The sequence below is a fragment of the Leucobacter sp. USCH14 genome (assembly GCF_037619215.1).
Taxonomy (GTDB): Bacteria; Actinomycetota; Actinomycetes; order Actinomycetales; family Microbacteriaceae; genus Leucobacter.
This window is the reverse complement of the sequence record NZ_JAQPZP010000010.1, coordinates 54,346-110,299: the sequence shown is the minus strand read 5'-3', so window position 1 is coordinate 110,299 and position 55,954 is coordinate 54,346. Positions and strand designations below refer to the sequence as shown.

The window sequence follows — 55,954 nt, the reverse complement described above, 5'->3', positions numbered from 1 at the left end:
GCTTCACACAGGTGCTCCTGGAGCGCGGCGCGCGCACGGTGCTCGCCATCGATGTCGGCCACGATCAGCTCGCGCCGCAGCTGCGCGATGACTCGCGCGTCAAGCTCGTCGAGGGGCGCAACGCGCGCGAGCTCACGCCGAGCAACCTCGCCGCCGACACAGGGATCTCCGAGGCTCCCACCCTTGTCGTCGCCGACCTGTCGTTCATCTCGCTCCGCCTGGTGCTCCCAGCGATCTCGGCGTGCGCCGCCCCGGATGCCGAGCTGGTGCTGCTCGTCAAGCCGCAGTTCGAAGTCGGCCGCGTGAAGGACGGCGTCGTCACGTCGCCGGGGCAGTGGCGCGATGCGGTGCTCGGGGTGATGCACGCCGCGGAGGAGCACGGGTTCACGCCGGGCGGTCTGGCGGTGTCGCCGGTGACCGGCGCGCGGGGCAACCGCGAGTTCCTGGCGCACTTCGTGCGCGGCGGCGAGACCGGTGCGACAGAATGGGAGGCGCGCGTCGCCGAGCTCACCGGGGCTCACGGTGCGCGTTCGAACAGCGACCATGCACGAGCGGACGAAGGGCGATGAGCATGCAGCTCGACGAACCACGGCGGATCCTGATCGTCTCGCACACGCACCGCGACGAAGCGGTCGCAGCAACGGTCGAGGCGGTGACCGCGCTGCTCGCGGCGGACGTCGTCCCGGTGTTCGATGCGCAGGATCGCGTCGATTTCTCGCCGCACCTCGAAGTGGAACGGACCGCCCTGCTCGGTGCAGAGGTTGCAGTGACCGAGCTCGAAGCCGCCATCGTGCTCGGCGGTGACGGCACGATCCTCCGCGCCGCCGAGCTGCTGCGAGGATCGGAATGCCCGATCGTCGGAGTGAACCTCGGCCACGTGGGCTTTCTCGCGGAGATGGAGAGCTTCGATCTGACGACCACCATCGACCGGGTGCTGCGTCGCGACTACACGGTCGAAGAACGGCTCACCGTCGACGTCAGGGCGACGTTCGACGGTCGGACGATCGCTGACACCTGGGCGCTCAACGAGGCGAGCGTCGAGAAGCAGCGCCGCATGCTCGAGGTGGAGATCGGTGTCGACAGCCGCCCAATCTCGACGTTCGCCTGCGACGGAGTCGTGCTCGCGACCCCGACCGGTTCGACGGCGTACGCGTTCTCGGCCGGCGGCCCGATTGTCTGGCCGACGGTGCAGGCCATGCTCATCGTGCCGATCGCGGCGCACGCGCTGTTCGACCGGCCCCTGGTCACCGGAACCAACTCCGAGTTGCGCGTCCGCATCCTGCCCGAGAACATCGGGCCCGGAGTGCTGTGGTGCGACGGGCGGCGTCGCACCGAGCTGCCCGCTGGGTCGGTGGTGACGGTCAGCCGATCCGCCGAATCGGTGAAGCTCGCGCGCCTGAACGCCGGCGTCTTCTCCGATCGGCTCGTTCGCAAGTTCCACCTGCCGACGTCGGGATGGCGCGGCAGCCGACGCGGTGGGGAGGTCGCATGATCGAAGAACTCAGGATCAGGGATCTGGGCGTCATCGTCGATTCGACGGTTCCGCTCGGCCCGGGGTTCACCGCGATCACGGGGGAGACCGGCGCCGGCAAGACCATGGTCGTGAGCGCGCTCGGCCTCCTGATGGGGGAGCGCAGCGACGCCGGAGCGGTGCGCTCGGGTGCGAGCCAGGCGCGCGTGCACGGGATCGTCCGCACTATGGACGAGACCGTCGCCGACATCGTCGATGAGCTGGGCGGTGAGATCGAGGACGGCGAGCTCGTGCTCAGCCGGATCGTGAGCGCTGAGGGGCGCAGCCGTGCGGGCATCGGCGGGGCGAGCGCCCCGGCCGGGAGCCTCGGGCGTCTGGCCGATCGCCTCTTCGCCGTGCACGGCCAGTCGGAGCAGCTGCGTCTCAAGTCGACCGCAGCGCAGCGCGACACGCTGGATCGCTTCGGAGGCGAGGCGATCGCGAGCACCCTTGCGGAGTACCGCGACAGCCACCGGGAGCGTCAGCGCCTCAGCGAGCGCGTTCGGGAGCTGACCGAGTCGCGCGACGAGCGCGCTGCGGAGGCCGCGCGACTGCGGGCGGAGCTCGAGGAGATCGCCGCCGTCGATCCGCAGGCCGGCGAGGAGACCGAGCTCGCCGGGCGAATCGAGCTGCTGAGCAACGTCGAGGCGCTGCGGTCGGCCACGTCGACGGCTCACGAGGCGCTCGCGAGCGAATCCGACGAGCCCCTCGCACGCGACGCGGGAGGCCTCGTCGATGAGGCCGTACGCGAGCTCGAACGGGTCGCCGATTTCGATCCGCGGCTCGCGGCGGTGCTCGAGACGCTGCGCGGTGTGAGCTTCCAGGTCGCGGATGCCGCGAAGGAACTCGCGGCCTACGCGGGCGACCTCGACGAGGAGGGGCCGGGCGAACTCGCCCGCGCGAACGATCGTCTCGCCGCGTTGAACGGGCTGTTCCGGCTGTACGGCGCCGACAGCGCTGCCGTCATCGCCACCGCGGAGGCGGCTGCGCTGCGACTTGCGGAACTCGACGGCGACGGCGGGCTGGTCGATGAACTCTCGGAGCGGTTGGACGCGGAGACGGAGCGCGAGAGCGCACTCGCCGCTCGGCTGACCGAGCAGCGGACGGCCGCCGCCGCTCGACTGTCGGAGCTCGTGACGGCCGAGCTGCGGCAGCTCGCGTTGCCCGACGCCGAGTTCGTGGTCGACGTGTCGCCTGCGAGCGCACTCGGATCCTCGGGCGGAGACGACGTGCAGCTGCTGCTGAGTCCGCACCCCGGTGCCGCGCCGCGACCCGTTGCGAAGACCGCTTCCGGGGGCGAGCTCTCGCGCGTAATGCTGGCGCTGGAAGTCGTGGTCGCCGCCGTGGACCCGGTGCCGACCTTCGTGTTCGACGAGGTCGACGCCGGCGTCGGCGGGGCCGCGGCGATCGAGATCGGCCGCCGCCTGGCGCGCCTGTCGCGAACCTCGCAGGTCATTGTGGTCACCCACCTCGCCCAGGTCGCGGCGTTCGCCTCGAACCACCTGCAGGTGGTGAAGGACTCGGCGGGAGGCTTCACGGAGAGCAGCTGCCGGCGGCTCGACGGCGACGCACGTCTGGCCGAGATGGCGCGTCTGCTCTCGGGGCTCAGCGATTCCGAGAGCGCGCTCGAGCACGCAGCCGAACTGCTGGCGCTGCGCGATTCCGTGTGAGCGTAGCAGTGTCCCCGGACACTGCTACGCTCCACACATGGTGAAGTGGTTCGGCCGGTTGAGCGCTCGGGTTCCGAGGAAGCCGGATATCAACGACGATGCGGCCGCGAAGGCGGAGTATCTCGACACGCACCCGGACGTGAAGCACGCCGATCTCGAGCAGATGGACTCCGAGACGCGGGAGATGTACCGCGACGCACGCGAAGCGGCGGTCGACGCCCGCGAGGAGCGGGCGAGGGCCCGTACGCGCGAGTTCGTGATCCGCGGGCCGTTCCAGCTCGGCTTCACCATCACGCTCGGCGTGCTGGTCGCGCTGCTCTTCGGCGGGATGATCCAGCAGCTCACCACGATCATCATGTACGTGGCGTCGGCGCTGTTCATCGCGCTCAGCCTCGACCCGGTCGTGCGCGCACTGCAGCGGCGCGGGCTGAACCGCCCGCTCGGCATCGCCGTCGTGTTCAGCGGCTTCGTGCTCATCATCGCCGGGTTGCTCGCGATCATCATCCCGATGATCGCGAACCAGATCACGCTGCTCGTGCGCAGCGCGCCCTGGCTGGTGCGGGACATCATGCGACAGCCGTGGTTCGTGGATCTCGATCAGCGCTTCGGCAAGTTCATCGACTTCGACCAGCTGCTCGAGATCGGCCAGGACTTCGTCAGCAAGCCCGAGAACTGGGCGCAGGTCGCGGGCGGGGTATGGGAGGCGGGCATCGGCATCGCCAACGGCCTGACGGCCGGGCTCATCGTGCTGATCCTGACCCTCTACTTTCTCGCCTCGCTGCGTGCGATGAAGCGGGCCTTCTACTCGCTCGTGCCGCGGTCGGGCCGGGCGAAGGTGATGGACATCACGGAGCAGGTCACGAAGTCCGTCGGCGGGTACGTCAACGGCATGGTCATCCTCGCCTTCATCAACGCGGTGCTCGGGTTCGTGATGATGACCATCGTGGATGTTCCGTTCGCGGGCCTGGTCGCGGTGGGCGTCTTCTTCCTGGCGCTGATTCCGCTGATCGGATCGGTGGTCGCGACGGTGCTCGTCACCGTCGTCGCACTGTTCGACGAGCCGACCACCGCGATCATCGCCGCCGTCTACTACCTCATCTACATGCAGATCGAGTCGTACCTGCTGACGCCGCGCGTGATGAACCGGGTCGTATCCGTGCCCGGCGCACTCGTCGTCATCGGCGCGCTCGCAGGCGGCACCCTGCTCGGATTGCTCGGGGCGCTCGTGGCGATCCCGGTCACCGCGGCGGTGCTCATGATCATCAAGCAGGTGTGGGTGCCGCGTCAGGAGATGCGCTGACGCAGCGCCCACACGACCGAGTGGAACTGATAGGATTGAAGCCCGTGGGAACAGAGCAGAGCGCGGACCAGACCGGAATCACCAAACACATCTTCGTGACCGGAGGTGTCGTTTCTTCGCTGGGCAAGGGCCTCACCGCCGCCAGTCTCGGAAACCTGCTGACGGCGCGCGGTCTGCACGTCGTCATGCAGAAGCTCGATCCTTATCTCAATGTGGATCCGGGCACGATGAACCCCTTCCAGCACGGCGAGGTCTTCGTGACCGACGACGGCGCGGAGACGGACCTCGACATCGGGCACTACGAGCGATTCCTGGGAATCGATCTCTCGCAGGCGGCGAACGTCACGACGGGGCAGATCTACTCGACCGTCATCGCCAAGGAGCGACGCGGCGAGTACCTGGGCGACACCGTGCAGGTGATCCCGCACATCACCAATGAGATCAAGCGCCGCATGCGGCTGCAGGCCTCTGAGACGCCCCGCCCCGATGTCATCATCACCGAGGTCGGCGGCACGGTCGGCGACATCGAATCGCAGCCGTTCCTCGAATCGGCGCGCCAGGTGCGTCATGAGCTCGGCCGGGGGAACGTCTTCTTCGTGCACGTCTCACTCGTGCCCTTCATGGGTGCCTCGGGTGAGCAGAAGACCAAGCCCACCCAGCACTCCGTCGCCGCGCTGCGCTCGATCGGCATCCAGCCGGACGCGCTGGTGCTCCGCAGCGACCGGCCGGTCACCGACGACAACCTCCGCAAGATCGCGCTGATGTGCGACGTCGACGAAGAGGCCGTCGTGAACGCCATCGACGTGCCGAGCATCTACGACCTGCCGCAGCTGCTCCACGATCAGAGCCTCGACAGCATCATCGTAGAGAATCTCGGCCTCGCCGACCGCGCGAACGACGTGGACTGGGCGGGCTGGCAGCCCGTGCTCGACGCTGTGCACCACCCGAAGGGGGAGGTGACGCTCGCGCTCGTCGGCAAGTACATCGACCTGCCCGATGCGTACCTCTCCGTCACCGAGGCGCTGCGCGCAGGCGGATTCGCGCACTCCACGAAGGTCAACATCCGGTGGGTGCCCTCCGACAGCTGCCAGACGCCCGAGGGCGCACTCGAGGCGCTCGGAGACGTCGACGGCATCTGCGTGCCCGGCGGCTTCGGCATTCGCGGCATCGAGGGCAAGCTCGGAGCCCTGCGCTTCGCGCGCGAGAACCACATTCCGACCCTCGGCCTGTGCCTCGGCCTGCAGTGCATGGTGATCGAGTACGCGCGCAACGTGACGGGACTCGAGGGCGCGTCGTCCACGGAGTTCGACCCGGAGACCCCGGTTCCGGTGATCGCCACAATGGCCGAGCAGGTCGACATCATCGACGGCGGAGACCTCGGCGGAACGATGCGACTCGGCCTGTACGAGGCCGCTCTCACCGAGGGATCGCTCGCAGCGTCGCTCTACGGTGCGCCGACCGCGACCGAACGCCATCGTCACCGCTACGAGGTCAGCAATCGCTACCGCGACGAGATCGGAGCCTCGGGGCTCTCGTTCTCGGGCACCAGCCCCGACGGGGCGCTCGTCGAGTACGTCGAGCTGCCGACCGACGTGCACCCGTTCTACATCGCCACCCAGGCGCACCCCGAGCTCCGCTCGCGGCCCGGAACGCCGCACCCGCTCTTCGCGGGGCTCGTCGAGGCCTCGATTCATCGTCGCGACGCCGCTCAGCTGTTCGAGGTCGAGAACGGTGAGTGACGTCGTCGGCGCGCCGGAGAGCGGTGTGGGTGAGGCGGTGCGCGACTCGTCCGCCGACGAGCGCGCCGACGCGGTCGCCTCACTGGCCGACGAGCGCGCCGACGACGTGCGCGTCGAGGAGAGCACGGTGCTCGCGCACGGCGCGGTCTGGGACATGCGCCGCGACCGGTTCGCGTTCGCGGGCACCGACTTGGAACGCGAATACCTCGATCACACGGGCGCCGTCTCAGTGCTCGCGCTCGACGACGCGGATCGGGTGCTCCTCATCAAGCAGTACCGGCACTCCACCGGTCACCGGCTCTGGGAGATTCCGGCGGGCCTGATGGACGTGCCCGGGGAATCCGGGCTCGTCGGCGCGCGGCGCGAACTCGCGGAGGAAGTCGACCTGCAGGCCGAGCGGTGGCACCTGCTGCTCGACCTGTTCCTGGCACCCGGCAGCTCGACGGAGTCCATGCGCATCTTCCTCGCACGCGGGCTCTCGCCGGTCGAGCACGACTACGTGCGCTCGGACGAGGAAGCCGAACTCCACCCCGAGTGGGTGCCGCTCGATGACGTCGTGGACGCGGTGCTCGACGGTCGCGTGCAGAACACGGTCACGGCGAACGCCGTGCTCGCCGCCGCCGCCGCTCGCGCGCGCGGGTGGCGGACGCTGCGCGATCCCGACCTCCCCTGGAAGGGCCGCGACGCGGTGCGGGGAGAGAAATCGCACTGATGCCGCTCACCGTCGCCCAGGGAACCGAGCGGTACCTGCGACACGTGGCGCTCGAACTCGGTCTCTCGGCGAACAGCCAGGCCGCGTATCGACGGGATCTCGCGGCGTACGCCGCCTGGCTCGCCCGGCGAGGCACGACCGACCTCGGCAGCGTCACCCCGGACACCCTCTCGGAGTACGTCGCCGACCTGGCGAGCCCGCAGATCACGCCCGAGGGCGAGCCGAGACCGCCGCTCGCCGCCGCGTCGATCACCAGGCGCCTCTCGACGGTGCGCGGCATGCACCGGTTCCTGTTCGAGGAGGGGCTGCTCGAAGCGCACGCCGGGAGCGGGGTGCGCACCCCGAAGCGTGCGCAGCGGCTGCCGAAGGCGTTGCCGATCGAAGACGTCGAAGCGCTGCTGCGCGCCGCGGGCGGCGACGACCCGGTGGGCCTTCGCGACCGCGCCCTGCTCGAGCTGCTGTATGCGAGCGGCGCTCGCGTCAGCGAGATCACCGCCCTCGACGTCGACGACCTGCTGGCGGCTCCCGGCCATGAGGAAGCGGGCGGTGACCCCGAGTCGGCCCTGGGCGGGGGCGGCTTCGTGCAGGTGACGGGCAAGGGGGCGAAGCAGCGCATCGTGCCCTACGGCAGCTACGCCGGCAGAGCGCTCGCCGCCTATCTCGTGCGCGCGCGACCCGCGATGGCGGCGCGTGGTTCGGGCACTCCGGCGCTGTTCGTGGGTCCGCGGGGCGCGCGACTGTCGCGGCAGAGCGCCTGGCTCGTCATCAAGGCCGCTGCCGAGCGCGCGGAGCTCACGCAGGAGATCTCCCCGCACACGCTGCGCCACTCCTTCGCGACGCACCTCCTGGCCGGGGGCGCCGATGTGCGCACCGTGCAGGAGCTGCTCGGCCACGCCTCTGTGACGACCACGCAGATCTACACGCAGGTCACCGCCGACACCCTGCGCGAGCACTACCTGCTCGCCCACCCGCGGGCCACCTAGCCGCCCCTCGGTTGAACGGCAGGTTGCCGAACGGGAAAGGTTCGGTGCCGAGGGCCGAAATCTCGGCGATACGGTCACGCGTCGATCGTCTCAGGTGACATATTCGAAGCAGACCGCCCGCGCTGCCCGAATCCGGCACCCGCGGCACCATGCCGACAGCGAAGTAGATACCGTCCCGTGAATGCCACTCCGAGCGAGGATCCGCAGGTTCCGCAGGATCCGCAGGTTCCGCTGACCCGCGGCTCCCACGCCGCCCCCGAGCGCACGCTCATCGACATCCTGCGCGCGAGTGCCGAGTCGCACCCCGAGGCCTCCGCGATCGATGCGGGCGCGGGAGCGCTCAGTTACCGGGAGCTGCTCGTCGCCGTCGAGGTGCGCGCCGACGAGCTGCGCCGGGCGGGCGTGCAGCGGGGCGACCGTGTCGGAGTGCGCATCGACTCGGGATCGCAGGAGCTCTACATCGCGATTCTCGCCATCATGCTCGCGGGCGCCGCCTACGTGCCCGTCGACGCCGACGACACGGACGAGCGCGCCCGGCTGGTGTTCGGCGAGGCCGGAGTCGTGGGCATCGTGGGGAACGACGGGTTCGTGCTTCGGGAGCAGCGGAGCGCTGCCACCGCGGCACCCGGGTCGCCCGCGCCGCACGAGTCGCCGGACGGCGCCGGTGCGGATCCGACACCCGATGATGACGCCTGGATCATCTTCACCTCGGGCTCGACGGGGGTGCCGAAGGGCGTCGCCGTGACGCACCGCTCCGCCGCCGCGTTCGTGGATGCCGAGGCGCGCATGTTCCTGCAGCAGGATCCGCTCGGCCCGGGCGACCGCGTGCTCGCCGGCCTCTCCGTCGCGTTCGACGCGTCGTGCGAGGAGATGTGGCTCGCCTGGCGGCACGGCGCGTGCCTCGTCCCCGCGCCGCGAGCGATCGTGCGCGCGGGGGAGGACCTCGCGCAGTGGCTCGTGCGCCAGAGCATCAGCGTCATCTCGACGGTGCCGACGCTCGCGGCGATGTGGCCGCGCGAGGCGATCGAGCACGTGCGGCTGCTGATCTTCGGCGGTGAGGCGTGCCCGCCGGAGCTCGCGGCCCGGCTCTTGGAGCCCGGGCGCGAGGTGTGGAACACGTACGGCCCGACCGAGGCGACGGTCGTCGCATGCGGGTGCCCGCTCGACGGAGTATCGCCGATCAGCATCGGCCTGCCCCTCGACGGCTGGGACCTCGCGGTGGTCGACGCCTCCGGCCGACGTGTCGCGCCGGGGGAGTCGGGGGAGCTCATCATCGGGGGCGTCGGTCTCGCGCGCTATCTCGACCCCGCGAAGGATGCTGAGAAGTACGCGCCGATGCCCGAGCTCGGGTGGGAGCGCGCCTACCGCTCGGGCGACCTCGTGCGATACGAGCCGACCGGTCTCATGTTTCTCGGGCGGGCCGACGACCAGGTCAAGGTGGGCGGCCGCCGCATCGAGCTCGGCGAGGTCGAGAACGCGCTGCAGGAGCTGCCGGGCGTGACGGCCGCTGCGGCCGCGGTGCGCTCAAGCGAGTCGGGAGTGCCGGTGCTCGTCGGCTACCTCGTGGTCGAAGGGGAGGAGCCGCTTGATCGCGCGCTCGCGCGGGAGCACCTGTCGGAGCGCCTCGCTGCCGGAGTGATGCCGCTGCTCGCGGTGGTCGACTCGCTGCCGATGCGCACCTCGGGCAAGGTCGATCGCGCGGCGCTGCCCTGGCCGCTTCCGGGGGTCGACGCCCCGGCTGCCACGGGCCTCACGGAGAGCGAGCAGTGGGTGGCGGCTCAATGGCAGGCCGTGCTCGGCGTGCCCGTGCCGGGGCGCGACGCCGACTTCTTCGACCTCGGCGGCGGGTCGCTCGCGGCGGCGCAACTGGTCTCGCGGATCCGCACCCGCGTCGCCGAGTTCACCGTCGCCGACATCTACGACGTGCCGCGTCTCGGGGCGATGGCGAAGGCGATCTCGGCGGTCTCCGAGGCGAATGACGACGACGGCTTCCACCAGCCGGCTCCGACGCCGCGTCGCACCCAGTGGCTGCAGACGCTCGCCGGGGTGCCGCTGTTCATCGCGAGCGGTCTGCGCTGGCTGGTGTACCTGCTCACGGCCGGCACGATCCTGAACCTCACGACCGGATTCGATGCGCTGCCGAGCGCGCCGGTGCAGGTCGTGCTGCTGGCGATCCTCGTGCTCTCGACTCCGTTCGGCAAGATGGCGATCGCCGCGCTGGTCGCCCGAGTACTGCTCGCGGGCGTGCGGCCCGGCGACTACCCGCGCGGCGGTGCGGTGCACATGCGGCTCTGGCTGGCGGAGCAGTTCGCGCAGCAGGTCGACGCGGTCGGGCTCGCCGGGGCGCCGTGGATCACGGTGTACGCGCGCGCCCTCGGAGCGAAGATCGCGAAGGACGTGAGCCTGCACACGCTGCCGCCCATCACGGGAATGCTCTCGGTCGGGGCGCGTTCGGCGATCGAACCCGAGGTCGACCTGACCGGGTACTGGATCGACGGCGATCTGCTGCGCGTCGGAGCGGTGAGGATCGGCAGCGACGTGACCGTGGGGGCGCGCAGCACGCTCGCACCGGGTACGCGCATCGACGACGGGGCGGAGATCGCCCCCGGATCCGCCGTCTTCGGCCGCGTGAAGGCGCAGCAGACCTGGGCGGGATCGCCCGCCGTGCGCATCGGCGGCAATCGCGCGGAGGAGTGGCCCGAGAAGCGGCCGCCGCACCGGCCGGTCTGGCGTCTCGCTTACGCCCTCTCCTCGGTGGTGCTCGCGCTGCTGCCGTTCGTCGCATTCGCCGCGGGTGGCACGGTGGTCGCGATGGGCATGCAGGGCGCCGATACCCTGGGCGGCGCCCTGCTGGCCGCACTCGCCTGGCTCGTTCCCGCCGTGCTCGTCACGGGTGCGGTGTACGCGGGGGCGGTGGTCGTGCTCGTGCGCCTGCTCGCCATCGGCCTCGCGGAGGGCACGTTCCCGGTGCACAGCCGCATCGGCTGGCAGAGCTGGAGCACCGAGCGGCTGCTCGATGCGGCCCGCGGCTTCCTCTTCCCGATGTACTCGAGTCTGATCACTCCCGCGTGGCTGCGCCTGCTCGGCGCCCGCGTCGGTCGCAACGTCGAGGCATCGACCGTGCTCCTGATTCCGACGATGACCCGCATCGACGACGGGGCGTTCCTCGCCGACGACACGATGGTCGCCTCGTACGAGCTGCACCGCGGATGGATGCGCATCGGCCGCGTGCGCATCGGCAAGCGCGCCTTCCTCGGCAACTCGGGCATGGCCGGCCCGGGTCATCGCGTTCCGAAGGACGCGCTCGTCGCCGTGCTCTCGGTCGCGCCGAGCAAGGCGAAGGCCGGGTCGTCGTGGCTCGGCTCGCCGCCCGTGCGGTTGCGCCGCCTCGCGCAGGGCGGCGACGACAGCCGCACCTACCACCCCGGAGCCGGCCTTCGCGCGGCCCGCGCGCTCTGGGAACTCGGCCGCATGCTCGCGGTATTCGCGACAGCGGCGCTCGGCCTCGTGGTGCTGTTCGCCTTCGCGTGGCTCTGGGCGACGGTCGGCCCCGTCTGGACGGTGCTGCTCTCGGGCGTCGTCATGCTCGCCGCCGGTGCCGTCGCCGCCGGGGTGACCACCGCCGCGAAGTGGGCGATCGTCGGCCCCATTCGCGCCGGCGAGGCCCCGCTCTGGTCGAGCTTCGTGTGGCGCACGGAGGTGAGCGACACCTTCACCGAGATGCTCGCGGCCCCCTGGTTCGCGCGCGCCGCCGCCGGGACCCCCGCGCTCGCCGTCTGGCTGCGCTCGCTCGGGGCGAAGGTCGGCACGGGCGTGTGGTGCGAATCCTACTGGTTGCCCGAGCCCGATCTGGTGACGTTGGGCGACGGATCCACCGTCAACCGGGGGTGCGTCGTGCAGACGCACCTCTTCCATGATCGAATCATGAGCATGGATACCGTCGAACTCGCCGCGGGGGCCACACTCGGCCCGCACAGCGTCATTCTGCCCGCAGCCGAGATCGGGGCGCACGCGACCGTCGGCCCCGCGTCGCTCGTGATGCGCGGCGAGAGCGTGCCCGTCGGGTCGCGCTGGAGCGGCAACCCCATCGGCCCGTGGCGGGCGCTCAAACTGCGCGCCTACCAGTCGACGAAGTGATCGTGCGGTCTCGGAAGACGATGAGCGATCCCTATACGCCGACGAGCGGAGACCCCGCCTACTCCGTCGCGCACTACGACCTCGCACTGCGGTACACGCCGCGCACCAATCGGTTGGAGGGGCGTGCGCGTCTCGACATCCGGGTGCTGCACGAGACGGATCAGCTGCGCGTCGACCTCATCGGGCTGAGCGCCGACAAGGTGCGCGTCGACGGGGTGCTGCAGCGGCACGTGAAGCGTTCGCCGCACGCGGTCACGATCCGCCTCGTCGAGCCGGCGGCCGCCGACACATCGCTGCAGCTCGACATCGACTACTCGGGCCGGCCCGGCCCGCGACGCTCCCGCTGGGGTCAGCTCGGCTGGGAGGAGCTCGAGCACGGCGCCCTCGTCGCGTCGCAGCCGACGGGCGCCCCGACCTGGTTCCCCTGCAACGACCGGGTCGACGACCGCGCCACCTATACGATCTCGTTCACCACGGACCGCGGCTTCTTCGTGGCCGTCACCGGAGTACCGGGCACGGTGACCGGGCGATCCGGCAAGACGACCCGCACGTTCACGAGCACGGTGCCCACCGCGACCTACCTCGTCGCCGCGCACATCGGCGAGTACGCCGAATACCGGCTCGGTTCGCGTGCACGGCTCGTCGCGCCCCCCGCCCGCGCCCGCCTCGTGCAGCGCGCCTTCGCCCCCGTGCCGCGCATCATCGACACCTTCGAGGAGTGGTTCGGCCCGTACCCGCAGGAGGACCTCACCATCGTCGTGACCGAGGAGGAGCTCGAGATCCCCCTCGAAGCGCAGGGGATGGCCACCTTCGGCCGCAACCACGAGGCTCCGAGCGAGCAGCGGCTCATAGCTCACGAACTCGCCCACCAGTGGTTCGGCAACAGCGTCGGGGTCGCCCGGTGGCAGGACATCTGGCTCAACGAGGGCTTCGCCTGCTACGCGGAGTGGATCTGGTCGGAGGCATCGGGCGGCCCATCGATCGCCGTGCTCGCCGCCCATCATCACGAGCGCCTGGCAGCACTGCCGCAGGACCTGCTGCTCGCCGACCCGGGCCCGAGCGACATGTTCGACGACCGCGTGTACAAGCGCGGGGCGCTGCTGCTCGAGGCGCTGCGGCGCATCATGGGGGAGGGTCCGTTTCGCGCGCTCCTGCTGGAGTGGACGAGCGCCTACCGGCACCGCCTCGTCTCGACGGCCGACTTCATCGCGCTGGCGCAGTCGCTCAGCCCCGTGCGCGTCGATGCGGTGCTCGAATCGTGGATCTACGCCGAAGCGCTGCCCGAGCTGCCGGTGGAGCCACCCGTGGGCGCGGGTCCCAGGCTGCCGGGCGCGTAGGCGAGGCTGAGGATCGCGGGGGCGCCGCCCCGGCTCGCTGCGACGCGCAGGTCGGCGCCGTGCATGTCGGCGCCGTACGGGCCGGCGCCGTGCAGCGCTTCGAGCGGTGCTGGATCGCGGGCGTCTGCCGGCCCGGGGCGCACGCGCCACGTCCCGTCATCGTGCGTGACGAAGGTCACGTCTGCGTAGGCGTCGCGGAGCCCGGTGCGGCGGGCCTTGGCGACGGCCTCGAGCCGGGTCCAGGTATCGAGGGTGGTGCGCGCGCCGAGTGCGGCTGTGACCCGCGCACGGGTCGCCCCGTCATCGAGCTCGATGTCGATGCCGAAGGCTTCGGTCCCGGCCGGCGCGACGCCGACCGCGACGAGGCCGGTCGTGTAGCTGATGCTGATGAGCGGAGCGGGTTCGCCGGTGCTGGTGCTGGTGCCCGGCAGCCGTGCGATGGGCGCGCCGTGCGCGCTGCTGCCGCAGGAGGGGCACTGGCGGATGATGCGCACCGACCGCGGCTCGGTCGGCGCGAGCATCGACGCGAGGAGTGCGTGGGCGACGGTACGGCGATCCTCATCGCTCGCGAGAGCCCGCCAGGCGAGGCGTGCGCCGAAGGGTGCGCGCACGCCGAGCGGCGCGGCTCGCTGCGGTGGGTCGGGAAGGGGCACGCGACGAGCGTACCCGGGCGAGGGTTCGCGCGGATCGGTATTCACGATCGCCGAGCGGCGCGAACCCTCGAGCGCTCAGTGGCCGTAGACGCCCGTGATGCGGGCGCGGCCGAGCGTGGCGCCGAAGAGCTGGAAGCCGAGAAGCCCGGGGGAGGCGAGCTCGTCGAGTTCGAGCGACTCCGCACTCAACGCGTGCACGACGAACATGTAGCGGTGATCCCCGTGCCCGGGCGGCGGGGCGGCCCCCACGAAGCCGGCGATACCACCGTCGTTGCGCAGCACTCGAGCCTCAGACGGGAAGGCGTCAGTCACAGTGTCGAGCTGCACGGCACCGGCTTCGATCTCGGTCACCGAGGCGGGGATGTTGTAGGCGGCGAAATGCCAGAACCCGCTGGCCGTTGGAGCGTCGGGATCGAAGCAGGTGATCGCGTAGCTGCGCACGCCGTCGGGCGCCCCGCTCCAGGAGAGCTGCGGCAGGCGGTCCTCACCGCCCGAGCCGAGCATCCCGGCCACCTGTGCGAGGGGGAGCCGGTCGCCGTCGGCGAACGAGGTGGAGGATAGATCGAACGCGGCGACCTCGGGAAGCGCGTCGTAGGGATCGTAGGTCACGATGTTCCTTTCTTGTTTCGGATGGGGCGTGGAGGTAATGGGCAGGGGGTCAGGCGGTCCAGCCGCCATCGACCGTCATCACCGTGCCGAAGCAGTACGAACTCTCGGGGCCGAGCAGAAAGGCGGCCGCGTCTGCGACCTCGTCACCCGTGCCCGGGCGTCGCGCCGGGATCTCGGCGCGCATGCGCGCCGAGTGACCGGGATCCTCCCAGCCCGCCTCGGTCATGGGCGTGCGGATCGATCCCGGAGCGATGCCGTTCACCCGGACGCCGAACGGGGCGAGCTCGCGCGCCGCCGAGCGCACGAGTGCCGTCACCGCCGCCTTCGACGCGTTGTACGCGACCTGATGCTCGACGCGACGGTCCACGGTCGCCGATGACAGCACGACCACCGCGAACTCGTGGTTCTGAAACTGCGACGGATCGCGGCGAGCCGCCCACCTGAGCGCGAGGAAGGTTCCGGCGGCGTTGACGTCGAGCACGCGCCGGAAATCGTCGAGCGATGTCTCCGCCAAAGGGCTCCGGGCACGGACGCCGGCCGCGTGCACGAGACCCGTGATCGGCAGGCCGGATCCCGGCGATCGCTGGAGCTCGCCCCACTGCTGCTCGTCGGAGACGTCGAACCGCTGCACTCCCGGTGCGGCGGCGGTGTCGAGGCCGATGACCTCTGCTCCATCGGAGCGGAGCCGCGCCGCGATCGCCGCACCGATTCCCGATGCCGCCCCGGTCACCGCGACGACGCGTTGCACGGCGCCCTTCGACGGTGATGAGCCCCGTTCAGACATGCGCCACTGCGCGATCCTGCTGAGCGGGGAGTCGCGACGGGGTCTCGCGGGCGAGCGCGGCGACGACGACATAGACGATGAGGGAGACGCCGACCGCGGTGACGATGGTCGGCACCGCGCCGATGACGAGAACGCCGGTGAGTCCGAGCAGGCCCGTGATCGCGCCGGCGGCCATCGAGGCGAGCGCCGCGTAGCGCCCTCCGAACCGGGTGAAGAGTCCGAACATGAAGGCGACGAAGACGCCGGAGCCGTACATGGTGAAGGCCATCGTCAGAATCTGGATGATGCCTGGCACGAGCAGTGAGAAACCGAGCGCGATGACGCCGAGTGCGACGGTGATGATGCGCGACCAGCGGAGCTGGCTCTGCGGGCTGTCGCGGAAGTGGCGGAAGCGCTGCAGGAAATCGTTCGAAATGTTGCTGACCGCTGCGAGCAGCAGCGCGTCCGCGGTCGAGACGACCGCGGAGATGATCGCCGCGAGGAGGATGCCGGCGGCCCAGACGGGGAGCACATTCTCGATGAGTGCGGGCATGACGCCGATACTCGGGTCGAGATCCGGGAAGATCGTGCGAGCGGCCATGCCGGCGATAGCGGGAACGACGGCGAAGGCGGCGGTGAGCACTCCTGCGATGCCGGCCCCGCTCGCGGCGGCGCGCACGGACCTCGCCGAGAAGACGCGCTGCATCACGTCTTGACCGACGAGTTTGTGCACGACGACGGGAAGCGCGGCGCCGAGCATGAACGACCAGCCCTGGTTCAGCGGGTTGAAGGGCTGCGCAACGCCCGACGACTCGAACGTCGACGTGATCGTCGCGAACCCACCAGCGGCGCCGACAGCTATGACGGCGACGAGGATCATGCCGGCGACGATCACCACGAACTGGATCGCATCGGTGACCGCGACCCCCCACATGCCCGAGAGCACGGTGAACGCGATGATGAGCACGACGCCGACGATGGCGCCCCACACCTGGCTCAGGCCGAGCGCGGTCAATGCCGACCCTGCCGCACCCACCTGCCCCGCCAGAATGCCCGTGAGCGCGAGCACCGAGAGCGTCGACGCGAGCAGCCGCACCGGCTGGCTGCCGAAGCGCGCGTGCAGGAAGTCGGGTACGGTGACGAAGCTGCCGGCCCGCACGCGCTTCGCGACGAAGAGAGCGAGGAAGACCAGCCCGACGAAGATTCCAATGGCGAAGGAGATGGCGGCGAAGCCGACCGAATAGGCGTCTTGACTGGTGCCGAGCACGAATGCGCCCCCGAAGTTCGTGGCGAGCAGCATGACGGCGATCAGGCCGGCTCCCATCCTGCGGCCGGCGAGCAGGTAATCGGTGTCGGTGTGCACGCGCTTCTTCAGCCATGCGGCGATGAAGAACATGACGAGCAGATAGGCGATGATCATGAGGGTGATGCCGAGATTCAAGGTATCTCCATAATGAGAAGCCGAATACGTCTTTGGTTTCGGATTGCATACCAACCTAGCTATAAAGGCGTTCTTTTGCAAGTGTATTTGAGGAATTACCTTGATTTTGGGCGCGAGTTCGCATCCGTGGGTAAACTGCTCGCGAGACGGTGCTTCCCGCTGATCGAAGAGAAAGAGGGCACGGTGAGTCGACTTCCCGAGCAGATCATCGATGATCTCGATCGGCGCGTGCTCCGCACCCTCCGCGATATGCCGCGCGCCACCCTCGGGGAGATGGCCGAGCACGTCGGCGTCTCCCGAACGACGTTCAAAGCGCGACTCGACCGGCTGTGGGAGAGCGGCATCATCATCGGCCACGAGACGCAGCTCGACCTGGCATCGATGGGGCTGGAGGTGCAGGCCTGGGTGCAGCTCAACGTGCAGCAGGGCGAACTCGAGCCCATCACCGAGCTGCTCGACGGCCTCCCGCACGTCATCGAAGCGTTCGTGACGACCGGCGGGGCCGATGTGCAGTGCCGCATGGTGGCGAGAAGCACGGCGCACCTGCAGGAGCTGCTGCTCGAGCTGTCGCGGCACCCGGCCGTCACCCGAACGAAGAGCTCGGTGATCCTGTCGAGCCTCGTCAGCCACCGAAAAGTGCAAGCGCTCGATCTGCTCGATCTCTGATCAGCGAGGCGCTCGCGCCGGTCAGCGATGCCAGCCGCCATCGCGCAGCAGCGCCAGGCGGCTCGCCGTGCGGAACAGATCTGCCGGAGGGTCGGCGAGATCCACGAGCGCGGCGCGGTCGGTGCGGGCCAGCACGGTGAGCGGCAGGTCCGCGTGCACGAGCACGTCGAGCAGCGCGACGAACCGCTGCCGCGCCTCGCGGCTCGCCTGCGACAGCGGCGGCACATCGACGAGCACCCAGCGATCGAACTCGGCGGCGAGGTCGAGGTAATCCTCGGCGATCGACGGCGATTCGAGCAGGTCGGCAAAGTCGAACCAGACCTCGGTGGTCGCTCCGGCGCCCTGCGCCGCCTCGCTCCGACGCACCGCGAGCGCGCGCAGGGCGCGGTGCCCGTCGAGCACGGTGATCGACTCGTGCGATTCGGGCGGGGTCAGCCCGGCGGCGCGGGCGGCGCTTGCCGCTGAGACTGACGCACCGAACGCGATCCAGCGCCCCGAGGCGAAGCCGTGCCGGGCGGCCTCCGTGGGTGTCAGCGTGCGGTAGTCGCTTCCCCCGTCGAGCGTGCGCACGGCGAAATGCTCGCGAATGAGGCGAATGCTCGGCTCGACCACGTGATGGAACACGGGGTTCGCGAGCAGGCCCTCGGGTTCGTAGTTCGAGGTGAAGAGCGTGGGGATGCGGCGCTCGACCAGCTCGGCGATGAGACGATTCAGCAGGCTCGCACCGCCCGGGTCGTGCACGTGCAGCTCGTCGAAGAAGAACACGCGTGCCCCGTCGAGCAGCTCGGCGACCGTCGATTCGATCGCGGCGCGGGCGGTCATCTGCGCGCCGAAGCGGCGCTGCAGCTCCTGGAAGAACGTGTGGAAGTGCACGCGGCGCTTCGCGGAGGCGGGTACCTCGATCGCATCGAAGATCTGCGACGCGAGCCAGGTCTTGCCGCGCCCCGCCGGCCCGTGGATGAAGACGCCGCTCGGAGTCCGCTCATCGCCCCACCCACCGGCCAGCTCGGCGATCTCGGCGAGGAGCTCGCGCTGCGCGTCGTCGAGCTCGATCGCGCTCGCCGCAGCCGACCGCTCCACCTCGGTGCGGAGACGCGCGGCGGCGCTGGGAGTCGCGCGCGGTTCCGTCACGATCCCCGATCCTAGCGACGCATGCGCCAGGCTAGGATGGAATGTCAGCGAGCGGGAGGAGACCGGGTATGGCGAAACAGGTCGAACTGGGGCCGACAGGGCGACCCGAACGCGTCATTCCCGCCCCGAAGCAGCTCGACCGCCACGGACCCGCGCGCATCATCGCGATGTGCAATCAGAAGGGCGGCGTCGGCAAGACGACGAGCACGATCAACGTCGCCGCGGCGCTCGCACGGTACGGGCGCCGCGTGCTCGCGGTCGACTTCGACCCGCAGGGCGCGCTGTCGGCCGGCCTCGGCGTTCCGGCCCACGACGTGCCCACCATCTACGACCTGATGCTCGGCGAGGTGAAGGATCCGCGCGACGCGATTCAGCAGACCGGCACGGCGGGACTCGACGTGATCCCCGCCAACATCGACCTCTCCGCCGCCGAAGTGCACCTCGTCACGGAGGTCGCGCGCGAGCAGATCCTGGGCGGCGTGCTGCGCAAGGTCGCAGGTGACTACGACGTGATCCTGATCGACTGCCAGCCCTCGCTCGGGCTGCTGACCGTGAACGCGCTCACCGCGAGCCACGGCGTGCTGATCCCGCTCGCCTGCGAGTACTTCGCGCTGCGCGGCGTCGCCCTGCTCGTCGAGACCGTCGACAAGGTGCGCGACCGCCTGAACCCGGCGCTCGAGCTCGACGGCATCCTCGCGACCATGTACGACGCGCGCACGCTCCACGCCCGCGAGGTGCTCGAGCGCGTCGTCGACACCTTCGGCGACAAGGTCTTCGACACCGTCATCGGTCGCACCGTCAAACTGCCCGACGCGCAGATCGCCGCGAAGCCGATCCTCGACTACGCCCCCTCGAACGCCGCCTCCGAGGCGTACCTCAAGCTGGCCCGCGAGCTCGTGCAGCGCGGCGCCGTCGCCTAGCGCCATGGTGGTGGACACGGATCCGGAAGCCGCTGCGGCGGGCGCGGATCCGGTGCCCGCCGACGACGGCTTCCGCGTCAGCCTCGACGTCTTCGACGGGCCGTTCGACCTGCTGCTCAATCTGATCGGCAAGCACGAGCTCGACATCACCGAGGTCGCACTGAGCCTCGTGACCGACGAGTTCATCGCCTACCTCACGACGATCGAGGGCCAGGGCGTCGTCGAGCTCGACCGCGCCTCGGAGTTCCTGGTCGTCGCCGCGACGCTGCTCGACATGAAGATCGCGAGCCTGCTGCCGCAGGGCGAGGTCGTGGACGCCGAAGACATCGCGCTGCTCGAAGCCCGCGACCTGCTGTTCGCCCGCCTGCTGCAGTACCGGGCCTTCAAGCAGGCCAGCTCCTGGTTCCGGGATCGCCTCGACGCCGAGGGTGCCCGCCACCCCCGCCAGGTGCCGCTCGACGCGAAGTACCGCTCGCGCGGCCCGGAGCTCGTCTGGACGCTCAGCCCCGCCGACTTCGCCGCGATCGCGACGCTCGCCTTCGCGCCGCGCGAGATCCCGACGGTCGGCCTCGATCACCTGCACGCGCCGCTCGTATCGATCCGCGAGCAGGCCGCCATCGTCGTGGCGCTGCTGCGCGGCGGCGCCGGGGGAGCGGCGGGCGAAGGCGTGGGTGCACGCGTGCCCGGCGGATCCCGATCCTTCCGCGAGCTGGTCGCCGGGGTCGACGAGCGAGGCGTGGTGGTCGCGCGCTTCCTCGCGATCCTGGAGCTGTACCGTCGCTCCGCCGTCACCTTCGAACAGGCGGAGCCGCTCGGTGAGCTGCACGTGCAGTGGGTCGGCGAGGGGTGGTCGGACGACGAGCTTGCTACCTTAGGGAACGACTATGACTGAGCACGACGGCCCCGCCTCGCCCCCTGCCGCGACCTCCACCCCGGCCGCCGCCACGACTCCCGCCGCGGCCGCCGCCGGAGCGGGGTCACTTTCGGAGCGTGTCGAGGGGGGCGGAGGGGTGCAACACCCTCCCGAAGTGACCCCGCTGGCAGATGGCGGTGCAGCAGATGGCGGCGCGGCGGAGGGTGCGGCCGCGGGGGGCGGGGAGCTCGACGCCGCCCGCAGCGCGCACACGCTGTCGCAGCAGCTCGAGGCGCTGCTCATCGTCGCCGACGAGCCGCTCAGCGCGGTCGCGCTCGCGACGGCCACGGACCGGCCCGTCCGGGAGGTGCGCGCAACCCTCGACGCGCTCGTCGCGGAGTTCAACGGCAACATCAACGGCTACGCGCACGGCGCGAATCGCGGTGCCGGATCGCCGCGCGGCTTCGAACTCCGCGAGGTCGCCGGCGGATACCGCTTCTACGCGCGCGAGAGCCTCGACCCGATCGTGGCGGATTTCGTGCACCAGCAGTCGCCCGCGCGCCTCTCGCAGGCGGCGCTCGAGACGCTCGCCGTCATCGCGTACCGGCAGCCCATCTCGCGTGGAGCTATCGCCTCGATCCGCGCGGTCAACGTCGACTCGGTGGTGCGCACCCTGCTCGGTCGCGGGCTCCTCACCGAGGCGGGGCACGACCCGGAGACGGGGGCGATCCTCTACGGCACCTCCGACGCGCTGCTCGGCTATCTCGGCATCGGCGACATCTCCGAACTGCCGCCCATCTCCCCACTGCTCGAAGAACCCACGGAAGGATTCGACGAATGAAGCGCTCGGACGAGAATCTCGGCGGGTCGTTCTCCGTCGACGGCGAGAACGTCGAGGTCGATCTGGCCGAGTTCGGGTGGGATCGCCCGCAGCCGGCTCCCGCCGAAACCGCGCACGATGACGACGGCCGGGTCCGCCTCCAGAAGGCCCTCGCGCACGCGGGCGTCGCGTCGCGCCGAGCCTGCGAATCGCTGATCACCAGCGGACGAGTGTCGGTGAACGGCGAGGTGCAGCGCGAGCTCGGATCGCGCATCGACCCCGAGACCGACGACGTGCGCGTCGACGGCGTGGTGGTGCAGCTCGACGTGTCGAAGCGCTACTTCGTGCTGAACAAGCCGCGCGGCGTCGTGTCGACGATGAGTGACGAGAACGGGCGCCCCGACCTCCGCGAGTTCGCCGACGAGGTCGAGGATCGGCTCTACAACGTCGGGCGCCTCGACACCGACACGAGCGGCCTGCTCATCCTCACGAACGACGGCGAGCTCGCGCACCGCCTCGCCCACCCGAGCTTCGGCGTGCAGAAGACGTACATCGCCAAGGTGCGGGGCCGGGTGACTGCCGCCGTGATCCAGCAGCTCAAAGACGGGGTCGAGCTGGCCGACGGGCCGATCCACGCCGATCGGGCGAAGCTGCTGCCGGGCGGGTCGGGCGACGCGCACTCCCTGGTCGAGGTCACCCTGCATTCGGGGCGCAACCGCATCGTGCGGCGCATGCTCGCGGAGGTGGGACACCCGGTCGTCGAGCTCGTGCGGCGCCAGTTCGGGCCGCTGCACCTCGGCACGCTGCGCGTGGGGGAGCTGCGCGAGCTGTCGGCGGCGGAGCGCGGGGCGCTGCTCTCGGCCGTCGAGGACGGCGGTGCGGGCGGCGGCAACGGCGCGGGCACGGGCGCCGGTGGTGCTTCGGGCACGGGTGCCGGGAAGGGGTCCGGATCCGGCGGCGCCCAGCGGGGCCGGCGCCGAGGCGAGATCACCGCGGGGCGACCCGGCGACGGCAAGGGCGCCCGCGGCATGCGGGGCACCGCGGCGCGGGGCAATCCCCACGGTCGCGGCGGACGGAAGCAGGGCGGGCGATGAGCGCGGAGCAGGACGCACCCGTGGGCGCGCATCTGCGCCCGGCCGGCGAGCGCGCCGCGTTGATGGCGCGCACGCGCGGGCCGGTGCACATCATCGGCGCCGGGCTGCTCGGCGCCAGCGTCGGCCTCGGCCTGCGCGAGCGCGGGGTCGATGTGACGCTCGAGGATCTGTCGCCGACCACCGTCGCGCTCGCCGCCGACTACGGTGCGGGCCGCGTTCGCACTGCCGACGACGAGGCGCCCGTGCTCGTCGTCATCGCGACGCCGCCGGATGTCACGGCCGACGTCGTCGAGCGCGCGCTGCGCACCTACCCGCACGCCGTCGTCACCGATGTCGCCAGCGTCAAGCTCGCGCCGTTCGCGGAGCTGCAGCGTCGGGGCATCGACCTCGCCAATTACGTGGGCTCGCACCCGATGGCGGGGCGCGAGCGCGGCGGCGCGATCATGGCGCGAGCCGACCTCTTCGTGGGGCGGCCGTGGGTGATCTGCCGCGACGGCGAGACGCCCGCCGAGGCGCTCGCGCTCGTCGAAGCCGTCGCGCTCGATCTCGGCGGCGTGCTCATCGAGATGACGCCCGAGGAGCACGACCGCTCCGTCGGGCTCGTCTCGCATCTGCCCCAGGTGGTGTCGAGCCTGCTCGCCGCGCGCCTCGTGCCGGCCTCGGAGCAGGCGATCGGCCTCGCGGGCGGGGGCCTGCGCGACACCACGCGCGTCGCCTCCAGCGATCCGGAGCTCTGGGTGCAGATCCTCGGCGCGAACAGCGCGCCGGTGGTGGAGCTGCTCGACGCCTTCTCGGCGGACGTCGCCGCGTTCGCCGATGCGCTTCGCGATCCTGCCCGCACCGGGGCGCGGCGCCGCATCGCCGACCTGCTGTCGGCGGGCAACAACGGGGTGTCGCGCATCCCGGGCAAGCATGGGTCGTCGGAGCGGTTCACCCAGATCACGGTGCTCATCGACGACTCACCGGGGCAGCTGGCGAAGTTGCTCACCGAACTCGGAGAACTGGGCATTAATATGGAAGACTTGCGCCTCGAGCACTCGCCGGGCGCCCAGATCGGTTTCGCGGAGATCGCGGTACTGCCGGAGGTCGCCGAACGCGCGGCTGCCGATCTCGTCGAACGCGGATGGAGGACGCTGTGACTGATGCTGCATCAGCTGCCGCCGAGCTGACCGTCGTGACCAGCCCGGAACCCGCGGAATCGGGTCGCACGGCGCCGCTGCTCGTCGCCATCGACGGCCCCGCGGGCAGCGGCAAGTCGAGCGTCTCCCGCGTCGCCGCGGAGCGTTTGGGCTTCGGCATCCTCGACACCGGCGCGGCGTATCGCTCGCTTGCGTGGGCGGCGGTCGAGCAAGCTGCGGATCTGGACGACCCCGACGCGGTCGCCGCGATCCTCGACACCTGGACGTACTCGATCACGCTGCGCGGACCGCAGCGGGTGACCGTCGAATTCGGCGATGATGCTGCCCACGACGTGACCGCCGCTATCCGCGAGCACGCCGTGAGCGGGCTCGTGAGCCGGGTCTCCAAGCATCCGCGGGTGCGCGAGCGCCTGAACGAGATGTTCCGGCGCATCGTCGCGGAGTCGGGCCTGCCCGGCGTCGTCATCGAGGGGCGCGACATCACCACGGTGGTCGCCCCCGACGCCCCGGTGCGGGTGCTCATGACCGCGTCGGCCGCAGTGCGTGCGGGGCGGCGCGCGGGCGAGCTCGAGGGGCTGACGCACGAACAGGTGCTCGCCGACATCGAGGCGCGCGACGCCAAGGATGCGCTGGTCGTGGACTTCTTCACGCCGGCCCCGGGCGTGACGCTCGTCGACACGAGCGACTTGAACTTCGAGCAGTCGGTGCAGGCTGTGGTCGATATCGTACGAGCGGCGCAGGGCGCTGCGGAAGAGAGCGAATGATGAGCGAGCAGAATCCCGGATCGGGCGGCCGCGTCGGCCCTGAAGCCGACGGCCCCGAGTTCGACGGACCCGAGTTCGACGGACCCGAGGTCATGCAGGTGACCCCCAACGGCAGCCAGGTCGCCGCGGACCCCGAGTACGACGAGGCCGACACCTACGAGGCGACGGTCAACGACGCACCCGTGCGCGCCGCGAACGAGGGCGAGGTGATCTTCGGCGAGGGCTTCGACGCGAGCGTGACCGACGAGGAGCGCCTGCGCGCCATGCGCTCGAACCTCGAGGGCTTCGACCTCGAGGACGACGACGTGGCGATCATCAGCGATGAGGGCGAGTTCCTGGGCTTCCGCGAGCCGGTCGCCGAGTCGCTGCCCGTGGTCGCGATCGTCGGCCGCCCGAACGTGGGCAAGTCGGCGCTCGTCAACCGCATCCTCGGCCGCCGCGAGGCCGTCGTCGAAGACGTGCCGGGTGTGACCCGCGACCGCGTCACTTACCAGGCCGAGTGGGTGGGCACCCGCTTCAGCCTCGTCGACACCGGCGGCTGGGAGCCCGATGCCAAGGGCATCGATGCGTCGGTCGCACTGCAGGCCGAGGTGGCGATCGAGCTCTGCGACGTCGTCATGTTCGTGGTCGACTCCCGCGTCGGGCCCACGGCCACCGACGAGCGCGTCGTGCAGTTGCTGCGCCGCACGCACAAGCCCGTCTTCCTCGTTGCGAACAAGGTCGACGACGTTGTGCTCGAGGCCGAGGCCGCGCAGCTGTGGTCGCTCGGGCTCGGCGAGCCGCGCGCCGTATCCGCGCTGCACGGGCGCGGCGTGGCCGACCTGCTCGATGCGGTCGTGGAGGCGCTGCCCGAGGAGTCCGCCGTCGCCCAGCCGAAGATGCTCGGCCCGCGCCGCGTCGCACTGCTCGGCCGCCCGAACGTCGGCAAGTCGAGCCTGCTCAACAAGGCCGCGGGCGAGGAGCGAGCGGTCGTCAGCGACGTCGCTGGCACCACGCGCGACCCGGTCGACGAGCAGGTCGAGATCGCCGGCCGCGTGTGGACATTCGTCGACACCGCCGGCATCCGCCGCCGCGTGCACCTGCAGAAGGGCGCCGACTTCTACGCGTCGCTGCGCACCGCAGCCGCGCTCGAGAAGGCCGAGGTCGCGGTCGTGCTCATCGATGTGACGCAGGAGATCTCCGATCAGGATCTGCGCATCATCGACCTGGTGCTCGAATCGGGCCGCGCACTCGTGCTCGCCTTCAACAAGTGGGACATGCTCGACGACGACCGCCGGCGCTACCTGGAGCGCGAGATCGAGCAGGATCTGGCGCACGTCGACTGGGCGCCGCGCGTCAACATCTCGGCGCGCACCGGTCGTCACCTCGAGAAGCTCGTGCCGGCGCTCGAGACCGCGCTCGAGTCGTGGGATACGCGTATTCCGACCGGCAAGTTCAACGCGTTCGTCGCCGAACTCGTGCAGGAGCACCCGCACCCGTTGCGCAGCGGGAAGCAGCCGCGCATCCTGTTCGGCACCCAGGTGCAGAACCGTCCGCCGACTTTCGTGCTCTTCACGTCCGGCTTCCTCGACCCGCAGTACCGCCGCTTCATCCAGCGGCGCCTGCGCGAGCGCTACGGATTCGAGGGCAGCCCCATCGTGATCAACATGCGCATCCGCGAAAGGCGCCCGCGCCCGTAGGGCGTGAGCGCCGTAGGAACGGCGATTTCTCGCCGTTCCGCGGATGCGCCGCGGTGGTCTGCACCGCGGTGAGCATGGGGCGGTGGGAGCCGGCCCATTCGTCAGTTCAGTCCGCGAGAGGCGCCCGCGCCCGTAGGGCGTGAGCGCCTCAGGAACGGCGATTTCCGGAGGGCGGAGCCAGAGTGACTACTGCTGCAGGCGAGATCAGTCCGCTGCGCTCATCGGAGATCCCGGCGGCCACCGCTCTGTGGGGTGCGTGCGGTCTCACGCGTCCGTGGAATGATCCTGTCTCCGACGCTGAGCGAGCCCTGGGCGGAGCGACTTCCACCATTCTCGCCGGGCGGTCTGACGCCGGCGAGGTCGTGGCGACCGTCATGGTCGGAGTCGATGGCCACCGAGGCTGGGTGTATTACCTGGCCGTGTCACCTGCCAGGCAGCGGCAGGGCTGGGGGCGGCGTCTGATGGCGGCTGCCGAGGCGTGGCTGCAGGAACATGGCGCTCCGAAAGTGCAGCTCATGGTCCGATCCGGCAATGCGGCCGTTCTCGGGTTCTACGATGCGCTGGGGTACTCCGATCAGCAGACCGTGGTGCTCGGCAAATTCCTCGACCCGCAGCTCGAACGGATGAAGCGTCTCGAAGAGCAGCGCTCAGCCGCGGGGCGGTAATCTCTGAGCATGTCGGCACCAGGGCGCTCCGGAGACCACGTCGGCGACGCTGCACCGGGGCGTCAGCTCACCGGGCTCGAGCGGACGATCGACCGAGCTGCCAATCGCCTCCTCGCGGGAAAGCCCGCGTCGGGCGCACGCGCGGTGCTCATCGAGGCTGCGGTGTTCCTACTCAAGCAGGCGTGGGCGTGCATCTTCGGGGCGCTGATGCTCGTCGTCATCGTCGCGGCGCGGCTCTGGTACCCCGACGACGCCGCCCTCGCCCGGAACGACGCGATGACGATCGCAGCCGTGGCGATCCAGATCGCAATGCTCGTGTTCCGCCTGGAGAGCGGCCGCGAACTCTGGGTGATCGTGCTGTTCCACATCACGGGCACGGTGATGGAGCTGTTCAAAACCGACGTGGGATCGTGGGCGTACGCCGCCGACGGCGTGCTGCGAATCGGTGCGGTGCCGCTCTTCAGCGGCTTCATGTATGCGGCGGTCGGCTCGTACATGGTGCGCGTGTATCGGCTGCACGATCTGCGCTTCACGAGGTATCCGCCGATCTGGGCGACCACCATCGCGGCGATCGCGATCTACGCGAACTTCTACACCCACCACTACATCTTCGATGCCCGGTGGATCCTGCTCGCCGTCGTCGTGCTGCTCTGGGCGCCGACGATCATGCACTTCCGCATCTGGCGTGCGACGCTCAGAGTGCCGCTGCTGCTGGTGTTCGCGGGAGTCGCGCTCTTCATCTGGATCGCCGAGAACATCGCCACCCTCTCCGGTGCGTGGCTGTACCCGAGTCAGGTCGACGGGTGGGAGTTCGTCTCGGGCCAGAAGATCATCTCGTGGTTCCTGCTGATGATCATCTCGGTGGTCATGGTCACCTGGGTGTATCGCCCGAGGCGACCGGACGACGCGTAGTGGTTCACGCGCCCGGGCTCGGGATCAGGCGGCTCAGCTTCAGGCGGCCCGCACTCAAGCGGCGAAGACGAGCGCGAGCGCCCCGAACCCGAAGACCGCGACTGCGACGATGCCGGCGAGCACCCAGATGGCGAGCATGACCGCGTTCAGCCAGACGCCCCAGAGAGCGAGGGCGCGATCCCGCGTGTTGCGACGCAGCGCGAGGATGCCGAAGACGAGGCCGGTGATGGGCGCGAAGAACGTCCAGCCGCTGACGACCGAGGCGATGCCGAGCACGAAGCTGGTGATCGAGAACGCGCGGGAGTGGTCGTCGATGGCGACCGGCCCGCTCGGGAACGGCTCGGATCCGTTCGAGGCGGCGCTGCTCGCCGCGAGGGGCGTGGTGCCGGCGACGCGGGGGTCGTTGGCCAGGGGTGCTTCGGGGGTGATGGTGGCGCTCATGGCGGCTCCTCTCGTGGGCGGCGAACGGGATGTTCGTCCGTGATGGTTCCACGGTAGGTCGGGGCGGGGCACCGCCGCGTCCGCCCGCGGTATGGCCCGCATGAGACCCCGGTACCGTTTCTCGCGGCACCGGGGTCAGGGGCGAGTCGGGGGCGGATCAGGGTGCAGCAGGGGTGCTGGTCAGGGTCATGACGGGGCACTGGCAGGAGAGCGCCCCGCGGGCGCCTAGTGCGAGGCCTGCGACACGTCGGTGCCCTTGGGCGTCATGAGGAAGACTGCCGCCGCAACGGCGAACATGATGACACCCCCGGCGATCCCCGTCGCCTGCATCGAGTGGGTGAAGGCCACACCCGCCTGCTGCGCGAGCTCGGGGAGGCTCAGCTCGTCGGCGATCGAGACCGCGGCCCCGAGCGACTCCTCGGCCTGCCCGGCGAGCGAGCGCTCGACACCCCGGAGGGCACCCGACGCGATGAACTCGGCCCGGTACAGCAGAGCCGAGACGCTGCCGAGAATCGCGACGCCGAGCACGGCGCCGAGCTCGTACGAGGTCTCCTCGATGGCGCCCGCGTTGCCGGCCTTCTCCTCGGGGGAGCCGTGCATGATCATGGCCGATGCGATGGCGAGCGAGCCCGTTCCGGCGCCGATGAAGCAGAGCGCGATGATCACGGTGAGGGTGGTGAGCGTTCCGGGCTGCAGGCCGATGACGAGCATGCCGACGCCCGCGAAGCCGAGGCCGCCAGCGAGCACGGCGCGCGCCCCGATGCGCCGGGCGAGCACGGGGGCGGTGAGCGACGCGAGGGCGCCGGTGATCGCGATCGGGAAGAGGCGGATGCCGGCCTCGACGGGGGAGGCGCCGTCGACGAGCTGCAGCCACTGGGCGATGAGCAGCAGGGCGGCGATCATCGCGAACGTCGAGCCGAGCGCGGCGATGGCGCCGGCGGAGAAGACGCGGTTGCGGAAGAGGCTGAGGTCGAGCAGCGGCGACGCGCTGCGGAGGCAGCGCACCACGAACCAGGCGAGCAGGGCGGCGCCGGCTGCGAACGCGACGAGCGCCTCGGGCACGAGCAGGCTCGCCTCCTTGCCGAAGGTCTTGATGGCCCAGACGAGCAGCGTCATGCCGACGAGCGACAGCGCGGCGGCGAGGAAGTCCCAGCGGCCGGTGTGCGCGACACGCGATTCGGGCAGGATCGCGATGCCCGCGATCACCCCGACGAGCATGAGCGGCACGTTCACCAGGAACGCCGCGTGCCACGAGAAGTACTCGAGCAGCAGCCCGCCGAGCAGCGGGCCGACGGCGGCGCCGAGCCCCGAAACGGCGGCCCAGATGGCGAGGGCCGTGGCCCGCTCGCGGGCGTCGGTGAAGATGACGCGGATGAGCGAGAGGGTGATCGGCATGATCATCGCGCCGCCCACGCCGAGGATCGCGCGGATCGCGATGACTGACTCGGCGTTGGTGGCGAACAGCACGAGCAGCGACGCCACCCCGAAGATCGAGTAGCCGAGCAGCAGCATGCGCTTGCGGCCCCAGCGGTCGGCGATCGCGGCGAACGAGACGAGCAGGCCGGCGAGCACGAGCGAGTAGACGTCGATGATCCAGAGCTGCTGGTCGCTCGTCGGGTGCAGCTCGGCCGCCATCTCGGGCAGCGCGATGTTCAGGATCGTCATGTCCATCGTGATGACGAGCAGGCTCGCGGTGAGCACGCTGAGCGCGGCCCAGCGGCGGGCCTTGCTGAGCGGGGCGAACTTCGGTGCGGAGTGCGGTGCGGTGCGCGGGGCGGACATGGTGGTCACGGTCTTTCTGAGTGTCGGTTCGAGTGGGAAAGTTCTGGGGCCTGCCGCTTCGCTAGGTGTGCGCCGAGCCCGGCACCGGCATCGTCATGAGCGCCTGGAGCACGCGGGTGAGCTCGTCGCGGCCGAGCGGAGTGCCGGTGAGGCCAGCATGCATTGTCGCCCCGTCGAGGAAGACGGCGATGGCGACGGCGCGCTCCTGGCCCACCTGTGTCGAGAGGAGGTCGACGACGCGCTCCGGCCAGCGCAGCGCGAGCGCTCGCAGCCGGGGGTCGGTGGTGCCGCTCGTCATGAGCGCGATGTCGGCGTGCACCGTGCGCGGGTCTTCGAGGTAGGCGAGCAGCTCGTCGATGATGGGGTCGGGGCGCTCGAAGATGGTCGCGATGAACGGCTCGAGCCGCGCGATGGCCTCGTCGATCTCGTCGGCGAGCTGCTGCAGGGCGCACTCGCGCATGTCGTCGATCGAGCTGAAGTACTGGGTCGTCGAGCCGAGCGGCACGGAGGCGCGCTTCGCGACGGCGCGGTGGGTGAGCGCTGCGGCGCCCTCCTCGACGATGATCTCGGTCGCGGCGGTGAGGATCGCACGGCGTCGACCCTCGGGGTCCCGTCGGCGGGGAGCGGCGGGTGTGGCGGGCGTGGCGTTCGCGATGTGTGCGGCGCTCGCCGTCTGCGCGGCGTCAGTAGCCGTCGGCTCGTCCGTGTGCGGCATTTCGGCTCCTTTCGCGCGGGCAGAGACGGTGGCGAATCACCACGCGCCCTTACTGTACATGTGTACATGTACTTTTGTACAGTAAGAGTTCTGCTCGGTGGCCGCGCTGCGCAGCATTGCGAACCGTTGCCGATGTTCCTCCCGTTGTCGGAGGTTGCGGGTAACGTGACACCTGAACGACCGGCACCATGCCGGCCGGCCCGACTTCGGGCGCGAGGGGAGTAACGAGATGGCGCAGATCAGTACGGCCGACCTCTACGACGAACGCGGCAGCGAGCTGCGCTCGGTGTCGTTGCAGTTCCAGAACATCGGGGGCATGACGGGGTTCACAGGCCCGGTGCGCACGCTGCGGTGCTTCCAAGACAATGCGCTGATCCGCCAGACGCTGTCGAGCGACGGGCACGGCGCCGTGCTCGTGATCGACGGCGGCGGCTCGCTCGAGACCGCGCTGGTGGGCGACCAGATCGCCGAGCTCGCCTGCGACAACGGGTGGGCGGGGCTCATCGTGCACGGCGCGATCCGCGACCGCGTCGCGATCGGCACGCTCCCGTTCGGCGTGAAGGCGCTCGGGTCGAACCCCGCGAAGTCGACGAAGACGGGCGCGGGCGAGGTCGACGTTCCCGTCGAGATCGGGGGAGTGGAGTTCCGCCCCGGCGTCACCGTGTGGTGCGACGACGACGGCATTCTTGTCGAGGCGGAGTAGCCGGCCGCGACGTTCACGTACCGGCCCGCGCCCGGGCCTATGATGCGAGTATGACCGAGCGCTCTCGAGCTTCGCTGCCGTTTCTGCCGTACATCGCGGTGGCGCTCGTGTACGTCATCGCCTGCTTCGGGCAGTACCCGTTCGAGGGGTGGACCAAACTGCTGCTCATGCCCGCGCTCGCCGCCGGCGTCGTGACGGCGGTGGTGTTCGTGCCCGAGCTGCGCATCCGCCCGGTGCCCGCCGGCGCGCTCGCCCTCCTGCTCGCCGCCCTGGCGTTCTCGTGGCTCGGCGACGGCGCCGCAACGTTCTTCCCGATGTTCGACAGCGAGCTGCCGATGATGCTCGCGTGCTTCGGCATCGCGCATCTCGCGTACATCGTGCTGCTGTGGCGGGTGCGCGGCGTCGCGCGGCGGCGCCTGCCCGCGTGGAGCCTCGTCTACGTGATCGCGTACCTCGTGCTGCTAGCACTGCTGCTGCCGCACACGAAGTCGCTGTCGATTCCCGTGATGGCGTACGGGCTCGTGCTCGTCGGCACCGCCGCGCTCGCCACCCGCTGCGGCTCGGTCATCGCGTGGGGCGGTGCGTTCTTCCTGCTCTCCGACGCGATCCTCGCCTTCCGGCTGTTCGTGCCGGGCAGCACCACCTGGACGAGCGGCGTCGTCATGCTCACCTACACGATCGGGCAGGGGCTGCTCGCGTACGGCATCGTCGCGGCGCTGCGGCGTCGTGTGCCGACCGGCGAGGTTCCCAGCGCTGGTGGGAGCCCGGTTCAGATGCCCGGCGGCGCGGGCCCCGCTACGCCTCCGGCAGGATCCTCAGCAGCTTCTTGACGCCGCGCACCGTGGTGGCGCCCGCGGCGCCGACCCGCACGCGCAGCTCCGCGTCGCTCGTGACGACCGTGGTGATCGATCCGCTCGCGCTCAGCGCCTCGACGGCGCTCACGATGGTGTCGTCGCCCGTCTCGGCGGCGCTCAGCACCCGCACGCGGTCGGTGCTGTCGATGCCGCGCGCATTGCCCTCGACCACGAGAATCCAGTCGGGGTAGACGCGGTCGAGGCCCGGCACGCGGGGCTCGGCGAGGTCGAGGAACCCGGCGCGCACCCCGTTCGAGGCCTCCAGGTAGCGGTGCAGGCGGTCGCGCAGGCCCTCGGCGGCGCCTCGGCGATCCTTCCACCAGCCGTTCGGCACGCTGCCGATCACGTTCGCGGCGTCGACCACCACCGTGGGCGGCGGGCCGAGCAGGGGCCGTAGGATCTGCCAGCTCGACGCGAACGCCGGGTGCAGGGGCAGGTTCTCGACCTCTTCGAGCGCCACCCACGCGAGGGCGTGGCTTTCGGGGTCGGTGATCTCGGGCTCGAACTGCTGCACCACGTCGGCGACGACCGTCGTGTACGTCCAGCCCTCGCGGTCGAGCACGTGGGTGTAGCGGGGGCGCACCGCGTTATCGGGAACCCCCGCCTCCTCCTGCGCCTCGCGGATCGCGCCGTCGTTCGCGAACTCGCCCTCGTGCCGGGCGCCGCCCGGGATGCCCCAGGTGTCGCCGTGGTCGCTCCAGGTGACGCGGTGCTGCATCAGGATCGCGTCGCGGGCGTGGTCGTAGGCGAGCAGCCCGGCGGCGCCGAAGCGGCCCCAGTAGCGCCCGCCGTCGCCCGCCGTGACCCAGGCGTCACCGGGGTTTCGAAGGTCGCTCATGGTCACAGCGTATCTGCGACCTGCCGCTTCGCGCGCGTGTCGTGTGTTTCGCGGCGGGAATGCGCGGATGGTGTCAGGGCGTTGTGGTCGGTGCGGCGGGTGATTCCGGCCGTGCCGTGTTGTGAGCTTTTCGAGGAGGATGCATGTCGACCGATGCCGAGCCCTACGCCGCCGCCGCCCGTGATGCCGCCGCGCGCGGCCTCGACGTGACGTTCGTGCCGCGCACCCCGGGGCAGCGCCCCGCGCCCGTCTACGGCGTCGAGCTCGTGAAGACGATCGTGGTGCAGACGAAGCGGGGCTTCGTGCTCGTGCTCACCCCCGTCGACGCGCAGTTCTCGTGGGCGAAGCTGCGGGCGCATCTCGGCGTCAACAAGCTGTCGCTGCCCGACGCCGATGGCGCGCTCGCCGCAACCGACTACGTGCGCGGCACGATCACCCCTTTGGGTGCCGCGGGTTCGTGGCCGGTCGTTCTCGATGCCCGGTTAGCTGGGCGCCGGATCGCGATCGGCTCGGGCAGCGCCGAGTACGGAGCGCTGGTGGCGGCCGATGAGCTGGTGGATGCGTATTCTGCCGCCGTCGTCGATCTCGCTGCTGAGTGAGTCTCTTCGCGGGCTGGCGTCGGTCTCCTGGGTTGTTGCGGCGGGTGGCGCGCCCGGCTTTCTGCGGCTGGGGCGCGATTTCTCGCCGTTGGTTCGATCCGCCCTCCGAGTGTGGGTAATATAGAGGGGTTGCCTCGGCAGCGCAGGCCAGACTCTGGTCGGCGAAGCTGAAGAACAACGGGCTGTGGCGCAGCTTGGTAGCGCACTTGACTGGGGGTTACAGGCATTAGCCTCTCCGGTAGCCCAAAATAACTAAACAACGGGTTGTGGCGCAGCTTGGTAGCGCACCTGACTGGGGGTCAGGGGGTCGCAGGTTCAAATCCTGTCAACCCGACGAAAAAGCCCTGATGAGAAGCTATTTTTCATCAGGGCTTCTCTCGTTTCTGGTGACCTTCGCCGGAGCGCGAGCCGGAGCCCGAAGCTTGGGCATGAGCCGCTTCGAGGTTCGGTCGAGCGTCGGTCAGATTCGGGTCTAGTGGGCCAAAAAGTGGAAATCTAGTGGGCCAAAATCCGGGCAGGTTGAGGCCTCGGCCCCCTTCTCTGAGCCGAGTGCGGCGGTTGTTCGTTAGAGCTGGGGTCTGTCGCGGCGGGGCGGCTCCTTCCTGTGCTGTCGCGTCTTCGGTCGCGCGAGGAACTGGTTGGCGAGTTGGGCGGCCTCGTTCAGCTGCCGGTGATCGGGATGCAGGTAGCCCTTGGTTGTATCGATCGACGCATGCCCGAGGATGCGCTGCAGCACGTGGAGCGGCACCCCGGCATCGGCCAGCCAGGTCGCGCCGGTGTGCCGGAGCCCGTGCCTGGTGAGGTTCGGCAGGCCGAGATCGACGACGATCTGATCCCAGTTCGTCGCGTCTCGGACGGTCGCGGTCGTGAGCACGCCGCCCCGAGGCCCGCGCAGGAGAGGGTCATCGGGCTTCTTGCCCGCAGACAGGCGCACGAGCAGTGGTTCGAGCTCATCGAGGATCGGCACGTACCGGGTCTTGCGGCCCTTGGTCTGCTTGCGAACGAGCCCTCCCTTGCCCGGGTAGATCTGCCGTTCGATCTTGACGACGCGGTTCTTCCAGTCAATGTCTCCCGCTTCGAGCCCTGAGACTTCGGAGCCACGCGCCGAGAGCAGCGCGCAGAGCATGACGTGATCCGAATAGCTCTGATGCACCTCCGCACATCTCGCAGCGAGAGCGTTCAGCGTCTCCACGTCCTGGATCGCGAACGCGCGCATGGAACCGGGTTCGAGCGCCGGGACGTGGTTGAACGCGCGTCGCGCCCGATTCTTCGCCGGGTTCGACGGGATCACCTCGTCTCGCACGGCAACATCCAGCACTCGCACCAGCACGCCGATGGAGGTCTTGATGGTGGAAGGCCGATGTTCGGTCTCCCACTGGTCGATGGTGCGATCGATCAGCCCGGTGGTGATCTTGCTGACCTTGATATGACCGAGCGCCGGTACGACGCGGAGCCTGAGGCTGGCGTCGTAGCCCGCGACGGTGGAAGTCGTGTCGAGGCCGCGCTGCCAGCGATCGCCGATCGACTCGACGTAGTCCGAGAACGTGACGAGCAGATCGGTTCCCGTCTCGGTTGCCTCCTGCATCGTCGCGAAGAACGCTTCCGCGTCTTCTGGCGTCGGGACGAACGCCGAGCGGCTGGGGCGCTTCCTCGTGTGCGGGTCGGTCCAGCGCACGCGTGCGAGATACCCGCTGCCGCGGCTCTCGATACTGGTGGAGAGCTTCACCCCGATGGGCGGCATCTTGTGCTGGCGCGGGTCAGCCATGCTCGCGCTCGCGTTCCAGCACCCAGGCGCGCACGGTCGGCGGGTTGTAGCGGGCGATCCCGCCGACGCTGACAAACGGCGGCCCCTCGTGCTGCCTGCGCCACCTCGACAAGGTCGCCTGCGAGACGTTCAGGAACTCGGCTGCTTCTCGCGAGTTCCACAGCGGCTCAACCTGGCTCGTCGTCGCGTACACGATCAGCCGATCGCTTCAGACGAATGAACTCATCCTCGATGTCCTGGCGCGCCTGCACATCGGCGGCCACGAAGTCGACGAAATCGATAGCCCGGTTCGGGATCAGCTCGTCTTCGATGGGCGTTTGGGGTTCCTCTCCCGGCCAGGTGGTCTGCCGGGTGGGGCGGTCGCGGTCAAGGCGGGTGCCGCAGGTCGCTACCCACTCACGGAGCCGTTCCCGCGCGAGCGCGAAATCGGTGTGCCAGGCGATCGGCCCCGAAGCGTCCTGCTCCGGGTCGTAGCTCGCGATCCAGTGCAAGTGCAAGGCGGAGAGCTCCCACACGAGTTCGGGGTGCCGGTACCAGAACGGCGGGATCACCGAGGCGGGCAGCCCATAGGTGCGGCGAAGCTGATCGACCCACTCATTCAATGCCAGCCATTCCGCCTCCGCATCGCCGGACGTGAGCAGATTCCAGTTGACCGGTCGAGGTGGCTCCGGCAGCGCGGCGCGCGCCATCACCAGGTCGTACAGGTCGTCGTCTTCGATCTCGGGATCGAGGTGCTCGCCGACTTCGTCCTCGGCGCCGGAACCATCGGGAGCTTCGTGCATGTCGCTCACCGCCCCAACGCCAGCGCACGGGCGGGCTGAGCCGCACGGAACTCGACAGTGCCCACTGCCCGCGGTGCCTCCCGTGTCGCCTCCATACGGGGCCGTGGCTTGCGTTCGACCCGGTAGCGTTCGCGCGTGGTATCGAAGAGGAGCTTGACCGCCTGGAACTGGCGCTCCTCGACCTTCTGCCCGCGATGCTCGTAGCTTCGCGTCTTGAAGCTGCCAATGGCGACCACGTCGTCGCCCTCCACGAAGTCGGCGAACGCTTCCTCCGCATTCTCGCCGAGCAGCACGAGCTTCGTGTACGTGGCACCCAGGAGCGTCAGGCTTCCATCGGGTTCTTCTCGGTGCTGTTTCTGCCCGATCTGGCCGATGAACAGCGCGAGCCCGTCGGAGAGTCGTTTGAGCTGCGGGGTGCGGGAGAGGTATCCGGGGAGAGCGGTCTTGGTGCGCGGGTCCATCGATTCGTCCTTGCTCGTTCACGGTCGCGCTCGCTGCGCGACATCTCTATGAAGCAGGTGCACCGCCCCCGCCTGTCGGATCGTCCGCAATCGGCTGGGTGGTGGCCTGCCGGTAGTGGAGTTGTGCTTCGACCGCGCAGCGGTCGGCTGCGAGGTGTTTCCCGTCGGCGCGCTGGGTCCACCGGCGCAGCCGGGTCACGATCGGCGGTGCCGCGCGCAGCAGCACGAGGCCGGTGCCGAACGGGAGGCGGCGGATCGCGTCGGGAGGCATGATCGGCACCCGGCGGATCGAGCGTTGCGCGCTACGGGAGCCGTGGTCGCCGACGGTAATGGAGTCGGTGATCTCGTCGCGTTCCCCGATGAGCGTGGACAGGTCCTGGAGGTCTTTCGAATTGGAGGCGCCGCCGAGGATGATCTTCACGATCGCGGCGTCCCAGATCGCGGAGGCCGCGTTCTCCGACCACTGCTCCCGCGCCTGCGCAAGCGACTGCAAGACCGGCATGGTCGTGATCCCGGTGCCGCCGCCTTCGGCCATGAGCGTCGGCAACGACGGCAACGGGCTGAGGTTCGCGACTTCGTCCAGGCAGAGCAGCAGGGGCGGGTCGAGTCTCGCCCCCGGGGAGCGTGCGGCGAGGCGGCGGGCTGCCTCGACCACATCTTCGATGAGCGCCGCGACCAGCGGGGCGCTGTTGTTCGCGCCGGCTGCGGTCGCGAGCAGGTACAGGGTGCCCTTCTTCGCGAGAAAGTCTTCGGGGTCGAACACCTCGTCCGTGCCGGGGGTGACGGCATCGAGCACGCGGGGGTCGGCGAGGGCGGCGAGCGCGAGTGAGACGCCCTGCCAGATCGAATCCCTGGTACGCGGGTCCGCTTCGATCATCGCCTGCAGTGCTTCCGCCCACCCTCCTGCGGCTTGCGGGTGGGTGGCGAGGATCGATACGGCGTCGCCGGCTGCTGCGGGGTCGAGCGTCCACCGAAACAGATCGGCGGGCTGGCGCTGGTCGAGCGCGGCGGCGTGGAGCAGGCATTGGAGCGCGACCCTCGTTTTCGCTTCCCAGAAGTCGCCGCCCTCGACCCCGCCTTTCCCGAGCCCGGTGGCGGAGGCGAGCCCGGATGCGCGGATCATCGCGGTGAGAGGGTCGGTGCAGCCTCTGACGGGCGACCAGCGGAGCCCAGCGGGGATGCCGTCGGCGAGGTGCTGCGGATCGAACACCGCCACCGGCCCCACCTTCTCCCTCGCGCGGATCGTGGCGGTCACATTGTCCGGGCGCGTAGACGTGGTGACGACGGCGCCGGGGGCGGCGAGGATCGAGTTGATGACGATGTGCACGCCCTTCCCGGAGCGGGGCGGCCCGATCAGCAGGATCGAGTCTTCGACCGACGCCCACACCTCGACCCCGCGCGACACCCCGAGCCGGTACCCAACCTCCGCAGGTTCAGGGGTCACGAGCGACGGGCGCAGGCTCCCCGCACGTGCCAGGAGTGCGCGCGGGGAACCGGCTTTCGCGACCTCGGCGCGGGTGGCGATCCCGGCGATCCGGTACGGGTCCATCGCCTGCCGGCGGCCATGCTGCCGGATCGTCGCCCACCCCCACCAGGCGGCAGCCCCGGCGGTGAGGATCATGGTGCCGGCGATCACCCAGTACACGACCGGGTCAAGGCCCGGCATGCCGAGCGCGGCACCCGGGTCGGCGGGATGCAGGAGAACCCCGGCCCCCGCACCGAGGCCAGCGTGGGGTTGCGTGGTGCCGGTGAGGAACGCGGCGACACTGCCCGCCGCCCGCAGGAGTACCGCGATGACGGCGAGGGCGGCGAGACAGGTGAGGGCGGCGTTGGTGAGTTCGTCGCCGAGGCTCGCGGCCGGGCGGATCGGGGAGGTCACTGCGGTGCCCCGATGCAGACGGTGGCGGAGATGCGGCCGAGGAGGATCACTTCACCGGTGGGTGCGTGGTCGAGGTAGCGGGAATCGATCAGGGCGCGGGCGATCCCGTCGGGCCCGGTCTCGGTGTGCGCGATGACAATCGCGACCGCGACATCCTCGCCCGGCACCATCCCCGACCCCGCGAACTGCACCAGACGCGGCACCGCCGGCACCGGCACCGCCGACTGCGAAACCTGCTGTACCGGCTGCGCCTCTGGTGGCGGGGTGCGGCGCGGGCGCGGGGTGTAGAAGTCGGTCATCGTCCGGCCGTCGGTCTCGATGACATCGACGCGGATCGTGGAGCCGGTCTGCTCTCGGATCGCGTCCACGATCGCCGGGAACGATCCCCGCCGCCACGGCGGGGAGAACTCCGGCGGCAGAAACGGCGCCCCGTCGACCGTGACGGCGAGGGTGCCGTCCTCGGCGACGACGATCCGCACCATCACCACCCCTACTGGGGCGGCGGGCTTCGAACGATCACGCTTCGACATACAGGGTCTCCTTCACAAGACGGGCAGGCAGAGAGCGACCCGAGGCCAGGGGTGCCGGCGGGCCGGAAGACACACACCAGGGACGGCGCAACGTGGGCGGCAAGGATGCGAGCCAGAGATTTCAGAGCGTGGGCCGGCCCGTGCCGCGGCCTGGGTCGGGGGCGGCGCGGCGGGCGGCCTGCTGATATGCCGGCGGGAGCCGGTACGCCGCCGGCGTCGGGTCGAGCATCGCTTCGACATCTCCGACGCTCGTGGTGACTTCTGCGAGGCCTTCGGCGAGGAGCCGGTGGCAGCCGGCAGAGTTCGCGGAGGTGATCGGGCCAGGGATCGCGCCGAGCTGCCGGCCGAGTTCGTAGGCGGCGACCGCGACCCGGAGGCTTCCCGACCGTGCCCCGGCCTCCGGGATCACCGTCGCGGCGGACAGGGCGGCGAGCAACCGCGCACGCGCCTCGAACCGGCCCTTCGTCGGCGCGTATCCCGGCGGGGCCTCGCTGATGAGGAGGCCGCCGTGCTCGGTGATGCGGCGGAACAGGTCATGGTGCGCCCGCGGATACGGCCGGTCCAGGCCGCCCGCGAGCACCGCGATCGTAGAGGCGGATCGCGCAGCGAGGGCGGCGCGGTGGGCTTCGGCGTCGATGCCGTAGGCGCCGCCCGAGACGAGGATGCGCGGTGATGCTGCGAGCTGCGACGCGAACTCACGAGTCACCTGCACCCCGTAGCCGGTGGCGGCGCGGGCGCCGGTGATCGTCACCCGTGACGAGAGCGAGTCGGTGAGTAGTTCCGGGTTGCCCTTCGCCCACAGCATGAGCGGTGCGGCGTGGCCGAGGTCCGCGAGGGCGTCGGGCCAGCCGGGGCGGTGCGGGGTGAGGATGCGCAGGCCGTAGCGCTCGGTCAGGCCGATCAGCTCATCGGTGAGCACGTCCTTCTGCTGGGCGGCGGCCTGCTGCCGCCACCGCACCCCGGCCACGGGGTCGACCTGAGACGGGATCGCTGCGCCTGGGTCGCGGATCAGCGCGAGCGTCTCCGTGACGCCGATGGCCTGCACGAGCTGCCCGGTGACCGGATCGCCGGGCTCGGTGAGCACGGCGAGCGTGATCCGCGCGATCGTGTCTGCCGTGTACTCGCTCATCGCCGCCTCCTGCACTGCCGTCACTGTCAGAGGACAGGTGCGCCAGGCGGACACGCGAAAGGGCGGGGCGCAGACCCTGGGGAATGGTCTGCGCCCCGCCCTCCATGGGGTGCTGGGTTACTGATTCATGAGCTCTTCGATACCGGCGTCCTCCTCTCCGCTGTCTCCGCCTCGCTCCCGGTGGAGCGCGAGCCGTCGCCCGAACCACAGCGTCACCCCGGCCGCGAGGAGCGCGACCAGGCCGCCTGCGGCGATCAGCCACGGGAACCCGCCCCCAGTCGTAGCCAGCTCGGACGGTTTCCCCGGAAGCTCCGGCACCTCCGGCGTCGGCGGCACCTCCGGCGGTGTCTCGGTCACGACCGTCGTCTCACCCGGCGCACCGCATTTCCCTTCCGTGATGACCTTGCCCTTCGCGTCGTAGAGGGTTTCGACCCAGTACACGTGCCCGGCACGGTCGACGCTCGTCTTCCCGGAACGGTAGATGCCGGCCTCGGTGACGGCGATCTTCTCCGAGGTGAAGAACGGCACCTCGCACACCGGTTCGGCGTCCGGGGCGTGGGGGCCGTAGGAACGGAACACGAGGTACGCGCCCGCGGGGATCTTCGACCCCTGCACGAGGGCGGCATCGTCGAACTCCTCACCGATCCCCGCAACAGGGGTGGCCTGCGTGACGACCGACACCGGCTGCTCGGCGCCTGGAACGTAGAACCGCTCCCAAATATCCGCCGGCGACGACTGGAACGGTTGCACGCGGTCGTCGCCCGCGAACCGCGTGACGATCACGTAGAACCCGGCCTCGGTCGGCTGGATACGGTCCTCATCGGTGTAGCCGATGTCGTAGACCCCGTTCTTCGCGGGCGTCGTGATCCGCGTGAGCACCGGCGCGTCCGACAGATCGAGATCGTCGGTCAGCTCCGCATCGGTCTTGAACGGGCCGTAGACGGTGTGCTCGATCTCCTGCTCGTCGGGACCCCAATATCCGTCACTCGTGAACTCGGGATGATTCTCCGGGAACCCCGAGACGGTGATCCGGTCGAACGCTCGCCCGTTCTGGTGGACGTTGTACTCGCGAACCTCCGAGGTGATCGTGAGCGGCCACCTGACGGAGTGCGACTCGATGTTGATGCCGTACTCGTCCTGCCAATCCGCGGCAATGTACGGGCGCACCCACTCCGGCTGCGACGCCTTCTTCACCTGCCACACCCACGTCACGAACCCCGCATCCGGCAGCACCACCTCGGGCGACTCATGCTCGCCAGGCCCCGTCGCAGTCACCTGCACGGTGCTGATCGGCACCGCACCCGCCGGCACCTCCGCACCCCGCACGGGCGGCAGGGTTCCGGGTACCTGGTAGGCAGTGCCCTCGAAAACCACCGGGATCGGCTCGCCGTTGTGCTTGAGCCACGCGCCGTTGGTCGAGGAGACCGTGATCGTATCCGTCACCCGGTCGCCGGGCTTGACCAGCCGCCCGTTCGCCTGCGATACCGCTTCCGGCTGGAACGGCGTGACCGAGGTCTCCGCCACCCGCCCGAACCGATCCGTGAAGGAATCGGTAAGGTACTTCGCGTTCGCGCCCTGCTTGGTCTTGTCGATCCTCCACACCCACGTGTAGAACCCCGACTCCGGCGCGATGAGCGTGCCCGGCGACACGTAGTTCCCGGGGTGCGTGAGCGTCAGCGACTCCGTTCCGAGTACGGGCGCGCCCTCTGGGGGTGCGTTCGCTTCGGCCGGCTGCGCGTCGAACGGCCCGTAGAGGGTGCTCTCGGCGAGCACCGGCACCGGGGTGCCGTTCACCTTGATCCACGAGTGCTTCGTCACCGTGACGTTCAGCTTGTCGGCGAACACGTCGCCGGCCTGCACGAACTTCGCATCCACCACAGTCTCGATCACCGGCTGGAAGTCCAGCGGAATCACCGGCGACGAAGCTTCCGCCGACAGCGGCTCGAACGAAGCGGTGCCGAGGATGCGCTGTTCGCCCGGCGTGTAGAACAGGTCGACGCCGGCCCCGTAACCGACGGCGGGAGCCTTGATGCTCGCGGTGATCTGATAGTCGGGCGCCGACTCGGGCGGGACGCCGACGATCTCATGCGTTCCGGCACCGAGCATTGCCGAGGTGCTGCCGTTCGTGAAGGTGGCGCTCGTGAGCGTCACCGTGCCGGTCGCAGAAGCGGGGTTCGCGCTGATCGTGAGTTGCCCGTGGTACTGGTCGCTCATGCTGATCGACATGCTCACGGACGGGTTCGCCACGGCGTTCGCGGCGGCTGCGTCGCGCATCGCGTTGAGGTTCGCGAGCACCGTGCCCTGCACGTTCGCGGGGACGCGGGTGACGAAGTGCGCATCACCACCACGCCCCACGTAGTTGCTGTGGTCGGCGACGTCCCACACGTACATCTGCACCGCCGCCGTGATGTTCGGGTCGCTGCTTTCGCCCCAGCGGCCCATGACGTAGTTCAGGCGCGCAAGCTCGGTCTCAGAGAGCGAATCGAGGGTGGTCTTCAGCTCGGGATGATGGGTGTTGCCCCAGGGTGGGAGCGCGTCGAGGTCCATGCAGTACGCCTGCCGGCCATGCGATGAGAACGATCCGAGCCACAGGTCTTCGTTGCCGTACCCGACGCCCAGCGTCGCGGCCTGCGCAGCCGGGGCCGGGGCGAAGAAGAGGCCGCTGATGAGCATGAGCAGGATGGTGAGGATCGCGGCGTACCGCGAGACGGTGCGGCCGGGCGGTCTTCCCGCTTGGACGGGTTCGAGCGCTGTGGACATGGGGACTCCTGACTGAACGATGAAATGCCGCCGCCAGGACTGACGGCAGCCAACAGTCAGGTGCGCGGCAGGTGCCGTGGGGCCACTGCTAACTTGAGAGCGTGGCGGACGAGGAAAAGCAGAGTGGCGAAGACGGTAGTCGCGAGCTGAGGGGTTTCGGTATTCCAGCGAGCGGAGGGTTCAAGCTACCCGAATCGACATATCGTCAGCTCTTCGACGTGAGCAAGATCCTCGGTTCAGCCCCGACCGTGGACATACAGAGCATCTTGAAGAGCTCCGGGCTGACAAACATGAAAAGCCTCACGCAAGGCATCATGCCCCCCGGCACCCAGCAGCTCATCAACTCAATATTGCCCAACTACGCTGAAATGGTGGCAGAGCCGATCCGAGCCATGATGCAGAGCCAGTTTGGGCCGACAGGTGCGATCACTGAGATGTTGAAGCAGATCAGAACCCTTGATCTGTCGAGACCGTCAATCGCTCCAGCTCCAAGCCCGAATACGGCGTACTCTGATGACTTCAGCTCTCCGGATGATTATTTCAGCCCGCATGAGCTTGTCATCGATAGCTTTGACGAGTTGCATCGAGTTATTCAAGGCCTTATTCGCCGCAACCCATCGTTAGATTTCCTTTGGAGGGGGCAACAGGATGCCTCGTGGGGGCTGCATAGTTCCCTGTACCGCAGGCTCATCGCGAAGCAGAAGGTACGAGGAGCGCATCGAAAACATCGTGTAGAAGAGCCGTACCCAACCGAAGATGACATGGTGGCTGCCGAGGAAGCAATTCTGAAGCTTGCTCGCGTGGTGTGGAGGTTCGACGACTTGAGCGCGTTGGAAACCTTTGCCCGGCTGCAGCACTTCGGGGCGCCGACTCGCCTTATCGACGTATCAAGGAATCCGTTTATTGCGGCATGGTTCGCTGTCGAGTCCTCTGTTGATCACGACGACAGCGACGGGCGGCTCTTTGCCACCGCAACGTTCCCGGTACTCCCGGCAGAGAGCCGCAAAGAAGCAGAGGACCTGACGCAGGTTCGCGGCGAGCTAGCACGAACCTACCTGCCATTCTGGCATCTTGCCGACTCGAACGAAGCACGAGCTGAGATGGAGTGGGGAACGGGAACCATCCGCCGCTTCTGGGTGCCACCTCTTTACGAACAGAGAATACTGGCGCAAAACGGATGCTTCCTGCTCGACGGGGTCCCCATTGGCGTGCAGCAGAATGCGGGCTATTTTAAGCGAAAGGGGGCCGGCAATCGGTCCTGGAAGAAGGCCGATCTTCTCGCCTCCGGCTCAATCTTCACGAAACTCTACGACCCCAGACGCGCGGTTCCGATGAACAGGCGTCGCTCGTTCCCTCCCACGTTCACCTTCCGTATCACGGCTAAGGCAAAGGTCGAGATTCGACAAGTGCTTGAGGAACGTTTCTCCTACAGCGCATCAACTATGTATCCCGACATCGAAGGGCTCGCCAGCCACCTTCGAAATCATCTAGACGAGCTCATAATCTCTATGCGTTGAAGTTCCCGACCCGGTTCTGTGCCCCAGCGGCCTCGCTTCCCTTGTGGTTGCAAGTTCCCGTCACGCCTGACGCAAAATGAAAAACCTTCACTCTCAATGACGGTTCGTCGGCACGATTGACGTATGGTCGCCTCTCGTGAACTGCCGGGGTCATGAAGCTCGTCGCGCTGCGTGGCGGCGCTGCCGACGAGGTGCTGCGGACTGCCCAGGACGCGGAGGACTTCGAGCAGGAGAGCGTTGACGAGCACGCGATCGCGATGGCTGCCGCTGGCCTCAGCGACGGCCATGTCCAGGGCACCCGCCGGATCATCATCGAGTTCGCCCGTTCGCTGACGGGCCCGTTGTGGGAGGCGGGCTGCGCCGACGCGGACGCGTTCCTGGCCGAGCAGCGGCGCATGGGCCACGCGGTGAGCACGCGGGCGGGCAAGGCCGGGGCGCTGGCGCAGTTCTACGAGTTCGTCATCGCCCGCTATCAGGGCCAGATTCACCGCATGACCGGGGTGGTGGTCGAGCAGCCCATTGATGACTTCAACCGGCAGTCCGGTGCGTCGCTGGGCAAGGTGCGCGTGCCGCCGTCCGATGACGAGGTCGACGCGCTGTTCACGGGCTGGCGGCAGTCGATCCCGGACGCGCGGAAGTATCTCCCGGCCGCGCGTGACTACTTCGCCGCGTCGTTGTGGCGGCGGGTCGGGGTGCGGATCAACGAGACGGTGATGCTCGACATCCGCGACTGGCGGCCCGACCTCGGCGGGCTGGGGAAGCTGCATGTGCGGTTCGGGAAGGGCTCGCGCGGGCGCGGCTTCAAGGCCCGCCTGGTGCCCGCGATCAACGGGGCCGACCAGCTCATCGACTGGTGGCTGGCCGAGGTGCGTCACCAGTTCGGCGACGACTGGGTCAACCCGGATGCGCCGATGCTGCCCTCCGAACGGTTCGATGAGGACCTGGGGCGCTGCGCCAGAGTGAGCGACTACTCGCTGCGGCGCGGCCTGACAATCCAGACCGAGCGGTTCCTGCCCGCGTGGGCGGGCCGGTTGACGCCTCATGTGCTGCGGCATTACTGCGCCTCGTCTCTGTATGGGAGCGGGATGGACTTGAAAGCGATCCAAGAGCTGCTGGGCCACCAGTGGCTGTCCACGACGTCGGGGTATGTCCACGTGCGCAGCGAGCACGTCGAGCTGGCCTGGCTGGGCGCCAACCAGCGGGTCGAGGCCCGCTTCGCGGAAGAAAGGTGAATCGCCTGTGCAATGGAATCTGAGAATGCGAGCCGCCGAGCGCGGCATCTGGAAGTCCGCCGAGCTGCGCCGCCGCCTCGCCGCGGCAGGACTGGAGATCAGCGCCGGGAAGATGTCGGGCTGGTGGGCCGGAACCCCCGCGACGATCCGTCTGGAAGAGCTCGACGTGCTCTGCTCGATCCTCGACTGCGCACCCTCTGACCTGATGACTCCCGAGCCCCAGAAGGTTGCGGCGAGGCGTCCGAGACAGGCCGAGACGGTGGGCGGTGAGAATGAGGTCGGCCCGACGGTCTCGCCCCGGTTCGGTAAGCCCCGTTCCGAGCCGCCGCTGTGAGTCCAGCGCCGGGGCCGGAAGCGCGGCTGCGGGTGCCGCCCTTGTGCACCCGCTGCCAGGTCAACCGTGTCGCGTGGAGCAAGCCCCGCATGGACTTCTGCTACGTCTGCATGCCTGGCGGCCCGTTCCCGCCGCCGCCCTGCGAGGGGTGCGGAACGAGCACCGATTACTTCAGTCAGGGCCTGTGCCAGCGCTGCCACCCGCGCAGCTCCCACAAGGTCGGCTCCTGCAAGAGCTGCCTGGCGTGGGGCGTGTATCCGCAGCACAACTGGATGTGCTGGGCGTGTCGCTGGTGGCAGACCCACTACCCGAAAGGGGTCTGCAACTACTGCCATCGCGATACCTGGATCGGTGACCGGGGTGCGTGCCGTCTTTGCCTCGAACAGGCCCGGATGCTTCAAGAGCCCGGCCGTGCGCTCGACCTCGCGGGCGCGAACAAACACGGCCAGCAGCTCTTCTTCGCGAACATGCACTTTCAGCGCCGCCGTACTCCGCGACTCAAGCCCGCAGGCGGGTGGAAGACGCCCGGCGCGTGGGGTCGCCCCGGCCCGCCGCCGAAGCAGCTCGCCCTGACCGAGTGGGTGCAGCCCGTCCTCATCGACGTCGCCCCCGACCCCGAGCTGCTGCTCCAGCGCGCCCTGATCGAGAACAGTGAGCTGACTCGATACTGCAACGCGATCGTGCACGAGCACGCCGAACAGTTCGGCTGGTCTGCCCGCCAACGCAACGACGTGATCCGTTCCCTGCGCCTGCTGCAGACCCTCCGCGACAGCCCGACCGCGAAGATCCGCGCCTCCGACGTGCTCCAACTCCCACGCTATGACGGCAACATCGTCTCCACCCTCGACGTGCTCGACGCCGCCGGGCTGCTCATCGATGACCGGCCCCGCTGGATCGACACCTACTTCGCGAACAAGACGTCGCTGCTGCCACAGGTGATGCAGGAGCAGCTCGAGGTCTGGGTGAACGTCCTGATCGACGGAGCGACGACCACGCCCCGGCAGCGCTCCCGCGACCCGTTGACCGTGAAGGTCCATATCCACGCCGTCGTTCCGGCCGTGACCGCGTGGGCAGAGGCCGGCCATCAGTCGCTCGCCGAGATCAGCCCCGCTCAGTTTCGTGATGTGTTGCCCGAGAGCGGGAACCCGCGGGCGCTCATGGAGCGCGGCCTGCGGTCGCTGTTCAAGGTACTCAAAGCTCGCAGGCTCGTATTCCAGAACCCCACCCGCGGCATGACGTTCACCAAGGTCAACGGCAACATCCCGATGCCGCTGGACACCGCTCTCATCCGCGAGAAACTGAACTCGCCCCACCCCGTGATCGCGTTGGCCGTCTCGCTCGTCGCGTTCCACGCCCTGACTGCGAAACAGGTCTCCGAGCTGCTGCTCACCGACATCGTCGACGGACGCCTGAACCTCGCAGGCCGCAGCATCCCGCTCGCCGCTCCCGTCCGCGAACGCCTGACCCGATGGCTCGACTACCGCCAGAACAGATGGCCGAACTCGCAGAACCCGCACCTCATCATCCATCAGCGCTCCGCGCCCAGGATGATGGCCGCGAACCGAACCTATCCCTGGCAGCAGGGCGGCATCCGCCCGCAGGCCCTCCGCGAAGATCGCATCCTCGCCGAAGCCCACGCCACTCGCGGCGACGCGAGGGCCATCAGCGACCTCTTCGGTCTCAGCATCGCTGGCACCGACCGCTATATCGACACCCTCGCACACCCCGGCCTCACCGGCGGCGAGCAGCCAGGGTGATGCCGCTGCGCCGGGTCGATCCCGACCCTAGGGTCGTGCTCTCGCGGACGGTCAGGGGGCAGGGGGTAACGGTGGCCGATCCGTCACCGCTCCGGAGCGGTTGGTCGTGTGCGGGCGGCGCGGAGCCCGTTGAGGATGACGATGACCTCGGCGATCTCGTGCACGAGCACCACCGCGGCCAGGCCCAGGACGCCGAACAGGGCGAGCGGGAGCAGCACGACGATGATCAGCAGCGACAGGATGATGTTCTGGTTGATGATGTGCCGGCCGCGGCGGGCGTGGTCGAACGCGCGCGGCAGGAGGCGCAGGTCGTGGCCGGTGAAGGCGACGTCGGCGGACTCGATCGCGGCATCGGAACCGGTCGCGCCCATGGCGATGCCGATGTCCGCGGCGGCCAGGGCGGGGGCGTCGTTGATGCCGTCGCCGATCATCGCGACCGAGCCGTGCCTGCCCAGCTCGCTGATCGCGGCGGCCTTGTCCTCCGGGCGTAGCTCGGCGCGCACGTCCTCGATCCCGGCCTGCGCGGCCAGGGCGCGGGCGGTGCGGGCGTTGTCGCCGGTGAGCATGGTCGTCCCGACGCTCTGGGCGGCGAGCGTACGGACGACCTCGGGGACTTCGGGGCGCAGCTCGTCGCGGACGCCGATCGCGGCGACCGCGGCGCTGTCGCGGTGCACGATGACGACGGTCATGCCCTGCTCCTCCAAGCCGGCGACCTGGTCCTTGAGCGGGCCGGCGTCCAGCCAGCGGGGGCTGCCGACGGTGACCTGGGCCCCGTCGAGGGTGCCTTCGATGCCGTGCCCGGCCTGCTCGGTGACGTCCAGGGCGGCGGGGGCTCCGGGTGCGGCGGCGGTGATCGCGGCGGCCAGCGGGTGGGTGCTGTGCTGCTCCAGGGATGCCGCCCACGCCAATGCCTGCGCCTCGTCCACGCCGTCGGCGGTGAGCACCGCGGTGACGGCGGGCTCGTTGCGGGTCAGGGTGCCGGTCTTGTCGACGGCGACGTGACGGATCACGCCGAACCGCTCGAACACCGCACCGGACTTGATGATCACGCCGAACCTGCTCGCCGCCCCGATCGCGGCGACCACCGTCAGGGGCACGGAGATCGCCAGCGCGCACGGCGACGCCGCGACGAGGACCACGAGGGCGCGGATGACCCACAGCTCCGGGTCGCCCAGCAGCGACCCGATGACCGCCACCAGGACGGCGAGGATCAGCACGCCGGGCACGAGCGGGCGGGCGATGCGGTCCGCGAGGCGGGCGCGGTCCCCCTTCTCCGCCTGCGCCTGCTCCACCAGCTCCACGATCGTGGTCAGCGAGTTGTCGGTGCCCGCCGCGGTCGTCTCGACCTCCAGGGCACCGGCGGTGTTGATCGCCCCGGCCGACACCGCGTCGCCGGGCTCGACCTCCACCGGGATGGACTCGCCGGTGATCGCCGAGGTGTCCAGGCTCGACCGGCCCGTACGGACGATCCCGTCGGTCGCGATCCGCTCACCCGGACGCACGAGCATCAGCTGACCAACGGCCAGATCCTTCGCGGCGACCTCCACGGACGCGCCATCCTGCCGGATGGTCGCGGTCTCCGGGACGAGTTTCAGCAGCGCCCGCAGCCCGCCACGGGCGCGATCCATCGCCTTGTCCTCCAGCGCCTCGGCGATCGAGTACAGGAACGCCAACGCTGCGGCCTCCTCGACGTAGCCGAGGATGACCGCGCCGATCGCGCTGATCGTCATCAGCAGGCCGATGCCGAGCTTGCCCTTGAACAGCTTGCGGATCGCGCCCGGGGTGAACGTCGACGCGCCCAGCAGCAGGCCGATCCAGAACGCCACCAGCGCCGGGATCTCCGCCCCTGTCCATTCCAGGACCAGGCCCGTGCCGAAGGCGACGCCGGAGAGCACCGGGACCATGATCCCGTGGTCACGCCACCAGGGACGCTCCCGCTCCTCCTCGGTTTCCTCCCCGACCTGGGTCTCCGGCTCGTCGCAGCCGCACGCCGCGCTCACGCGCCCGCTCCCGTCCCGCAGCAGCCCGGCACCGTGCACTCGGCGTCCATGCACGGCGCGTGCTCGTCCACGGCCAGCGTCACGTCCACCAGCGCCGTGAGCGCCGCCGCGAGGTGCGGGTCGGCGATCTCGTAGCGCGTCTGCCGACCCTCGGGCTCGGCGACTACGATCCCGCAGTCGCGAAGACAGGTCAGATGGTTCGACACGTTGGAGCGCGTCAGCTCCAACTCGCGCGAGAGCACGGCCGGGTAGCTCGGGCCGTCCAGCAGGGTCATCAGGATCCGGGAGCGCGTCGGGTCCGCCATGGCCCGGCCCAGCCGGTTCATGACGTCGAGACGCGAAGCAATAGTCAGCATGCACTGAACTATACAGCAACGGCTGACCTATTATCGATTCGTCAACTAGGGCAATAGCGCCGTCCTGAACAACGCGGGTTACCAATACCGCTCCGCGTGCGGGCGCAGCTCGAACCACGGCCGCCCGAGATCGAGCCCCAACGCCTTCGCTTCCGCTGAGGAGGCGACGACCATGCCGTCGTTGTTGCTCAGCGCCACCAGGGAGCGCCCCTCGAGCTTCGGGTTGAAGACTCGCTCCCAGGAGGCGTAGGCCGAGTTCACGTCGATGTGCGCGAGCATCGGCGGTCACCGCAGATGATGGAGACAGTACGTCGCCACGCCCCAGACCTTGAGCTCCGACAGCTCCGCCACCGCAATGTCGGGATGCGTCGAGTTCTCCGCCCGCAGCACGACTCCGCCCGGCGTGATCTCGAGCCGCTTGATGGTGAGCTCGCCGTCGAGCACCGCGACGACGATATCCCCGCTGCGCGGCCGCTTCGAGCGGTCGACGAGCAGCTCATCGCCGTCGCTGATGCCGGCGGCCGTCATCGACTCGCCAGAGGCCCGCACCACGAAGGTCGCCGCCTGGTCGTCGACGAGCATGTCGGTGAGGTTCAGCGGGCCCTCGTAGTAGTCCTGCGCGGGGGAGGGGAAGCCGCACGCGACCGGGACCGGCGCCATCGACAGCAGCACCGGCACCAACTCGGGCGAGACGATTCGCGGCAGCAGCGCACGCATCATGCAACCTCCCCATCTATCGAACAAACTTTCGATACATCATTATCCGCGAAGGCTCGCCCGGAAGCGAACCGTGAGCCTCTCTCGGCTATCCTCGGGGCGTCCTCCGACATTGATCGCATCGGTTCCCCCAGGCCGCGCAGCGGGGGTGTCGGGAGTGCAGGCTACGAGTCTCCTCCGACCTGCGCACGGCGCCCGCGCCCGCCCCACCCGTGGGTCGGCGCGTCGCGTGCTCTGGCGTCGCTCGCCGCGTTGATCGCCAGCCTCCGCCGGCACGCCCACTCCGGGCGCGGCAGGAAGGAACGAGATCACGAGCGCATTCATGGTGCCGATCGAGCACATCCGGGCGATGGTCAACGCCGGGCTCAACGTCGAGTGCGGGCCGATGACGTGGCAAACCGCTGGGGTGCTGCAGCCGTCGACGGCAGAGCAGGTCGGGGCGATGCTGCTCGCCGAGAACCAGCGCAGCGTCAACTACCGCTACAACGAGCACGAGATCGAAGAACCCTACACGCACGGCCCCTCGAGCCTGCGCAGCCCGCTCGAGATCCTCTTCGCGATCGCCTGCTACGAGTACCAGTCCTGCGAGACGCCCGACTGGGAGCAGTCTGAGGCGGCGGCGTTCTGCCGGGTGCAGCGGCTGCAGATGATCCATCAGCTGCCCGGCTACGCCGAGGCGCAGGCGTGGCCGATCACGGTCGCCAGAGCAGCTGCAGCGCCGCCCGATATTAGCTATTCGGCGATACTTCGAGATAGCTAATATCGGATGCTGCCTGCGCCTGGCCCCTCAGCCCTCACGGAGACGCCGAGCATCCTCGCCGACGTCGAGGCCAACGCCGATCTGAGCGTCGGCGCCACGGCCGACAGTTCCAAGCCAGCCCCAGCACCTCGACTGGATGACGCTCTGCTTCTTGGCGATGCTGGCGACCATCGCCCTCCTCGTGCGCCCCCATCGCCTACGCATGCTTACCTTGAACGTCGCCCGGGCGCCTGGGGTCATCCAGCCACTCATGGATATCCCCATCCTGCGGTACTCTCCGATAGAACTCTCAGTCATCAGCCGCACCTGATACCGCGCTGCAACGGAAACACCGTGCAGCGGAGCACCACGGTGCGACGCATGAGTCATGCGCGATGCTCGAGCACTCAGGAGTGCTCATGCTGCGATCCACGATGTTACCGTCCCGCCATCGCCCAGTTGTAGCCGAGAGTTTTGTAGGACATCACCCATTGAACACGCACGATCGCCGCATGGCACGTTCCCTTCACACCGTCGGCGTTTTCCCTCCCCTTCCCCGCATCAGCACCGTCATCTCGGTGTCCGTCGAGGCGGAGCGCAAGCAGGCCATCGCGGAGCTGTTCGCGATACGCCGCGAGGTCGGGTCGATCGCGAACAACGTCAACCAGTTGGCGAAGTACGCGAACACCGAGAGTCGCTTCCCGAAGGAGGCCGAGGCCCTCGTCGCGGAGTTCCGAGCGCTCTACCCGAAGCTGAGTGCCGCAGTGGATCGGCTGGCCGAGCCATGATGCCGAACGTGACGCGCGGCGACCGGATGGGCGGGCTGCTCAGCTACCTCGCGGGGGAGGGGCGGCGCAACGAGCACACCGAGCCGCACCTGGTGAACGGCGACAGCGCGACATTCACCTACTACGGCGACGCCGAGCTCGACCGGGCGACGGTGCTGGCGATCGCGCGCGACCTTGACGAGCCGCGCACTGCGTTCGGTGTCGAGGTGCGCGGCGGTCACGTCTGGCACTGCTCGCTGAGTCTGCGCGCCGAGGAGGGGCAGCTCAGCGACGAGCAGTGGTCGACGATCGCGCAGCAGTTCGTCGACCGGATGGACTTCACCGAAACCTCCGGCCGGGCGCAGTGCAGGTGGGTCGCCGTGCGGCACGGGCTCTCCACGCGCGGCAACGATCATATCCACATCGCCGTGAATCTCGTCCGCGAGGACGGCACGAAGGCGTCGATCCATCACGACTACGCGCGGGCGCAACGCATCGCCCGCGAACTCGAGCAGGAGCATGGATTGCAGGTGCTCGAGTCGCGCGGCTCCGACATGGCGATGCGCGGGGAGCGACCGGGGGAGCGCGCCAGCGCCGAACGGCGCGGCGAGCACTCGGTCGCCTCGGTGCGGCTTGAGCGCTCCGTGCGCGCGGCGGCGGCCGCGAGCGTCAACGAGGCGGAGTTCGTGCGCCGGCTCCACCAGGCCGGGGCGATCGTGCGGCCGAGGTTCGCCGCCAACCGCGACGACGTTGTGGCCGGCTACTCGGTCGCGGTGCGCCCGAAACCGGGAGAGCCGATCGTCTGGTACGGCGGGGGCCGCCTCGCACGCGACCTCACCCTGCCGAGACTGCGGCAGGGCTGGCCCGATACCCCGATGTCGGCTCAGGCTGCCGTCGACGAGTGGCGGGCGACCTGGCGTAATCCCCTGCGCTACCGGCCGGTAGCACCCGGGAGGGAGCAGCATGAGCCTGGCCCGGAGCTGTGGCGGGAGTACACCGCCGACGTCGCTGCGCTCCGCGAGCAACTGCGCAGCGTCGACCCGCATAATCGGGCGATCTGGGCGCCGGTGGCGCGAGACACCTCGGGTGCGTTCGCAGCCTGGTCGCAGCGACTCGAGACGGAGCCCGGCCCGCTCGCCGAGGCCGCACGCACCCTCGCCCGCACCGCGCAGATCCGCTCCCGCGACACCGCCCCGACTCGGACGAGCACGCTGCGGTCGATCGCGGGCGTCGCCTCGCTCATGGCGATGGCCTCGACCGGCGGGCAGGGCACGATGGCCGAGGCCATGCTGTTCCAGCAGCTCATGCGCACCGCGCAGGCGATCCACGACATGCATCGCGCTGCGGAAGAATCCCGCCGAGCCGCCGAGATCCGCGACGCCCTTGGCGCCCGACTCGACCGCGTGCGCGAGCGCCTGCCCGAGCTTGTGGCGGCCCCGGCTGCCAGCACATCGGAGGCCGTGCAGCGCGCCGCTTCGGGGACGGCACCGGCCCGGCCGGGCAGCCCTCTCCCGACCACACTGCATCCGCTGCGCCCGACGACACCGACTGCGCGACCGGCGCAGCCCGACCGAGGAACCGAACGATAGGGGAGAGCGATGCCCGATCCACAAGAACCCGACGGAGTCACCGACGAAGCGGAGGGCAAGCTGCGCATGGGGCTGATGGCCGCAGCGCAGCTGGCCCGCACTGCCAGCAGCACTCGACGAAGTCTCCTCGAGCAAGCCACCGGCCGCGATCTCGAGGAGGCCCGGCAGCTGCAAGCTCGACTCGAGGCCGACCGTGCGACCGCACGAGCCGAGCTCGCCCCCGTGAACGAGGCCTCCTGGTGGGATCAGGCCGAGGTGGGCGATATCGCTCGCGCTTACGAAACAGCGGTGACGTGGCGCGACGACGATGAAGTCGCGCGCGGCGCTGAGAGTCGTATCCGACAGGAGCTGCGAGAGCGGTACAACATCGAGATCAGTGAAACAGGCGCGGATCCCGCCACGGTGCGCGATGCGCTCGACCGGGACGGTGCCACTCAGCGGGATCCCAGTGCGGAGCGCGACGAGGCGCGACGCGAGCAGACCCACACGGCCGGGCTCATTGCCGAGTCGGAGATCCTCGAGTTCGAGATCGACCGTGAAGATGAGCGGGGAGAGGCCGAACGCTTCGACGAGGCCCTCGCGCTTGAAGAAGACGCCAACCGCATATGGGATTCGGCCGTGCGCCGTGAACAGCACTCGGAGCAGCTGAGCCAGAGGGGGGAACCGGAGGCCGCCGCCGCGTGGAAGCAGGCTGATACCGACCAGGCACGCAGCCCTCAAGAAGCGGTCAGAAGCACCCGGCCGAAGCGCTCGCCTCGTCCCAAGACGAAGAAGCGTGCTGGCCGCGCGATCGAGCGCGGCGGACGGTAGTCCGTTCGCGCATGGGCCGTGCCCATGGTTCCCTGAATACTGCAGCTCAGCAGCTGCACCCGTGACGAGAGGATTCTGACGATGGCAACCGATGAGATCGAGGAACTCCTGCTGCAAGCCCTGGACGAACTGGCACCCTTGCGATCCGATGCCGACATCCCGCGCGCACGGATCTGCGAAGCCTTGCGGCAGATCGCGACACCCGGAGCGACACCCATTGCGCCGTTCATCGGATTCGATGACGTTCCCGAGCTGTCGGAGATCACCTCGTCGTTGCTGCGCGTCAACGACGGGGATCGCGTGGACGATATGGCCGGCTGCATCTGGGAGTATCGCGGTGACCTGTGGCATCCAAGCACCGCCAATCGTGGTGAGCCGAGAAGCAGCGCCGAGCTGCTGGCGCGCTACGCACGCATTGCCCCACTCCGCTGAACCGCGTCATGCCGGGGGAGAACGTCGGCCTCTCGCCTGAGTACAGCAAATGCTGTTTAGTCAGTGTATGCTGACTATTGTCTCTCGTATCGACGCTATGAACCGTCTCGGCCGCGCCATGGCCGATCCGACCCGCTCGCGGATCCTGCTCGCACTGCTCGAAGCCCCGAACTACCCGGCCGTGCTGTCGCGCGAACTCGAGCTCACACGGACGAACGTCTCCAACCACCTGGCCTGCCTCCGCGGATGCGGCATCGTCGTCGCCGAGACGGAAGGGCGGCAGACTCGTTATGAGATCGCCGATCCGCACCTCTCGGCTGCGCTTACTGCGCTCGTCGATGTGTCCCTCGCCGTCGATGAGGACGAAGTCTGCCTCGACCCCGAATGCACCACCCCCAGCTGCGGCGCGAAGGCCGCAGCTGAGCCGGCCACCGAGGGCGCGAGCCGATGAGCGAGGAGTACTGCGGGCCCGACAAGGTCAACACGATCAAGGCGAAGACACCTGAGCCCGCCGCGCAGCCCAGCGTACCCGTCATCGATGGCGACATCTGCTGCGGCCCCGAACTGCCCCCGGTATTCGGGAAACAAGTTGAAGAGGCGAATGCGCATCCAGTGCGGCCTGTTTGGTGGCGCGATCCTGCGCTGCTGCCTTCCGCACTCTCCGGTGTCGCCCTCGCGTCCGGCTACCTCCTCGAGTGGAACGGCGCGGAGATCCCCGCACTCATCCTGAAATGGCTCGCGCTCCTCGCCGGCGCCGCCACCTTCGTCCCCGGCACCGTGCGGCGCCTGATCCGAGGTCGAGTCGGCGTGGGCCTGCTAATGACCATCGCCGCGATCGGCGCCGTTGCCCTCGGACACATCGGGGAGGCTGCCGCACTCGCCTTCCTCTTCTCCCTCGCCGAGGCGCTCGAAGACCGCGCCATGGATCGCGCGAAGGAGGGTCTGCGCGCCCTGCTGTCACTGATCCCC

At 69.5% G+C, this 55,954-nt stretch carries 53 protein-coding genes, 1 tRNA gene and 2 pseudogenes (2 of these 56 running past the window's edge); 34 read left to right on the top strand and 22 right to left on the bottom strand.

Annotation, left to right across the window (positions count from 1 at the left end):
- The 9 genes from PQI23_RS11040 to PQI23_RS11000 all read left to right on the top strand — a co-directional run.
- Positions 1-569, top strand: partial view of a TlyA family RNA methyltransferase gene (locus PQI23_RS11040; protein ID WP_339974474.1) — the 3' portion only. 319 nt of this gene lie to the left of the window's left edge; the window shows 569 of its 888 coding nt (coding positions 320-888); the start codon falls outside the window, past its left edge; the stop codon is at positions 567-569.
- On the top strand, positions 566-1,492 hold the full coding sequence (locus PQI23_RS11035; protein ID WP_339974472.1) for an NAD kinase: 927 nt from the start codon (positions 566-568) through the stop codon (positions 1,490-1,492). The genes PQI23_RS11040 and PQI23_RS11035 overlap by 4 nt, the downstream gene beginning before the upstream one ends.
- A complete protein-coding gene (recN, locus tag PQI23_RS11030; RefSeq protein ID WP_339974470.1) occupies positions 1,489-3,180 on the top strand; it encodes a DNA repair protein RecN in 1,692 nt (563 codons plus the stop codon). Before PQI23_RS11035 ends, recN begins: the two co-directional genes overlap by 4 nt.
- 37 nt (positions 3,181-3,217) lie before the next feature.
- Positions 3,218-4,480, top strand: coding sequence for an AI-2E family transporter (locus PQI23_RS11025; RefSeq protein WP_339974469.1), 1,263 nt, complete (start codon positions 3,218-3,220; stop codon positions 4,478-4,480).
- A 44-nt stretch (positions 4,481-4,524) separates the two neighbouring features.
- Positions 4,525-6,219 carry a CTP synthase gene (locus PQI23_RS11020; protein WP_339974467.1) on the top strand — a complete coding sequence of 565 codons (1,695 nt, stop codon included), beginning with the start codon at positions 4,525-4,527 and terminating at the stop codon, positions 6,217-6,219.
- Positions 6,212-6,931, top strand: a complete 720-nt coding sequence (locus PQI23_RS11015; protein WP_339974465.1) for an NUDIX hydrolase — start codon at positions 6,212-6,214, stop codon at positions 6,929-6,931. Before PQI23_RS11020 ends, PQI23_RS11015 begins: the two co-directional genes overlap by 8 nt.
- The gene (locus tag PQI23_RS11010; RefSeq protein ID WP_339974463.1) at positions 6,931-7,914 is read left to right on the top strand and encodes a site-specific tyrosine recombinase XerD; all 984 of its coding nucleotides are present in this window, start codon (positions 6,931-6,933) and stop codon (positions 7,912-7,914) included. Before PQI23_RS11015 ends, PQI23_RS11010 begins: the two co-directional genes overlap by 1 nt.
- A 177-nt stretch (positions 7,915-8,091) precedes the next feature.
- On the top strand, positions 8,092-12,051 hold the full coding sequence (locus PQI23_RS11005) for a Pls/PosA family non-ribosomal peptide synthetase (RefSeq protein ID WP_445238428.1): 3,960 nt from the start codon (positions 8,092-8,094) through the stop codon (positions 12,049-12,051).
- A 20-nt stretch (positions 12,052-12,071) separates the two neighbouring features.
- The gene (locus PQI23_RS11000; protein WP_339974461.1) at positions 12,072-13,388 is read left to right on the top strand and encodes a M1 family metallopeptidase; all 1,317 of its coding nucleotides are present in this window, start codon (positions 12,072-12,074) and stop codon (positions 13,386-13,388) included.
- Here the strand turns inward: PQI23_RS11000 and PQI23_RS10995 are convergent.
- The 4 genes from PQI23_RS10995 to PQI23_RS10980 form a co-directional block, all read right to left on the bottom strand.
- Positions 13,316-14,041, bottom strand: a complete 726-nt coding sequence (locus PQI23_RS10995; RefSeq protein WP_339974459.1) for a hypothetical protein — start codon at positions 14,039-14,041, stop codon at positions 13,316-13,318. The two genes, PQI23_RS11000 and PQI23_RS10995, sit on opposite strands and share 73 nt — an antisense overlap.
- Positions 14,042-14,116: 75 nt before the next feature.
- Positions 14,117-14,650 carry a YbhB/YbcL family Raf kinase inhibitor-like protein gene (locus PQI23_RS10990; protein ID WP_445238427.1) on the bottom strand — a complete coding sequence of 178 codons (534 nt, stop codon included), beginning with the start codon at positions 14,648-14,650 and terminating at the stop codon, positions 14,117-14,119.
- 49 nt (positions 14,651-14,699) lie between these two features.
- A complete protein-coding gene (locus tag PQI23_RS10985) occupies positions 14,700-15,434 on the bottom strand; it encodes an SDR family NAD(P)-dependent oxidoreductase (protein WP_339974457.1) in 735 nt (244 codons plus the stop codon).
- Complete coding sequence (locus tag PQI23_RS10980) at positions 15,427-16,854, bottom strand: sodium:solute symporter family protein (RefSeq protein WP_339974455.1); 1,428 nt, start codon at positions 16,852-16,854, stop codon at positions 15,427-15,429. Before PQI23_RS10980 ends, PQI23_RS10985 begins: the two co-directional genes overlap by 8 nt.
- Positions 16,855-17,037: 183 nt before the next feature.
- On the opposite strand from PQI23_RS10980, the gene PQI23_RS10975 reads away from it, so the two are divergent.
- Complete coding sequence (locus PQI23_RS10975) at positions 17,038-17,520, top strand: Lrp/AsnC family transcriptional regulator (protein WP_339974453.1); 483 nt, start codon at positions 17,038-17,040, stop codon at positions 17,518-17,520.
- Between the two features lie 21 nt (positions 17,521-17,541).
- On the opposite strand, the gene zapE is transcribed toward PQI23_RS10975, so the two are convergent.
- Entirely contained in the window at positions 17,542-18,651 is a 1,110-nt protein-coding gene (gene zapE / locus PQI23_RS10970) for a cell division protein ZapE (protein ID WP_339974451.1), read from the bottom strand.
- A gap of 68 nt (positions 18,652-18,719) precedes the next feature.
- Between zapE and PQI23_RS10965 the strand changes: the two genes are divergently transcribed.
- From PQI23_RS10965 to PQI23_RS10925, 9 genes and pseudogenes are all read left to right on the top strand, one after another.
- Positions 18,720-19,571, top strand: coding sequence for a ParA family protein (locus tag PQI23_RS10965; protein WP_339974449.1), 852 nt, complete (start codon positions 18,720-18,722; stop codon positions 19,569-19,571).
- A gap of 4 nt (positions 19,572-19,575) precedes the next feature.
- Positions 19,576-20,463 carry a segregation and condensation protein A gene (locus tag PQI23_RS10960; protein ID WP_339974447.1) on the top strand — a complete coding sequence of 296 codons (888 nt, stop codon included), beginning with the start codon at positions 19,576-19,578 and terminating at the stop codon, positions 20,461-20,463.
- Between the two features lie 235 nt (positions 20,464-20,698).
- Complete coding sequence (gene scpB / locus PQI23_RS10955) at positions 20,699-21,265, top strand: SMC-Scp complex subunit ScpB (RefSeq protein ID WP_339974487.1); 567 nt, start codon at positions 20,699-20,701, stop codon at positions 21,263-21,265.
- Between the two features lie 62 nt (positions 21,266-21,327).
- A pseudogene (locus tag PQI23_RS10950) lies at positions 21,328-22,104 on the top strand (pseudouridine synthase); the annotation flags it as partial.
- A gap of 230 nt (positions 22,105-22,334) precedes the next feature.
- Positions 22,335-23,477, top strand: a complete 1,143-nt coding sequence (locus PQI23_RS10945) for a prephenate dehydrogenase (RefSeq protein ID WP_445238426.1) — start codon at positions 22,335-22,337, stop codon at positions 23,475-23,477.
- Positions 23,474-24,241, top strand: coding sequence for a (d)CMP kinase (gene cmk, locus PQI23_RS10940; RefSeq protein ID WP_339974446.1), 768 nt, complete (start codon positions 23,474-23,476; stop codon positions 24,239-24,241). The genes PQI23_RS10945 and cmk overlap by 4 nt, the downstream gene beginning before the upstream one ends.
- Positions 24,241-25,920 (top strand): ribosome biogenesis GTPase Der, encoded by a 1,680-nt coding sequence (gene der / locus PQI23_RS10935; RefSeq protein ID WP_339974444.1) that lies wholly within the window; start codon positions 24,241-24,243, stop codon positions 25,918-25,920. Before cmk ends, der begins: the two co-directional genes overlap by 1 nt.
- A 182-nt stretch (positions 25,921-26,102) precedes the next feature.
- Entirely contained in the window at positions 26,103-26,585 is a 483-nt protein-coding gene (locus tag PQI23_RS10930) for a GNAT family acetyltransferase (RefSeq protein WP_339974442.1), read from the top strand.
- Between the two features lie 9 nt (positions 26,586-26,594).
- Positions 26,595-27,497, top strand: a complete 903-nt coding sequence (locus PQI23_RS10925) for a DUF817 domain-containing protein (RefSeq protein WP_339974440.1) — start codon at positions 26,595-26,597, stop codon at positions 27,495-27,497.
- A gap of 54 nt (positions 27,498-27,551) precedes the next feature.
- On the opposite strand, the gene PQI23_RS10920 is transcribed toward PQI23_RS10925, so the two are convergent.
- The 3 genes from PQI23_RS10920 to PQI23_RS10910 all read right to left on the bottom strand — a co-directional run bounded on the left by PQI23_RS10920 (position 27,552) and on the right by PQI23_RS10910 (position 30,435).
- Positions 27,552-27,938, bottom strand: coding sequence for a DUF4190 domain-containing protein (locus PQI23_RS10920; protein WP_339974438.1), 387 nt, complete (start codon positions 27,936-27,938; stop codon positions 27,552-27,554).
- A gap of 225 nt (positions 27,939-28,163) precedes the next feature.
- On the bottom strand, positions 28,164-29,720 hold the full coding sequence (locus PQI23_RS10915) for an MFS transporter (RefSeq protein ID WP_339974483.1): 1,557 nt from the start codon (positions 29,718-29,720) through the stop codon (positions 28,164-28,166).
- Positions 29,721-29,781: 61 nt separating this feature from the next.
- Positions 29,782-30,435 carry a TetR/AcrR family transcriptional regulator gene (locus PQI23_RS10910; RefSeq protein ID WP_339974436.1) on the bottom strand — a complete coding sequence of 218 codons (654 nt, stop codon included), beginning with the start codon at positions 30,433-30,435 and terminating at the stop codon, positions 29,782-29,784.
- Positions 30,436-30,664: 229 nt separating this feature from the next.
- Here PQI23_RS10910 and rraA point away from each other — a divergent pair, with 229 nt between their 5' ends.
- On the top strand, positions 30,665-31,138 hold the full coding sequence (gene rraA, locus PQI23_RS10905; protein WP_339974434.1) for a ribonuclease E activity regulator RraA: 474 nt from the start codon (positions 30,665-30,667) through the stop codon (positions 31,136-31,138).
- Between the two features lie 50 nt (positions 31,139-31,188).
- Positions 31,189-31,968: a lysoplasmalogenase gene (locus PQI23_RS10900; RefSeq protein WP_339974432.1), complete on the top strand. Its 780-nt coding sequence runs from the start codon at positions 31,189-31,191 to the stop codon at positions 31,966-31,968.
- Here the strand turns inward: PQI23_RS10900 and PQI23_RS10895 are convergent.
- The gene (locus PQI23_RS10895; protein WP_339974430.1) at positions 31,934-32,830 is read right to left on the bottom strand and encodes an NUDIX hydrolase; all 897 of its coding nucleotides are present in this window, start codon (positions 32,828-32,830) and stop codon (positions 31,934-31,936) included. The genes PQI23_RS10900 and PQI23_RS10895 overlap by 35 nt on opposite strands.
- A gap of 143 nt (positions 32,831-32,973) precedes the next feature.
- Here PQI23_RS10895 and PQI23_RS10890 point away from each other — a divergent pair, with 143 nt between their 5' ends.
- The gene (locus PQI23_RS10890) at positions 32,974-33,429 is read left to right on the top strand and encodes an aminoacyl-tRNA deacylase (protein ID WP_339974428.1); all 456 of its coding nucleotides are present in this window, start codon (positions 32,974-32,976) and stop codon (positions 33,427-33,429) included.
- A gap of 260 nt (positions 33,430-33,689) precedes the next feature.
- Positions 33,690-33,763: transfer RNA gene (locus PQI23_RS10885), tRNA-Pro, on the top strand.
- Positions 33,764-33,994: 231 nt separating this feature from the next.
- Here the strand turns inward: PQI23_RS10885 and PQI23_RS10880 are convergent.
- The 8 genes from PQI23_RS10880 to PQI23_RS10845 form a co-directional block, all read right to left on the bottom strand.
- Complete coding sequence (locus PQI23_RS10880; RefSeq protein ID WP_339974426.1) at positions 33,995-35,194, bottom strand: tyrosine-type recombinase/integrase; 1,200 nt, start codon at positions 35,192-35,194, stop codon at positions 33,995-33,997.
- On the bottom strand, positions 35,187-35,387 hold the full coding sequence (locus PQI23_RS10875; protein WP_339974424.1) for a helix-turn-helix domain-containing protein: 201 nt from the start codon (positions 35,385-35,387) through the stop codon (positions 35,187-35,189). The genes PQI23_RS10880 and PQI23_RS10875 overlap by 8 nt, the downstream gene beginning before the upstream one ends.
- Entirely contained in the window at positions 35,362-35,976 is a 615-nt protein-coding gene (locus PQI23_RS10870; protein ID WP_339974422.1) for a hypothetical protein, read from the bottom strand. Before PQI23_RS10870 ends, PQI23_RS10875 begins: the two co-directional genes overlap by 26 nt.
- A gap of 5 nt (positions 35,977-35,981) precedes the next feature.
- Positions 35,982-36,437: a hypothetical protein gene (locus PQI23_RS10865; protein WP_339974420.1), complete on the bottom strand. Its 456-nt coding sequence runs from the start codon at positions 36,435-36,437 to the stop codon at positions 35,982-35,984.
- Between the two features lie 46 nt (positions 36,438-36,483).
- The gene (locus tag PQI23_RS10860) at positions 36,484-38,316 is read right to left on the bottom strand and encodes a type IV secretory system conjugative DNA transfer family protein (protein WP_339974418.1); all 1,833 of its coding nucleotides are present in this window, start codon (positions 38,314-38,316) and stop codon (positions 36,484-36,486) included.
- A complete protein-coding gene (locus PQI23_RS10855; protein ID WP_339974416.1) occupies positions 38,313-38,846 on the bottom strand; it encodes a hypothetical protein in 534 nt (177 codons plus the stop codon). The genes PQI23_RS10860 and PQI23_RS10855 overlap by 4 nt, the downstream gene beginning before the upstream one ends.
- A gap of 121 nt (positions 38,847-38,967) precedes the next feature.
- Positions 38,968-39,975: a DNA-processing protein DprA gene (dprA, locus tag PQI23_RS10850; RefSeq protein WP_339974414.1), complete on the bottom strand. Its 1,008-nt coding sequence runs from the start codon at positions 39,973-39,975 to the stop codon at positions 38,968-38,970.
- A 117-nt stretch (positions 39,976-40,092) separates the two neighbouring features.
- The gene (locus tag PQI23_RS10845; protein WP_339974412.1) at positions 40,093-42,735 is read right to left on the bottom strand and encodes a hypothetical protein; all 2,643 of its coding nucleotides are present in this window, start codon (positions 42,733-42,735) and stop codon (positions 40,093-40,095) included.
- A 101-nt stretch (positions 42,736-42,836) separates the two neighbouring features.
- Here PQI23_RS10845 and PQI23_RS10840 point away from each other — a divergent pair, with 101 nt between their 5' ends.
- The 4 genes from PQI23_RS10840 to PQI23_RS10825 all read left to right on the top strand — a co-directional run bounded on the left by PQI23_RS10840 (position 42,837) and on the right by PQI23_RS10825 (position 47,575).
- Entirely contained in the window at positions 42,837-44,252 is a 1,416-nt protein-coding gene (locus tag PQI23_RS10840; RefSeq protein ID WP_339974410.1) for an FRG domain-containing protein, read from the top strand.
- 152 nt (positions 44,253-44,404) lie between these two features.
- Positions 44,405-45,484 (top strand): tyrosine-type recombinase/integrase, encoded by a 1,080-nt coding sequence (locus PQI23_RS10835; protein ID WP_339974408.1) that lies wholly within the window; start codon positions 44,405-44,407, stop codon positions 45,482-45,484.
- Between the two features lie 25 nt (positions 45,485-45,509).
- On the top strand, positions 45,510-45,818 hold the full coding sequence (locus PQI23_RS10830) for a helix-turn-helix domain-containing protein (protein ID WP_445238425.1): 309 nt from the start codon (positions 45,510-45,512) through the stop codon (positions 45,816-45,818).
- A gap of 392 nt (positions 45,819-46,210) precedes the next feature.
- Positions 46,211-47,575, top strand: a complete 1,365-nt coding sequence (locus tag PQI23_RS10825) for a hypothetical protein (RefSeq protein ID WP_339974404.1) — start codon at positions 46,211-46,213, stop codon at positions 47,573-47,575.
- 83 nt (positions 47,576-47,658) lie between these two features.
- On the opposite strand, the gene PQI23_RS10820 is transcribed toward PQI23_RS10825, so the two are convergent.
- The 4 genes from PQI23_RS10820 to PQI23_RS10805 form a co-directional block, all read right to left on the bottom strand.
- On the bottom strand, positions 47,659-49,575 hold the full coding sequence (locus PQI23_RS10820; protein WP_339974402.1) for a heavy metal translocating P-type ATPase: 1,917 nt from the start codon (positions 49,573-49,575) through the stop codon (positions 47,659-47,661).
- Positions 49,572-49,931: a Cd(II)/Pb(II)-sensing metalloregulatory transcriptional regulator CmtR gene (gene cmtR / locus PQI23_RS10815; RefSeq protein ID WP_017883886.1), complete on the bottom strand. Its 360-nt coding sequence runs from the start codon at positions 49,929-49,931 to the stop codon at positions 49,572-49,574. Before cmtR (PQI23_RS10815) ends, PQI23_RS10820 begins: the two co-directional genes overlap by 4 nt.
- Before the next feature lie 78 nt (positions 49,932-50,009).
- Positions 50,010-50,210: a Y-family DNA polymerase gene (locus PQI23_RS10810; RefSeq protein ID WP_339974400.1), complete on the bottom strand. Its 201-nt coding sequence runs from the start codon at positions 50,208-50,210 to the stop codon at positions 50,010-50,012.
- Between the two features lie 6 nt (positions 50,211-50,216).
- Positions 50,217-50,651, bottom strand: a complete 435-nt coding sequence (locus PQI23_RS10805; RefSeq protein ID WP_339974398.1) for a LexA family protein — start codon at positions 50,649-50,651, stop codon at positions 50,217-50,219.
- A gap of 319 nt (positions 50,652-50,970) precedes the next feature.
- Here PQI23_RS10805 and PQI23_RS10800 point away from each other — a divergent pair, with 319 nt between their 5' ends.
- Positions 50,971-51,408 (top strand): hypothetical protein, encoded by a 438-nt coding sequence (locus PQI23_RS10800; protein WP_339974396.1) that lies wholly within the window; start codon positions 50,971-50,973, stop codon positions 51,406-51,408.
- A 27-nt stretch (positions 51,409-51,435) separates the two neighbouring features.
- On the opposite strand, the gene PQI23_RS10795 is transcribed toward PQI23_RS10800, so the two are convergent.
- Positions 51,436-51,579, bottom strand: a complete 144-nt coding sequence (locus PQI23_RS10795; RefSeq protein WP_339974394.1) for a hypothetical protein — start codon at positions 51,577-51,579, stop codon at positions 51,436-51,438.
- A 320-nt stretch (positions 51,580-51,899) separates the two neighbouring features.
- Here PQI23_RS10795 and PQI23_RS10790 point away from each other — a divergent pair, with 320 nt between their 5' ends.
- From PQI23_RS10790 to PQI23_RS10765, 6 genes and pseudogenes are all read left to right on the top strand, one after another.
- Positions 51,900-52,175 (top strand): MobC family plasmid mobilization relaxosome protein, encoded by a 276-nt coding sequence (locus PQI23_RS10790; RefSeq protein ID WP_339974392.1) that lies wholly within the window; start codon positions 51,900-51,902, stop codon positions 52,173-52,175.
- Complete coding sequence (locus PQI23_RS10785; RefSeq protein WP_339974390.1) at positions 52,172-53,743, top strand: relaxase/mobilization nuclease domain-containing protein; 1,572 nt, start codon at positions 52,172-52,174, stop codon at positions 53,741-53,743. Before PQI23_RS10790 ends, PQI23_RS10785 begins: the two co-directional genes overlap by 4 nt.
- Before the next feature lie 9 nt (positions 53,744-53,752).
- Positions 53,753-54,553 (top strand): hypothetical protein, encoded by an 801-nt coding sequence (locus PQI23_RS10780; RefSeq protein ID WP_339974388.1) that lies wholly within the window; start codon positions 53,753-53,755, stop codon positions 54,551-54,553.
- 81 nt (positions 54,554-54,634) lie between these two features.
- Positions 54,635-54,985, top strand: a complete 351-nt coding sequence (locus PQI23_RS10775; protein WP_339974386.1) for a hypothetical protein — start codon at positions 54,635-54,637, stop codon at positions 54,983-54,985.
- 67 nt (positions 54,986-55,052) lie between these two features.
- Complete coding sequence (gene cmtR, locus PQI23_RS10770) at positions 55,053-55,436, top strand: Cd(II)/Pb(II)-sensing metalloregulatory transcriptional regulator CmtR (RefSeq protein ID WP_339974384.1); 384 nt, start codon at positions 55,053-55,055, stop codon at positions 55,434-55,436.
- Between the two features lie 161 nt (positions 55,437-55,597).
- Positions 55,598-55,954: pseudogene (locus tag PQI23_RS10765) on the top strand (heavy metal translocating P-type ATPase); it runs 1,552 nt beyond the window's last position.

Excerpts from the sequence above, each read along its gene's own strand:
- PQI23_RS11035 (WP_339974472.1), top strand. The coding sequence starts at position 566 with ATGAGCATGCAGCTCGACGAACCACGGCGGATCCTGATCGTCTCGCAC.
- recN (WP_339974470.1), top strand. The coding sequence starts at position 1,489 with ATGATCGAAGAACTCAGGATCAGGGATCTGGGCGTCATCGTCGATTCG.
- PQI23_RS11025 (WP_339974469.1), top strand. The coding sequence starts at position 3,218 with ATGGTGAAGTGGTTCGGCCGGTTGAGCGCTCGGGTTCCGAGGAAGCCG.
- PQI23_RS11010 (WP_339974463.1), top strand. The coding sequence starts at position 6,931 with ATGCCGCTCACCGTCGCCCAGGGAACCGAGCGGTACCTGCGACACGTG.
- PQI23_RS11000 (WP_339974461.1), top strand. The coding sequence starts at position 12,072 with ATGAGCGATCCCTATACGCCGACGAGCGGAGACCCCGCCTACTCCGTC.
- PQI23_RS10985 (WP_339974457.1), bottom strand. The coding sequence starts at position 15,434 with ATGTCTGAACGGGGCTCATCACCGTCGAAGGGCGCCGTGCAACGCGTC.
- PQI23_RS10965 (WP_339974449.1), top strand. The coding sequence starts at position 18,720 with ATGGCGAAACAGGTCGAACTGGGGCCGACAGGGCGACCCGAACGCGTC.
- PQI23_RS10960 (WP_339974447.1), top strand. The coding sequence starts at position 19,576 with ATGGTGGTGGACACGGATCCGGAAGCCGCTGCGGCGGGCGCGGATCCG.
- PQI23_RS10945 (WP_445238426.1), top strand. The coding sequence starts at position 22,335 with ATGAGCGCGGAGCAGGACGCACCCGTGGGCGCGCATCTGCGCCCGGCC.
- der (WP_339974444.1), top strand. The coding sequence starts at position 24,241 with ATGAGCGAGCAGAATCCCGGATCGGGCGGCCGCGTCGGCCCTGAAGCC.
- PQI23_RS10925 (WP_339974440.1), top strand. The coding sequence starts at position 26,595 with ATGTCGGCACCAGGGCGCTCCGGAGACCACGTCGGCGACGCTGCACCG.
- PQI23_RS10920 (WP_339974438.1), bottom strand. The coding sequence starts at position 27,938 with ATGAGCGCCACCATCACCCCCGAAGCACCCCTGGCCAACGACCCCCGC.
- PQI23_RS10915 (WP_339974483.1), bottom strand. The coding sequence starts at position 29,720 with ATGTCCGCCCCGCGCACCGCACCGCACTCCGCACCGAAGTTCGCCCCG.
- PQI23_RS10910 (WP_339974436.1), bottom strand. The coding sequence starts at position 30,435 with ATGCCGCACACGGACGAGCCGACGGCTACTGACGCCGCGCAGACGGCG.
- rraA (WP_339974434.1), top strand. The coding sequence starts at position 30,665 with ATGGCGCAGATCAGTACGGCCGACCTCTACGACGAACGCGGCAGCGAG.
- PQI23_RS10900 (WP_339974432.1), top strand. The coding sequence starts at position 31,189 with ATGACCGAGCGCTCTCGAGCTTCGCTGCCGTTTCTGCCGTACATCGCG.
- PQI23_RS10895 (WP_339974430.1), bottom strand. The coding sequence starts at position 32,830 with ATGAGCGACCTTCGAAACCCCGGTGACGCCTGGGTCACGGCGGGCGAC.
- PQI23_RS10890 (WP_339974428.1), top strand. The coding sequence starts at position 32,974 with ATGTCGACCGATGCCGAGCCCTACGCCGCCGCCGCCCGTGATGCCGCC.
- PQI23_RS10880 (WP_339974426.1), bottom strand. The coding sequence starts at position 35,194 with ATGGCTGACCCGCGCCAGCACAAGATGCCGCCCATCGGGGTGAAGCTC.
- PQI23_RS10870 (WP_339974422.1), bottom strand. The coding sequence starts at position 35,976 with ATGCACGAAGCTCCCGATGGTTCCGGCGCCGAGGACGAAGTCGGCGAG.
- PQI23_RS10865 (WP_339974420.1), bottom strand. The coding sequence starts at position 36,437 with ATGGACCCGCGCACCAAGACCGCTCTCCCCGGATACCTCTCCCGCACC.
- PQI23_RS10855 (WP_339974416.1), bottom strand. The coding sequence starts at position 38,846 with ATGTCGAAGCGTGATCGTTCGAAGCCCGCCGCCCCAGTAGGGGTGGTG.
- dprA (WP_339974414.1), bottom strand. The coding sequence starts at position 39,975 with ATGAGCGAGTACACGGCAGACACGATCGCGCGGATCACGCTCGCCGTG.
- PQI23_RS10845 (WP_339974412.1), bottom strand. The coding sequence starts at position 42,735 with ATGTCCACAGCGCTCGAACCCGTCCAAGCGGGAAGACCGCCCGGCCGC.
- PQI23_RS10835 (WP_339974408.1), top strand. The coding sequence starts at position 44,405 with ATGAAGCTCGTCGCGCTGCGTGGCGGCGCTGCCGACGAGGTGCTGCGG.
- PQI23_RS10830 (WP_445238425.1), top strand. The coding sequence starts at position 45,510 with ATGCGAGCCGCCGAGCGCGGCATCTGGAAGTCCGCCGAGCTGCGCCGC.
- PQI23_RS10825 (WP_339974404.1), top strand. The coding sequence starts at position 46,211 with ATGCTTCAAGAGCCCGGCCGTGCGCTCGACCTCGCGGGCGCGAACAAA.
- cmtR (WP_017883886.1), bottom strand. The coding sequence starts at position 49,931 with ATGCTGACTATTGCTTCGCGTCTCGACGTCATGAACCGGCTGGGCCGG.
- PQI23_RS10810 (WP_339974400.1), bottom strand. The coding sequence starts at position 50,210 with ATGCTCGCGCACATCGACGTGAACTCGGCCTACGCCTCCTGGGAGCGA.
- PQI23_RS10805 (WP_339974398.1), bottom strand. The coding sequence starts at position 50,651 with ATGATGCGTGCGCTGCTGCCGCGAATCGTCTCGCCCGAGTTGGTGCCG.
- PQI23_RS10800 (WP_339974396.1), top strand. The coding sequence starts at position 50,971 with ATGGTGCCGATCGAGCACATCCGGGCGATGGTCAACGCCGGGCTCAAC.
- PQI23_RS10795 (WP_339974394.1), bottom strand. The coding sequence starts at position 51,579 with ATGGTCGCCAGCATCGCCAAGAAGCAGAGCGTCATCCAGTCGAGGTGC.
- PQI23_RS10790 (WP_339974392.1), top strand. The coding sequence starts at position 51,900 with ATGGCACGTTCCCTTCACACCGTCGGCGTTTTCCCTCCCCTTCCCCGC.
- PQI23_RS10785 (WP_339974390.1), top strand. The coding sequence starts at position 52,172 with ATGATGCCGAACGTGACGCGCGGCGACCGGATGGGCGGGCTGCTCAGC.
- PQI23_RS10780 (WP_339974388.1), top strand. The coding sequence starts at position 53,753 with ATGCCCGATCCACAAGAACCCGACGGAGTCACCGACGAAGCGGAGGGC.
- PQI23_RS10775 (WP_339974386.1), top strand. The coding sequence starts at position 54,635 with ATGGCAACCGATGAGATCGAGGAACTCCTGCTGCAAGCCCTGGACGAA.
- cmtR (WP_339974384.1), top strand. The coding sequence starts at position 55,053 with ATGCTGACTATTGTCTCTCGTATCGACGCTATGAACCGTCTCGGCCGC.